Origin of the sequence: Candidatus Competibacter denitrificans Run_A_D11 (assembly GCF_001051235.1) — a bacterium.
GTDB classification, from domain to species: Bacteria; Pseudomonadota; Gammaproteobacteria; order Competibacterales; family Competibacteraceae; genus Competibacter_A; species Competibacter_A denitrificans.
The window spans coordinates 57672-111778 of sequence record NZ_CBTJ020000033.1 but is presented as its reverse complement, the minus strand read 5'-3'; the positions used below and the strand labels follow the sequence as shown (position 1 = coordinate 111778).

Genomic DNA, 54107 nt, shown 5'->3' with positions numbered 1-54107 from the left:
ATATGATCTAAATCATATACATAATATTGCAAAAGTACATAAGATAATGTGTTGCAATTACACCAAATTATAAATTTCGTATGCCTAGCGATGATGATCCATTATGTCGGCTAAAGTGCTTCAATTGCGGCGGTTTAAGCACTGGAATGTAGAGCGGCCGGAGGGTTGACGCCGGGTCGGCGCGGTAGGTAATGCCATAGCCAAAAGATGCCGTGGCACGTAGCGTCTAAGGTCGAGGCGGTGGCTGGTGGCTACCCGCGCCTCCAAAATAAGAACGCGCCGTACCCCGCTGGGTTAACGGCGCGTGGGGCGAAAACTTTAGTTGTTGGCGGATTTTAAACCGTAATCACCGCCCAATCCGGCTGGGCACCGAGTGTTCGCGCATCGCTGATCACGGCACAATTCGCCCGTTCCGGTTGCAAATACGTCTGCGCGACGCGCTGCAAATCCGCTACTGTCACCGCTAACACCTGCTGCCGGAACCGGCGGCGTTGTTCCGGGGTGCGGCCAAACAAGGTGCCGAAAAAAGCGGTAATCGCCTCACCGGCTGGTGATCCCGGCTTATCGATGGCGGCAATGACGCCCAGAATCGCTTCCTCCAGCGTGCGCGCCGGATGATCATTGCTGTGCAACCAAGCCAGCGACCGGTCGAAATCGGCCAAGGTGTCGGCCAGCCGAGGATCACGGTAGGAGTAGAAGCGGAATGAACCGCTGTCCGGGTGATAACCAGCCCCGCCACCATACGCGCCGCCCTGCTCACGAATAGCGCGATGCAGATAACCGTTGCGCAGAAAATCGCCCAAAACTTGTAGAGCTGGGGCATCAGGATGATCAGGCGCGACGGTAGGGTACGCTTTGGCGCAGAAATTGACTTGGGTATTGACTCGGAAGCCTTGCCGGATCGGGGAGGCTGTCGGCGGGGCCAAGCCAAACGGCAATGGGGATGAGCTTTGGTGATCATGCCACCGAGCGGCCAGCGCCTCGGCAAGCGCCGCCTGCCGTTCTGCTTCGCTGACCACCAGCAATTGCTTCGGCATCGCAGCCAACCGGTCGCGCAAGCGTTCCAGACGGGACGCAAAATTTTGCAGTGCCGCTGGTTCATCCAAGCCATCATCCAACGCCTTAAGCGCTTTCAAGCCCTGTAAACCATCCCAGCGATGATTCAACGCTGCTACTGGGCTGAAACTGGCGCTTGCCGCCGCCAGCGCCAGCATATGGCCGTGATCGGTTATGGCTTCCTCGCGTTGGGCGCGCATCTGCGCGATGATCTCCCGCAACTTCGGCAACTCGTCAAACCGAGCGCTGGTCAGCGTGTTCCATAGCAAATCCGATAGCGCGCCCTGATTCCGGGCCAACGCTTTGCCCGCGACGACCAATACACCCTTCACTTCACTGACATCCGCCACGCCGCCGCGCACGCTGACGCGGGCATTGATACCACCGGTCACCGCCGCTTGCCATGCTTGAGTCGTGCGATAATCACGGCCACCACTGCCGACATCGGTCAAACAAGCGCACAGGAACGGTAGCAAGTCCAGCTCATCGGCATCCAACGTCGGTAAATCAAGCACCGCTTGCAGATAGACCATACCGTTGGTGCCCTGCGCGTACCAATGCGCGGGGATCTGGCCGACCGGGCGGCTAACCCCTTCAGGAATTTTCAAATCGGGCGGGACATCATCCAGTCCAACGCGCGGCAGTAATTCGGGATCATCCTGTTGTTGCTGGCGTTCGGCCAACATGCGGGCCTGTTCGATAATGCGCGTTTTATCGGCATCTGCCAGGGTGGCGCCGAGAGTGGCCAACCGCTGATTTTCGCTGGCAGCCTGTTTTGCCGATAGTTCTGGATCGGGGGCCATAACCAGATCTACCCGGTGCGGGTTATCCAGAAGCAATTGCCGAATCAAGTGCGGAATAAAATCCGCCGCCCGGCTTTCTGCCCGCAATTGTTCCAACAGGGGATCGCTATCCAGTGCGGTGATCGGATCGCCGCCGTGAATGGCCGGGGTCAGCGCTTCCATCAGCAGGCGCAGACCATAAGGAAAACCATCGCCGGTGATTTCCCGTTCGCTCAATTCCAGTTGATGCAAGGCGGCATCCACCGCCGCTTGCGGGACACCATCGGCCGCGACTTGGTGCAGAACGTCCAACACCAATTTTTCGACCGCATCGGCCTCTTCGGGATTAGAGCCTTCCAGACCGCAGACAAAGGTCGCCTCGCGGGTGGAGGTATCGAAACCGCACATTGGGGACGGCGCTGTGCCAAGGTCGGAGGTTTCCAGCGCGTGCCGCAGTGGTGAACTGCTGTTATCCAGCAGCACATCGCTCAACAAACGCGCCCGCAAGGTCGCCAGCGGATCGGTAATCGGCCCCAGTAACCAGCCCAGCACGATGTGGGTCTGATCAGTCAGTTCCTCAGCCCCGTCCAGCGGATAGTGGATCAGATCATGGACCGGCGCCGTGTAGCGACGCTCGGCGGGAATCGCAAGATCCAACTCTAGGGCCTTGAATGGGTTCAACGCACCCGACTGGAAGCGTTCCTGGTGCTCGGCGGCAGGAATATCGCCATAGGTCAGGAAGACCGCGTTCGAGGGGTGGTAGTGGCGGGCATGAAAGGCTTTGAGTTGCTCATAGGTGAGATTGAGAATCGCCTCCGGTTCACCGCCGCTATTGAAGTGATAGGTGGTAGTCGGGAACAGGCGGCTTTGCAACGCCAAACCGAGCCGTTGCACCGGCGAACTCAACGCACCCTTCATCTCGTTGAACACCACGCCCTTAAAGCTCAGCGGAGAATTCGGGTCATCGGGTTTGGCAAATTCCAGACGATGGCCTTCCTGGGCGAAATCGCGCTCGTTGAGTAGCGGGAAAAAGGTGGCATCCAGATACACATCCAGCAGGTTATTGAAATCCTTTTTGTTCTGGCTGGCGAAGGGGTAGGCGGTCCAGTCGCTGCTGGTGAAGGCGTTCATGAAGGTATTCAGTGACCGCCGAATCATCATGAAAAACGGATCACGCACCGGATAGCGCTGGCTACCGCACAGGGTCGTGTGTTCGAGAATATGGGCCACGCCGGTCGAGTCCTGCGGCACCGTCAGGAAGGCAACCATAAAGGCGTTATGCGGATCATCGGCGGCCAGATGCAAATGCCGCGCGCCGGTGGCGATATGGCGGTATTCCTGAAATTCCAGCCGCAGGGCCGGGATGGGATGCTGGCGCAGCAGTTCGAAGGCAGGATGGGTCGTCATTTCAGTTTGGTTGACTCGGAATGGGGGTGGGTGGGTGATTCGGGTTCGGTGGGCGGTGTGTCGCCACGCGGCTCGGTTAGCACCACCAGGACAGTACCCGAAAAAGCGAGCAATACACCCACTGGAGTAAGGCCGAGCAGGTTCAAAATCAAGCCCCGGTCGCCAATCGTCAGCGCGGCAAAGCCGGTGATCAGTCCGACGGCAGTCAGGATCGCGCCGATGAGAACCATCCAGCGGCCTAACCGCAGCGGATTCATGAGTTGCCTACCAGGCCGCCCCAGCTTGGATCGGTAACGTGGCGTTGCAGATACCAGTCCACCGTTTTGGCGATACCGGACTCGAAGGTTTCCAGCGGTCGCCAATCCAGATCCCGATCCATCTTGGCGGCATCGATAGCGTAGCGCCAGTCATGGCCGGGTCGGTCGGTAACGAAGCTGATCAACCGGTCATGCGGCGCCTGTTGCGGGCGGCGTTCATCAAGCAGGTCGCAAATCCGTTTGACGATGTTGAGATTCGCCCATTCGTTGCAGCCACCGATGTTGTAAGTTCCACCCAACTCGCCGCGCCGGATCACGGTTTCGATGCCCCGACAGTGGTCTTCGACATAGAGCCAATCGCGGATGTTGCTGCCATCGCCATAGACCGGAATCGGTTTTTGCAGCAAACAGGCGCGAATGACGGTGGGAATGAATTTTTCACCGTGCTGGAACGGGCCGTAGTTGTTGGAGCAATTGGTGGTGACGACCGGCAGGCCATAGGTGTGGAAATAGGCTCGTACCAGATGATCAGAACCGGCTTTGGACGCGGAGTAGGGCGAGTTGGGCGCGTAAGGCGTGGTTTCCAGAAACGGCGCATCATCCCGTGCCAGGGTGCCGTACACCTCGTCAGTCGAAATATGATGGAAGCGGCAGCCCTCGGCTTTTTTGCCATCCAGCCAGGCCAGCCGGGCCGCTTCCAGCAGGGTGAAGGTGCCGACCAGATTGGTTTGTACGAACGCCGCCGGGCCGGTGATAGAGCGATCCACATGGCTTTCAGCGGCGAAATGGGCGATGGTGTCGATGGCGTGCTCGCGCAGCAGTTGATCGACCAAAGGCCGGTCGCAGATATCGCCCTGGACGAAGCGGTGCCGGGCCGAGTCCGGGAGATCGGCTAAGTTATCGACCGAACCAGCGTAGGTCAGCAGATCAAGCGTTATGATCCGCACCGCCGGATCGGTCGCCAGCAAATGGCGCACGAAGTTGCAGCCGATGAAACCGGCACCGCCGGTGACAAGCACATGATGAGGATGATATTCCATGAGTTTTAAGTTCAACCAAGGTCGAAATTGAATTCGGCGACGACCGGCGCGTGATCAGAGGGGCGTTCCAATCGACGCGGTGCTGGATCGATGCGGCAGCCATGACAGATCGCTGCCAGGGCCGGACTGGCCAGAATATGGTCGATGCGTAAGCCGAGATTGCGGCGAAATGCGGCGGCGCGATAATCCCACCAGCTAAAACTCCGTTCTTCCTGCGGGAACAGGCGGAAGGTGTCTTTTAAGCCTTGATCGAGCAGTCGCTGAAAAGCCGCCCGCTCCGGTTCACTGCACAGCACCTGTCCGGCCCAGGCGCTGGGATCATGCACATCACGATCTTCCGGTGCGATGTTAAAATCGCCCAGTACCACCAGCGTGTTATGTTGCTTCAGTTCAGTAGCCAGCCAGGCGTTAAGCTGGCTTAACCAGCCGAGTTTATAGCGGTACTTATCGGAACCAACAGCTTGACCGTTGGGAACATAAAGATTCAGCACCCGCACGCCGCCGATGGTCGCAGCCAGCACCCGCCGCTGCGGGTCATCCAGTGCCGGCAGGTCGGTAATGAGATCGTGCGCGGGCAGGCGGCTAAGAATCGCCACCCCGTTGTACGTCTTCTGCCCGGAGAACACGGCTTGATAGCCCACTTCCGCAATGTCCAGAGTGGGAAAATCAGGATCGCTCAGCTTGGTTTCCTGAAGCGCTAAAATATCCGGCTGCTGAGTGCGCAGCCAATCCAGAACCTGTGGCAGCCGCACATTAAGCGAATTGACGTTCCAGGTGGCGATTTTCAGCATGAACGGTAAGCGGGCAGTGGTTTGGCGGAGATTTGAGAAACCGATGAGCACACGCCGATTATACTACAGGGTATTATGGACTCTCCTGTGATCCAATCATGCTGCGTTGCCTACGCGACCTGAAAATCCGCGGCAAACTGTTGGCGGTGGTATTGCCGCTGGTGCTGTTGCCTGTGCTCGGCGTCGGCCTCATCGTCGGCTATGTGTCGAAGCAGGAGGCTTATTCAGGGATCACCCAGGTCACCCGTAGCGATCTGGAGCACATGACCGAGTTCACCCTGGATTTGCTCAATGCCCACTATCAGCAATTTGCAGTGTATCGGGAAGATAAGCGCCGTGTGGTGCGGCAGGATCTGGCGACGCTGGCGCGATTCGCCTACAACCTGATCAAGGCGCAGCACGAGCAACAACTTAACGGTCGGCAGACACTGGAAGCAGCCCAGGAAGAAGCCCGGAAAGCCTTCAAAACCATTAGCGTCGGCGAAACCGGCTACCTTTACGCCATGACCTCCAAGGGCGATCTCACCATTCATATCGCCCAGGAAGGCAAGAATATTTACGCCGCCGAGGACGAGGAGGGCCGCCGTTTCATTCAGGAGATGTGCGAACGTGCCCTCGCCGCCAAACCGGGCGAGGTGCTCTATAGCGTCTATCCCTGGCGCAACGAGCTACTCGGCGAAACCCGCCCACGCAATAAAATCGTCGCTTATCTGTATTTCCAGCCGTGGGATTGGATCGTGGCGGCGGGCGGTTATCTGGAAGAGAGCTACGACGATACCGCGTTTGAAAAGCAAGCCCTGCAAGAATTGAAGCAAAACATCCTCGCCAAGCCGGTCGGTAAGACCGGCTATATTTATGCGATGACCCGCCGCGGCGAATTAACCCTGCATCCCTTTCGCGAGGGCAGCAGCGTCTACGATGAACAAGATCAGCAGGGTCACTATTTCATCCGCGAGATGATCGAGCATAAGAACGGTTGGATTCGTTATCCGTGGCGAAATCAGACCGATCTCGCGCCCCGTATGAAGATCGTGCGCTATCAGTATTTTGCGCCGTGGGATTGGATCGTCGCGGTGGGTTCCTATGAAGATGAGTTCTATGAACCGGCCAATCTCATCGAACAACATATTTTATCCAGCATGGGCCTGTTGACCTTTATGATCGGCACCTTTGCGGCCACGCTGCTGTTTTTTGCCTCTAAATTTCTCACCGATCCGATTCGCCGCCTGACCGAGGGCGTGCGAGAAGTGCGGCGCGGGCGGCTCGACACCAGGCTGCCCGTGACCACGACCGATGAGTTGGGCGAATTGGCGGCGGATTTCAACGAGATGACCGAGGTATTACGCCGCAACAAGGAGCTGGAAAGTACGCTGGCTCAGCAAAACAAGATGGCCTCCATCGGCGTGCTGTCCTCGGAAGTGGCTCACGAGATCAACAACCCGCTGGGCGTGATCATGGGTTATGCCGCCCATCTCGAAAACAAGATGAATCCCGAAGACCCCCATTTTAGGTTCATCCAGCAGATCAAACGCGAGAGCAAACGCTGTAAGACCATCGTGCAGGATTTGCTGAGTTATGCCCGCGTTCCCCGGCCAGTGCGGGTGGCGACCGATCTCAACGAGTTGTTGGCGCAAATCGTCGATTTCGCCACGCACCATACCGATCTGGAGGGCGTGACCGTCAGCACCGCTTTGGCGCCGCAATTACCCCCAGTTGAGTTGGACGGCGATCAAATCCGCCAGGTGGCCATGAATTTGATGCTCAATGCCGCTGGTGCGATGTCGGCGGGTGGTCGGTTGGTGGTTGGCACCACGCTCAATGAGACAGGCTGGATCGACATCAGCTTTCAGGATACCGGTTCCGGTATCGCACCGGAGCATCTGGAAAAGATCTTCGAGCCGTTCTTTACCACCAAGCAGCGCGGCACCGGTCTTGGCCTGGCGATCACCAAGACCATTGTCGAGCAGCATGGCGGCCAATTGGCGGTCGCCAGTACCGTCGGCCAGGGCACCACCGTGACCGTCAGCCTGCCCAGCCAGGCGGAGTCGGCCTGATGGCGAGCGGCGCAAAGCACATTTTGTTGATCGACAACGACGAGGCCGTTTGCCAGATGGTCGAGGCGATCCTGTTGGATCAGGCGTATACCGTTTCGGCGTTCACTCGGTCGGTCGATGCGATGACCGGCTTTGGGCCTGGCAAATACGATCTGGTCATCACCGATATCAAGATGCCGGTGATCAGCGGCCTTGACGTGCTGCAAAAGGTGAAGCAGCTCGACCCCGCACTGCCGGTGATCATGATTACCGCCCACGCCACGGTCGATCTGTCGCTGCAAGCGCTGCGCAAGGGCGCTTACGACATGCTGACCAAGCCGTTCGAGCCGGAAGAATTGCTGTCGCGGCTCCGCAATGCGCTGCGGCAAACCGAGCTGATCAAGGAAAACCGCGAACTGCGGGAGGAGTTGGCGGCTTGGCAAGGCTCTATCGTCGGCAACTCGCCGCATCTGCTGAACCTGCTGGAAACCGCCCGTAAAGTGGCGATCCGCGACATTCCGGTGCTGATCAGCGGTGAATCCGGCACCGGCAAGGAGCTGGTGGCGCGGGCCATCCGCCATTTTTCCAAGCGCAAGAACGGCAAGTTCGTCGCCATCAATTGCGGCGCGATCCCGGAAGCCTTGCTGGAGAGTGAACTGTTCGGCCACCGCAAGGGCGCGTTCACCGGCGCGGATCGTGATCATAAGGGCCTGGTCGAGACCGCCGATGGCGGTACCCTGTTTCTGGATGAAGTCGGCACCTTGCCGCTGAACGTACAAAAGACTTTATTGCGGTTTTTGCAGGAGCAGGAGTTTTATCGGGTGGGGGATACCACGCCGATCAAAGTCGATGTGCGGGTGCTGTCGGCCACCAATGTCAACTTACAAAACGCCGTACAAAACGGTTCCTTTCGGGAAGATCTGTTTTACCGGCTGAACGTGGTGCAACTGCGTTTGCCGCCGCTGCGCGAGCGCCAGTCCGATCTGCCGTTGCTGGTAGCGCATTTCGTCAAGGAGCAGAACAAGCGCTTCGAGACACAGGTGAAGGGCTTTAGCCGCGAGGCCATCGAAGCGATGATGGATTATGACTGGCCGGGCAACATCCGCCAGCTAAGTAATGTGGTGCAGGCGGCTATGGCCATCGACAGCAGCGATTATATCGGCCTGGAGGTGGTGGCCCAGTTGATCGATCTGCCGGAAAAGCAGCCGCTGGCCGATCATTCGGCTAATGAGTCGGATTACGCTACGGCATTGGCGCGCTTTGAAAGCGACTATTTGAACCGGCTGTTGTCGAGCACCGGCGGCAACATCGAAGAAGTTGCTCATCAGTCGGGCATGAACGTCGCCACCGTTTATCGCAAAATCAAGAAATACGGCTTGCGCTGAGCAGGCTACGCCAGCCTGCCCCGCCAATCCCTGAGCGTCCTGGAAGGTTTTTAGCAACGCTGCGACTGGCTGGCCGCATTCGTGCGAATCAACCAACCCCTCTAAAGCAAGTGATTGAAAATATAATTATTTGACCGTCTCTGGCGGATTCGCCGCGCCGCCTGATCTGCTATCTCCAGCCACGCCATTTGCACCGTTGCAACCGCCCGTTCGACCACCTCGCTCGTTGCTTCCTTGTAATTAATTAAAAAATAACTGAATTTTTCCTGCTGTTCGCCGTTGTCACCCTTGGCATAGTCCTTGCTCTTTAGCAATCACAACAATGAGAAACTAAGGAGTGAGGTCGAGATGAATTGCCAGCCCATTTGCCCCTTTTACGGGCAAGGAATCGACTACTGCGATGTAGGCGCTGGCTACATCTCTCCCTATCACGTAGAAGTCATCGTTCGGCGCTGTACCTCGCACTATGAAGACTGCGCCAATTATCAGGATTTGAGCAACCGCCGCCTCCATGAAAGCGGGGGCGAGTCGGCCCTTTCTCTGGCGACTACCGAACGACCCAGCGGTGGCTTGCTGTTCCCGCTGCAATTCGACCCCGATGTGATCACCGTACTGAACCATGAAGTACGGACGCCATTGACCAGTATTCGTTCGTTTACCGAAATCCTGCTCAATTATCCGGTCGAGGACCCAGCCGCACAGCGTCGGTTTCTGCAAATCATTCAGGATGAAACGGCCCGTCTCGGGCGAGCCATGGATCGGCTCTTCGGCAGAACCGCAATCAGCGCCATAGAACCGGCCGCTAAAGAACCCAGTCGTGACAACCCTTCTCTTCTCACCAAGGAGCCTTCGTAATGGCTAGCTCTCCGCAAAATAAAGGTTGGTCAGTCGTTTTGGCCGGTACTGGAATCAATTTGGCGCTCGGCGTCCTGTATGCCTGGAGCGTGTTCAAGGGCGCGATTGCCGAATCGATCAAACACGGCGGCGAAGGCGCTTTCCAATGGGATTTGGCGTCGATCAATGACCCTTATGCGGTGTGTTGCCTGGTGTTTGCCTTTTCGATGACCCTGGGCGGCAAGTGCCAGGATCGGCTGGGACCTAAATTCACCGCGATGATCGGCGGTTTTCTGGTGGCGGCGGGCTTTCTGCTGCTGTCGTTGACCACCAGTTACTGGATGTGGGTGCTGGGCTTTGGCGTTCTGGTCGGTATGGGTTTGGGCTTTGGCTATTCTTCCGCCACACCGCCCGCATTGAAATGGTTTCCACCGGCCAAGACCGGTTTGATTGCCGGTATCGTGGTCTCAGGCTTCGGCTTGGCCCCGGTCTATATCGCGCCACTGGCCACCTATTTGATGAAGAGCGGCGGTTTGCAATGGACGATGCTGTGCTTGAGCGTGATGTTCGCGCTGGTGGTGGGCTTGTTCTCCTTGCTGCTGCGCAATCCGCCCGCTGGCTATCAACCGGTCGGTGCTCCAGCCACTGCGCAGACCGCCAAAGTGGTGCCCATCGCCAAGCCCAAGGATTTAGGCCCCTCGCAGGTCGCCAGAACCGGTGCCTTTTATGTGCTCTGGGTGGTGTTCTTCATCGGGTCGGGTGCCGGCTTGATGGTGATCGGCAGTATTGCCGGCATGGCCAAGCAAAGCATGGGTGAGCTGGCGTTCCTGGCGGTAGTGATCATGGCGGTCGGCAACGCAGGCGGTCGCATCGTCGCCGGTTCGCTGTCGGATCGGATCGGCCGTACCCTGACCCTCTCCCTGATGCTGATGTTCCAGGCTATCCTGATGTTTGTTGCGATCCCGGTGGTGACCGCCGAGCATACCAGCGCCGCCTTGATCGTCATCATCGCCACCCTGATCGGCTTCAACTACGGCACCAACCTGGCGCTGTTCCCGGCGATCACCAAGGATTATTGGGGTCTGAAGAATTTCGGCATCAACTACGGTTTGCTGATGACCGCGTGGGGCATGGGCGGCTTCGTACTGGGCCGGGCCTCTGAGATGATGAAAGCGGCCACCGGTGATTTCGCGCTCTCCTTCGGAGTCGCTGGTATCCTGCTCTCGGTTGGCGCGGTGATCATGATGCTGCGGGATCTGTTCCAAGGCATGGTCACGGCCAAGGTTAATGAAGAACTGGCACGGCGTGACGCGGAAGCCGCCCAAGCCGCGCTGCAACCGGCCCTGGAGCAGGCGGCCTAATCCCGCTGCACCTTCACCCCGGTTGCCGGTTTGGACAAGGCCCCGCTTGGCGGGGCCTTTGTTTTGTTGTTAACGGGTGCAAGCTGTATCGCTGTCAGCTTAAATTGAGAGTCCATGCGTATCCCTCGAATCTATCTGCCGTTATCGCTGACCGTCGGCGCGACGGTCCAACTGGATGACAACGCCTTCGGTCATGCCGTGCGGGTGCTGCGCTTAAAGCCCGGTGCGGCTTTGGTCTTGTTCGATGGCCGAGGGCGCGCGTTCACAGCGAGCTTAAGGGATGTCGGCAAGCGGGATGCCTGGGCCGAGGTTGTGGCCGCTTTGCCTGAAGCAGCCGAATCCCCGTTACGGCTGATATTGGCCCAGGCTGTCTCGCGTGGCGACAAGATGGACTACACCGTGCAGAAAGCAGTGGAGCTGGGGGTCGATGCGATTCAACCTTTGTTCAGCGAGCGGGGTGGAGTCGATTTGAGCGGTGAGCGCTTGCTGCGCAAAGTGCAGCATTGGCAGGGCATTATCATCGGCGCCTGCGAACAATGCGGCCAGAACCGATTGCCGACATTAGCTCAGCCGCTGCCATTGGCGGCCTGGTTGGGGCAAGACCTGGCCTCCGGCTGGCGGCTGCTGCTCGATCCGTCGGCGACCCAGGGCTTGCGCGCTCTAAAACCGCCGACCGGTGCAGTCACCTTGCTAATTGGCCCGGAAGGTGGGCTGAACCCGGCTGAAATCGATCAAGCCCGTGCGGCGGGATTCACCGGTATCCGGCTTGGGCCGCGCATTCTGCGGACTGAAACTGCCGCCTTGGCCGCGCTGGCGGCAGTACAAACGCTGTGGGGTGATTGGAATAACGGGTGCTAACCGCAGCACTTGGCCGCAGAATCTGTGGTTAAAATCTCTCAAGACATCTTGTCACTCATCCTTTCACCGTCTAGCTTTAAAAGACGTCGCTTTTCTTAGCGGCGTTTGTATGGCAAAACAACCACATAAATGAGGAGGTAGTTGGGATGAAAAAAATTGCGCTGGCTGTAGCCGCGTTCTGCTCCATGGGCCTTTCCGTCGGCGCTTGGGCTGCCGATGCCGCAACGGCCGACGAGGTGATCACCAAGGTCAAAGCTGCCGCTGCTGACGTGAAGGCGGGTGGAGACACCGCTCTGGCGGAATACGACAAAAAGGATGGCAAATGGGCATGGAAGGACACGTATGTTTTCGTAATGGATTGCACCACCGGGACCATGAAAGCCCACCCAAGCGCCCAGGTTAAGGGGATGAAGTTGAGCGACCTCAAGGACAAGGCCACGGGTAAGGAATTCGGCACGGCCTTCTGTGACGCCGGTAAGAAAGCCAACGGTGGCTGGGTCGAGTATATGTGGACCAAGCCCGGCGCCGAGGGTAATCATCGTAAAGTTAGTTACGTGCTTCCCGCCGGCACTTATGTGGTTGGCGCGGGCGTCTACGACAGCACGCCGGTTGCGGCGTTAGAAGCGAAGACCAAGTAATCCTTGGCATTCCGCCGTGCTTTGCGCCGTTTTTTGGCATCCAGCCAGGCAAAAAGCACGGTGGATTGACAATTTTCCTGTCTTTTCTCCTCCCACTTCTCTCCTTTGATACCCACCTCTAAAGCCTGATCTCGGTTATACTGGCGCTCTCATGAGAAAGCCCCTTGGCAGGAGGATGCGGTGATTTATTCGCTTGGTGATCGCAAGGTCGAATTTCACGGCGAAGACTGGTTTATCGCCGACAACGCCACCGTTATCGGTTCGGTGGTGCTCAAACAAAATGCCAGTATCTGGTTCAATGTGGTCATTCGCGGTGATAACGATGTCATCACCATCGGCGAGAATACCAACGTGCAAGATGGTTCCGTTCTCCACACCGATCCGGGTATTCTGCTCACCCTCGGCCGCGATGTCACCGTTGGCCATCTGGCCATGCTGCACGGCTGCGTCGTCGGAGACGGTAGCCTGATCGGTATCAAGAGCCTGATCATGAACCGGGCGGTGATCGGCAAGCATTGCCTGATCGGTGCCAACAGCCTGATTCCAGAAGGCAAGGTTATTCCCGACGGTTCGTTGGTGATGGGTTCGCCGGGTAAGATTGTGCGCTCACTGTCCACTGAGGAAATCGAGCGCCTGCGGCAGACCGCAGGCCGTTATGTGGACAATTTCAAACGCTTCAAGCGCGAGTTGTGCGGACAGAACTGACGTGCAAGCCGCGATCCAAGATCCTTTAGAACTCGCCATCCGCCAGGTTGGCTCAATCATTTTGGGCAAGGAAAGCACGATCCGGCTGGCAGTAGCTTGCCTATTGGCGCGCGGCCATTTGTTGATCGAAGATCTGCCCGGCATGGGTAAAACGACGCTGGCGCACGCGCTGGCGCACAGCCTTGGGTTGCACTATCAGCGTATTCAGTTCACCAGCGACCTGCTGCCGGCGGATATTCTTGGCGCTGCGGTTTACGAGCGGCAGCGCGAAACCTTTGTCTTTCATCCCGGCCCCATTTTTGCCCAACTGATCTTGGCCGACGAAATCAATCGCGCCACGCCTAAGACCCAGAGTGCATTGCTGGAGGCGATGGAGGAGGGGCAAGTGACCATCGAAGGTGAAACCCGGCCGTTGCCGCAGCCGTTCTTCGTCATCGCTACCCAGAACCCGGCTTATCAAATCGGTACCTTTCCCTTACCGGAATCCCAACTGGATCGATTTCTCATGCGGGTCGAATTAGGATATCCCGACGCCCTGGCCGAAAGGGCTTTGCTGGAAGGCGAGGATCGACGCGACCTGTTGGCTCGGCTGCCGGTGGCGATGACACCCACTCAATTACACGAAGCACAAGCACAGGTGAACGGTATCCACGTCGCCCCGCCGCTACTGGATTATGTGCAAGCGTTGTTGGCGTTTTCCCGGCAATCGAATCGCTTCCGGGGTGGTCTATCGCCACGCGCCGGTTTAGGGTTGTTGCGAGCGGCACGGGCTTGGGCTTTATTGCATCGGCGCGGTCATGTGCTACCTGAAGATGTGCAAGCCGTATTGCCCCCCGTGGTTAGCCACCGCTTACATCCGGGTGAGGATAGCCTGGAACAGTCAACCCACGATCTGGTCAGGCATTTGCTGACTTCCGTGGCCTTGCCGGCCTGAGCGTCCGCTGAATGCTGGCGGCGTGGCGGCGGCGGTTCGAAGCGTGGGTGACGCGCTACCAGCGGCCATCGCTAGGACCGATCCGCTTGGATCGACGCCGTATCTATATTTTACCAACGCCGCAAGGCTACGCTTTTGGCTTGTTGCTGCTGTTATTGTTTGTCTGGTCGATCAATTACAGCAACAGCATGGGCTTCGCCTTCACGTTTTTGTTAGCGGCGGTGGCGTTGAACACCATGTGGCAGGCCCACGATACCCTTTTAGGTCTCGTCATTCATGGCAACGGGGCCGATCCCGTATTCGCGGGTCAGGATGCCGGCTTCAGATTTTTACTCGAAAACACGCGCGGAGCGCCGCGGCACGGCATTGCCCTCCAGTGGCGGGATGGAGAACCGCTGTTTATCGATATTCCGCCGCACGGTTCGATGGCGGCCGTGTTGCCGATTCCGGCTGAACGGCGCGGTTGGTTGCGGCCAGGCCGTATCCGGGTGCTGACCCGGTTTCCCTTGGGATTATTCCAGTCCTGGAGCTGGGTAGAGTTCGATGTCGCCACCCTGGTTTATCCTCGGCCACGGGGGGCGCGAGCATTACCGGTGCCTTTGCCCGGTGCGCCTGGGAGTGGGGCGCAGGAATTGGCTGTCGGCAGCGATGATTACGCTGGGTTTCGCCCCTATGCGCCTGGGGACTCACCGCGTCGGATCGCCTGGAAAGCGGCCGGTCGTACTGAGCAGTTGTTGGTCAAGCGTTTCGTCGATCAAGCCCGACCCGAACTGTGGCTGGATTGGCAACTGCTGGGCATTGAAAACATCGAACCACGGCTTGAGCAGCTCTGTCAGTGGGTATTGAAAGCGGAAAACGAGGGCTATGAATACGGTTTACGATTGCCGAGTATCCGCATCTTACCGGCACGCGGCGAACCGCAGCGCCGCCGTTGTTTAGAGGCACTGGCCTTGTTTGCTGATCGAAAAGACATCTCTGGTACCGATGATGGTCTGGAATCGAGAAAACCGGCAAAAGCAGCAAAGACCCAGCGTGCCGCCGGTTGAACCATTGACCCGATCAGGTTTGATGTGGCTGCTGGTCGCACTGGTGCTGGCGGTAGTACCCCATGCCGTCGCGTTACCGATTTGGCTGAGCACGCTGTTTTTTGCCATGGCCGGTTGGCGTGGCTTCATCGCCTTCCGAAATCGGGCGCTGCCTGCTCGCTGGCTGCTGTTGGCGGTGGCTGTACTGGCCGGAGCAGGCGTGCTGATCGATTTTAGAACCTTGTTCGGCCGCGATGCCGGTGTGGCTCTGCTGGTTGCCATGACCGCTTGCAAGCTGTTGGAAACGCGCGGCTTGCGCGATGGAGTGGTGCTCGTGTTTCTCGGTTATCTGCTGGTGATGGGTAACCTGCTTTACAGCCAAGAAATCCCGTTGGTGACTTACCTCTTTGCGGTCGTGTTGCTGATGTTGGCGGCGCAAGTGATGATTCACCGCCAGCACGCGGGCCTTGGCGCATTAGCGCCGTTACGGCTGACCGGCAAGATGGCCTTGCAAGCCGTTCCGGTGATGCTCATTTTGTTCGTGCTGTTCCCGCGCATTCCTGGGCCGCTGTGGGGTTTGCCACAGGATGCCCATAAGGGCCGTACCGGCTTATCCGATGAGATGATGCCTGGCACGGTCAGTACGCTCAGCAAATCCGATGCGGTCGCCTTTCGAGCGCGCTTCACCGGCCCTTTTCCATCACCAAGCCAACTGTATTGGCGGGGGCCGGTGTTATGGAATTTCGATGGGCGGCGCTGGACTGCGGGCGAAGCACCCCCCAGCCCTGTGCCAGTGCCGTTCACGCCCGAAGGCGCGGCTGTGGACTATTCGGTGATTTTGGAGCCAAGCAACCGAATTTGGCTGCTGGCGCTTGACTTGCCTGCGATGCTACCGCCGCAAGCCAGCATGACGCCCTCGTTTCAACTGGTGCGCCAACAGCCCGTCAATGAGGTATACCGCTATCAAATGCGGTCTTATCCCCAGTATCGAACCGGCGATTTACAGGCGACCGAACGAGCACGCGCGCTACGCTTGCCGAGCCGTGGTAATCCACAAGTCCGCGCCCTGGCTGCGGAATGGCGTGCGCAAGATACCCGGCCTGAGTCAATGGTCGGTCGAGCGTTGGCGATGTTTCGGCAACAAACATTTTATTACACGTTAAATCCCCCGCTGCTGGGCACTGATAGCGTCGATGAATTTCTCTTCAACACTCGCCAGGGTTTTTGCGAGCACTATGCCAGTGCGTTCGTTTTCCTGATGCGCGCGGCCGGAGTACCAGCGCGGGTCGTCACGGGTTATCAGGGGGGTGAGCGCAACACCTTCGGTGATTATCTGATTGTCCGCCAATCCGATGCGCACGCTTGGGCTGAGGTGTGGCTGGAAGGGCGAGGTTGGGTTCGGGTAGATCCGACAGGAGCGGTTGCGCCAAATCGTGTGCAAGACGGACTCTATGCCGCCGTTACCGACGGGCAGAATCTCCCATTCTTGATTCGGCGCGGCGGTGATAGCGCGTGGTTGCACCAATTGGCCATGAGCTGGGATTCACTGAATAATAGTTGGAATGAGTGGGTGCTGGCTTACGGGCCGGATCGGCAAAAAGAATTTCTCTCAGGACTTGGTTTTGGGGCAGTCGATTGGCGAGAGATGATAATAGCGATGACGGTGGCGTTGGCTGGTTTCGTGCTGGTGGTCGTCGGTTTGCGCTGGCTAGATCAGGGTTCCCGCGATCCGGTGGTACGTGCCTGGCAACGATTTTGCGCGCGACTGGCCCGGCGTGGCTTGGCGCGCGGTGTGCAAGAGGGGCCATTAGCCTTCGTCCAACGGGTGGCCGACCGTCGGCCGGATCTGGCGGAACCAGTTTGTGAAATCGGCCGACTTTATGCCACGTTGCGTTATGGTCCTACCGCTTCACCGGAGGATGTTCACCAGTTGCAGCGATTGGTGAGGCAATTTCGAACTTAATTTTATGCAAATAGACTGATCATAGTGTCTGTTGTTTCTCTACGCCGCTTATAGGAGTTGCAATGAAACGCTTATCTTTTACTGCTTTACTGACCATGACCTTAGTGGCGACCCCCTGGCTAGTGAATGCCCAAAATACTGGCCATCCTGCCGATCACAAGATGTCACCACCCGCCCAAACTGTTTCTAGCCCTGCGACGGCTGCTTATGAAGCAGCCAACTCCAAGATGCATCAAGAAATGGCAATTACTTTTACGGGTGATGCGGATCGTGATTTTTTGGCGGGGATGATTGGCCATCATCAAGGTGCTATCGATATGTCGGACGTGGTGTTGCAATATGGTAAGGATGCAAAAGTGCGTAAGTTGGCGAAGGCCATTATCCGTGCTCAGAAACAGGAGATTGAGCAAATGAAGATTTGGTTGAAGGAATTGGACAGAAAAGCCGGAAAAACCCAACCGTAAAGGGTATAGGGCGCTTAAGCCGTGGGCCAAAGCGGTAAAGTTCTCGGCGTACAGATCGGTGTTGCCGAGCGAATGCAGATCAACGATAGGGACACGGTGACCGCGATTCGTAAATATGCGGTGGCAGGAACTGTTGCCGTCAATCCATTGGGCCTGCAAGGCGATGAACAGGCGGATTTAACCGTTCATGGTGGTTTCGCAAAAGCCGTTTATGCCTATCCGTCCGAGCATTATCCCTTCTGGCGAGAGCAAAGGAGAGTCATTGGCTTACCAACGACTCTACCTTATGGAAGTTTGGGAGAAAACTTAACGCTCTCTGGTGTGATGGAAGCCGATTTATTTGTCGGAGATGAATTGTTTTTTCCAGACTGTGTTTTACGTGTGACCCAGCCACGCGAGCCTTGTTATAAATTCAATCACATCATGGCAGATCATCGGGCGGCTAAAAAGATGGTACAGACTGGATTCTGCGGTTTCTATTTGGCTGTGGAAGCTCCTGGCAGCGTTGCGGCTGGGCAACCCTTTGAGCTTAGGCGGGGACCGCACCAAGTCCCGCTCAGTGCCCTGTTTAAAAAAGCCGCCCTAAAGGTCCGATAAATCGGTAAAGAAAATCCCGATGAGTATGGCTATCGTCAGTGCTTCCACGCCATTGCATATAGAAGAAATTCGATGTTTGTTTGCAGAGTATGCAGCCTCTCTTAATTTTAATCTCTGCTTTCAAAACTTCTCGGAGGAACTTGCGGGTCTGCCGGGTGATTATGCGCCACCTCGCGGTTGCCTGTTGTTGGCGACGCACGATAGCAGCCCTGCCGGATGCATTGCACTGCGGCCGTTGGCAAAAAATAATGGCGAGTTGAAACGCCTTTATGTGCGTCCCGCATTTCGCGGTTTGGGTATTGGTCAATGTCTGGTAAAGACGTTGATCGATAGAGCCAAGGAGAAAGGTTATGAAAAGATATTTTTGGATACAGTCGGGGAGATGCAAAAAGCCCAAGCGCTGTATGAAGCGTTTGGTTTTGTCGATACCCAACCCTATTACTACAATCCTATAGCGGATGCCCGCTTCATGGTGCGAAGCTTATGAGGTGTGGCGCAATAGCCAGGAGTCTTTTGGGGTGATATAGTTTTCTCGGTGCTCATCAAGGTAAGGCTTGTTCGCTTGAGCGCTTTTTGGTTCTTAAGGCTATTTGCTAGCGGTCGCTAGAATTTCCCTGGTTGACGTCTTGCGCAACAAACCTTACCTATCAGATTTACCGATCTCAATAAAGAGCAGTTACACTGTGGCTCCAGCTTTTTCCAGTTCGGCGTAGGTGGTCGGCTGTTGTGATCGATTAATATTCAAGCCCAATCGCAAGCCAATCTCTGCAAGCGAGAAAATCCCTCTCACCGCCGCGATGTCATTCTCAGGGTCGGTATCCAGCACCAGAGCGTGTTGGCGGCTGACCTGTCGCAGGGTGGCGATAATATCGCCTATCCGTGCCCCCAGTACGTCCTCCATCATCAGAACTTGCAATTTCGGTCGGAGGGTCATCACATCAGAAACCAATAACTCATCACGAGAGATGCCGGTCTTGGCGATAATCCGAGCCGCTTTCTCGCTGTCGATATCTCGGCTGGTGAGGACGCCAAGAATCGCGTCGTCTGCATCGCAAACCAGGAGGATACGCACTCTGCGCCTGATCATAAGATCCACGGCTTTGGTCAGCGGGGTTGTCAGATCAATGGTAATAGCGGTGATCTGGCACAGATCCGTCATCACCGACAGTGCCGGATCATCAATAGTGATGCGGCGGGGTAATTGTTGTTTTGGGCGAGCGTGGTGGATTCCCCGATCCAATCCATGTAACGGCAGCGCTTGATAAGCATGTTTCATTAAGACTGTCTCCTGTACAGAAATGATGTAGACATCAGTGGTGGTTAGAACCACCTTTTAGTTGAGAACACACATATGATAAGGGATTATTGACTGATAGGGAATAGGGAAATTGTCACCTAGCTCTTTCAAATGAATGTATATTTTTTAATACTAATAGGAGATTAATTTGCTTGGATTAGCCTCCAATTGCTGAGGTTATAGGTTCAACAACCCTCCAGCAAATCTTGTAGAGTGTGGGTCAGTACCACCAGATCCTGTTCACGGGATAGCGTGTGTTCGCCGTCCTTGAGCAAGATTAAGCGCACGTCGGAACCCGTCAGCCGTTCGGCAACCTGCAAACTGATCCGCCACGGCACATCGGTGTCATTCATGCCATGGATCAACCGTACCGGGCAAGTGATCGGCAGCTTGGGCTGATCAAGCAAACGGTGTTGTTTGGCTTCTTCGATGAGATCCCAAGCGATGATGTACGGTTCGCCATAAGGAGACGGTAAGCGGATGACCCGCTCACGATGTAGGCGCTCCCGCAGCGTTTCATCCAGCCGTTCCCACAGCAAGTATTCGGTGAAATCGACCGCGCAAGCCAGGCCGAGCAACCCGGCAATCCGGTCTGGCCGTGCGAGCGCGGTGAGAAGCATCAGCCAAGCCCCCATCGACGAACCGACCAGAATTTGCGGGCCTTCGGTCAGACGGTCCAAAACCGCAAGCACGTCTTGAGACCAGCGGCCAATGGTGCCTTCAGCAAACTTGCCACCGGATGCTCCATGCCCGGAATAATCGAAACGCAGGAATGCTCGGTTGCGCTTGCGGCACCAGCGCTCCAAAGCACAGGCTTTGATGCCGGTCATATCTGAAGTAAAACCGCCCAGAAACACCACGCCCGGTAAGGCGCCCGAACTGCGGTGATAGGCGAGCTGAAGGCCATCGGCAAGCGTTAGATGGGCGGGTTTTTCGTCAAAAAAAGACATCATGTGGCGATCTCTCGGTGAGGTGCACTAAAGTATTCCAAATTGCCAAAACAAAACCCTACGGAGGTGTTCCCCAAAATCTTGGAATTTCGCGGAAGGCGGATTCCGTAGCGGGAATTACGCTATATAACAAAATAAGGATGGCGCGCGACACGGCCACCTGAGGAAGCGAAGAATGAATGATCGACGTGCGATGCTCTGGTTTCGTAACGATTTGCGGTTGCACGATCATGACGTGTTAACCTGGTTGGCCAACACCATGGACGTGTTGGTGCCCGTTTATTGCCTAGACCCCCGGCTGTTTACCCTCCAGCCGCTCGGATTTCCGCGCATGGGGCCGCTCAGAGCGCGGTTTTTGATCGAATGTCTGGAAGATTTGCGGACTGGCTTGGAGGCGCGTGGCAGCGGCTTGCATGTTGTGGTCGGTGAGCCGGAGACCGAAATTCCTCGCCTGGCGAAAATGCTTGGCGTGGGGGTTGTCTTTGCCGAGCGTGGTGTTTTGAGCGAAGCGGTTGGTTTGGAGCGGCGGCTGTTGGCTGCGCTTGAACGGATTGGCGTCATGCTGCGCGGTTATTCGGTAGCGACGCTCATTCATCCAGATGATTTACCGTTTCCCTTGGCTAATCTGCCGGAACCGTTTAACCGATTTCGGGAAGCGGCGCTGGCTGCCAGCGAACCTCGCGCCCCGTTACCGCCCCTGCGCAAGCTCCCCACGTTTCCCGCTGAATTTAAAACGGAAACCTTAGCAACACTGGTGCAAGCGGCTGGATTATTGCTTGAACACGAGCCTAGTCAACAACCCGGATTTAAGGGCGGGGCGACGGTCGCATTAGCCAGATTGCAGGATTTTGTGCAGGGTCGGCGCGCTTCCCTGGATACGCTGCGCGGTGGAGCCGGCGAATTAACCGCCGCCCAGGCTGACCGTTTTGCCCCGTGGTTAGCGCGCGGTGCCATCTCGCCCCGGTCGATTTACCAATACGTCAAATATTCCGGTTTGGCGGCTTGGGCCGGCGAATTGGCGAAGGGCACCATCGATGAATTGTTACGGCGCGACTATTGCCGATTTTTGGCTATTGCCCGTGGGGGTAAGACAAAACGCTCTGATCCGGTCTCCGGCTTGCACGATGGCCAGGCGCGAGAGCGGTTCGAGAGCTGGTGCCGGGGAGAGACCGGCCAGCCATTCGTGGACGCTCACTTACGGGAGCTAGCCCAGACTGGTTATTTGACCGCATTTGGCCGACGCCTGGTCGCCAGCTATCTTTGCCACCAACTCCGGGTGGATTGGCGCTGGGGTGCGGCGTGGTTCGCCTCGCAGTTGTTGGATGACGATGCCGCAGTCAACCTGGCCGGGTGGATGGAAGTCATAGGGCGATGGCGACTCGCAGAGCCAGTGGCTGATGCAGACCCCGCCGAAGAAGCTGCCCGGCACGATCCTGATGGGGTCTATACTCGTCGCTGGCTGATGCCGGGCGAGGGAGCAACGCGGCGAGTCGGCTAGGATTCGTGCGGTGGGATAATGCCAGGGCGTTTTGACGCTGTTATCGGTTGAAATTGCGGTGCGGTAGGCTTAGGCAGCTTCCCACGTTTGGTTGACGAGGGCGGGCAAGATCTCGCCCGCCGCGCCGGTTAGGCTAAAGGTGACGTGCGGGCTGAGGGGAGTCGGTTGAGGATTGATCTCCACGACCGTGGCCCCTAGACCGAGCGCGACGAAAGGCAAATCGGCGGCGGGATAGACCAGGGTGGAAGTGCCGATGCTAAAGAAGATTTCGGTGGTCCTGGCCGCGTGTTGGGCGGTGTGCAACGCGGCAGCCGGCAGGGCTTCGCCAAACCATACCACGTCCGGTCGCAGCAAGCCGCCACAACGGGGGCAACGCGGTGGAATTTCCCCATCGTCGGACCAGTTTTCCACCGGCCGATCTTCACTGAAGCATTTAGCACGAAAAATATTCCCGTGCAGTTCAACGAGCTGATGACTGCCGGCACGCCGATGGAGACCATCGACGTTCTGCGTGATCAGGCTAAATTCGGGAATCTGCTGTTCCATGGTAACCAGCGCCCGATGACCTGCATGGGGTTCAGCTTGGCGGATACGCTCTTGGCGCCAAGCGTACCATTCCCAAACCAGCTTCGGGTTACGCCGAAACGCTTCGGGTGTGGCCAGCTCTTGAGGATCATACTGCGCCCATAAGCCAGTCTGTGCTTCCCGAAAGGTCGGTACGCCGCTTTCAGCGGAGACGCCGGCCCCTGTTAAAACCGCGACTTGGCGGGCATGGCGTAGGCGATTGACGAGTTCTGAGGGAATGGGGACTTCGCGCATGACCACAGGTCTCCAGTGACAGGGCGGATCACGGATCGAGAATACCATGTAGACCGTTGCAGGTCGAAGCGCCGGGTCAGTGCAAGGACTTCAAAAAGCCAAGGTGTAGGGCGGCGGTTGATTCACCGGCGGTATCTGTGCGGCAACAGGCGATTCGTATCGTATACTTTGGTGATCCGGGCGCATGGGCGTGGTTTCTCGCGCCGCTTTGTTAACATACGGCAGTGCCGCCATTTTCGTCTGGAAAAACGCCTCCAAGCGTATGCTGATCGAAGGGATCTGCTCCCCTACCGGGATTGGAGGAGGGTATCGCCCAGCAGGTTGTCACGGGCACAGCAAGCGAATACTGCTCGTGCGGCGGGCTTGCTGGGTGGATGGGGCATGAGCTGATGAGGCTAGGATGATGATTGCGCTTGATTCGCACTACACCATCGGTAGATTGCACTGGTATTGTCAGGACTATTTGTTTCAGGGTGGGGAACCTTTTCCTCATGTGATCTTGTCGGATGGTTGCTCCGCTTCGCCAAATAGCGATATCGGGGCTAGGCTGCTGGTGTTGAACGCCCGCCGCGAGTTGGCTCGTTTCGCGCGGGTTGCTGCTGATGAGGCACAGCGCGCCGCGCTCCATTGGCGCCTTGGTCGGCGGATTGTGCGTCGTGCCGCTCGTCAGGCCCACGAGTTGGGACTTAATCCCGAAGTACTGGATGCTACTTTGTTGATCGCTTGGTGCGATGGGATGATGGTGCGGGTCCATGTGTATGGGGATGGTTGCATCGTCACCCGTCGTGCTGATGGGCAACTCGCGGCCATTCAGGTGGATTATGCCGAGAATGCGCCCTATTACTTGTCTTATCTATTAGATCCCGCCCGCAACGTATTTTATCAGGAAGCCATCGGCGACTCGGCGGTTGCTCAATCGATAAGCACCCTGCGTGGCCCGACCGAGGTGATCAAGCGGCATGAGCCGTTTGATAATCCACTGGTTTTTTCGTTTGATCTAGCTGACTTCCCCCTGATCGTGGTTGCCACCGATGGCTTAGGCTCTTTCGTGGAAGCCCGGACCCAGCAGCGGGTGCCTTTGTGGGATGTGCTGCCGACCGTCCTGAACTTTAGTCGGTATGAGGACACGTTTGTTAGGGAATACCTGGAGAAAGCCCTGGCTGAACTTGGCGAACAGTTCATGTTCAATGTGGACGATATCAGCTTGGGCGTATTCGCGCGCAAGGCTTGAATCAGAAAAACCGTAGATAGGCTTCCAACACCTTGAGGGTGTAGGCGCTGGTGTCGCCGCGCCGATATGGCTCAGGATCGCCGTTTAGCCACCAGGCGGCGGCGCGCTGGATGGCCACCACTTCGTTACCGTTGCTGGCCACGAACTGCTCGCGCAATACCGGTCCCATCACACAAGCGATTGTTTGCCGGGCGAGTACTGTATCGGCGGCAAATTGCTCCGGTGTCAGTTGCTGGTTCAAGCAGCGCGTGGTCCAGCGACCGATGTTGTCCGGTTTGATTTGCCAATCGCTGTACAGCCCGGAATCTGCCCGGACGGCAGGGGCTGCCAGCCGCAAGGCTTCAACCAGCGCCTCGACCTTAATGGTCGAGAGTTGGCCTTGCCCGACGGCGATGGCGGCCCATAGCAACGCCAGACAACCCAAAGTTCGTATCACGCAGTGCCTATCGCTCAACGAGATCATGGATGTGATCGCCCTCTCAGTGGAGTGAACCCCAACGCGCTACCGCCGGTTCGGCAACCGCCCATTTCCAGGCTGTGGTTTGCCGGCAGGCCGTGGCGACAAACCACTGGCGCTGCTGTTTTTTACCCTTGCCCTCAATCACGGAAAACAGAACCTCCTTGCAGGGTGCTAGCGGTGTGCGGAATACCCGGATGACCTGAAGCTCGCCGTGTTCGTTGCCGTAAGGAATCGAGTGTTGGATTTGCCACGACTGTATCTCTCCCGGCTGCATTGGGCCGATCAAAGCGGCGATGGCATCCTGTTCGGCCTGTTGCCATTTGCGAAACACATATTTTCCCGTGGCATCGACGGCGGCCTTGACGCCGATGCCAACCCCATAACCCACGGCCGGATTGGTGGTTGCCGCGCCGGCGGCAATACCCGTTGCCGCGCCGGCAAATCCGCCGACGCTATTGCAGCCGACCAGACCCAAGGTGAGTAGGCTGGCAACCAGCCAGTGCGCCGAGCGGGCTTTTGGTGGCGAATGGGACACGCGATCCTGGGTCATTGCAGTGAACCCCAGCGCTCAGTGGCCGGTTCAGCAGACGCCCATTTCCAGCCGTTGCTATCGCGGCAGATGGTGGCGACATAAAAGGCGCTATGGGGTTTCTGATCGATTAGGGCATCAATAGAAAACACGATTTCCTTACAGATCAGATGACGTGCGCTGATGATCCGACTCACCGTCACCCGACCCCTCTCATCGTCTTCGATGGGAATACGATGAGTGACTTGCCAATGGGCGACTGCGCCAGGCTCCAGGTTGCCGGCAATTCGCGCGATCATATCCTGCTGTGCGCCGTGTACCTTGCGCTGAGTATATTGCAGGCCCGCCAACGCCGCTGAGCGCACCCCAAGACCGATGCCGGTGGCGATGGCGGCATTGTCAGTGACCTGAGAGGCCAGCGCCGCGCCACCGACCCCCGCCAGATCGGCGGTTCCTTCCCGTAGAAAAGAACTGCAACCTGTCAAAACGGTTACCAGCAGCAAGATAAAGAGAGGCAGGATGGGACTGGTTATGAATCTGGCAGGTTGGGTGGTCGAATGGGCGGTGGTGATCATCGTTGCAGTTTGGTGGGTAGATTGGGTGCTATCAACGGCCATCATTCTGGTGAGCCAGCGTTCGATCTAACGCGCGATAGCTGAGGGCTTCGGTCAAATGTGGCGTTCCGATGGAATCGCTACCGGCCATATCGGCGATAGTACGAGCTACTTTGAGAATCCGGTGGTACGCGCGCGGTGATAGCCCTAATCGCTCCAGCGCACGTTCCAGCAAGCGATGATCGGCTTCGCTCAAGGTGCAGTGGCGCTCGATTTCGCGGGTGGTCAGCGCGCTGTTGGGTTTGCCGATCCGCTGCAATTGCCGGTCACGCGCTTTGCACACGCGGGCACGTACCGTCGCGCTGCTTTCCTCAGCAGTTTCGCCTCGTAACAGCCGATGTGCCAGGCGGGGAACTTCGATATGGAGATCAATTCGGTCTATCAGCGGCCCGGAGATCCGTCCTCGATAGCGGCGGACTTGCTCCGATCCGCAGGCGCAGCGGCGCTCACTGTCGCCCAGATAGCCGCAAGGGCAGGGATTCATTGCCGCCACCAATTGAAACCGCGCGGGGAAATCGGCTTGGCGGGCTGCGCGCGAAATGGTGATACGCCCTGATTCAAGTGGCTCGCGCAAAACTTCCAGCACATGCCGATCAAATTCGGGTAGCTCATCCAAAAACAGAACCCCGTGGTGTGCCAGCGAAATCTCGCCAGGACGTGGCTGGCTACCACCGCCAACCAGGGCGGCACCCGACGCGGTATGGTGCGGGGCGCGAAACGGCCGCGCGGCCCAGCGTTGCAAATCCAGCCCGTGGGCGCTGATCGACGCGATAGCGGCGGTTTCTAGCGCTTCCACATTGGACAACGGGGGAAGGATGCCGGGTAGCCGGCTGGCCAGCATGGTCTTGCCGGTACCGGGTGGGCCAATGAATAACAGATTGTGACCCCCCGCAGCCGCGATTTCCAACGCCCGTTTGGCATGATGTTGACCGCGCACGTCGCTCAAATCGCGCTCCGCCAGGGCTTCTGGAATCGGCATTGGGTGTGCGGTCGGCGGCTTGAGCACCGTGCCGGTGGCCAGATGCCGACAGATCTCCAGCAGATGCGTCGCCCCCAAGACGGCAGCATCTCCGACCAGCAGCGCTTCCTCGGTATTGACTCTCGGTACTAGCAGCGTCCGTTTGGCGTCGCGGCAAGCGAGCGCCGCCGGCAGCACCCCGCGTACACCCCGCAGCTCGCCACCTAAAGCCAGCTCACCGAGAAATTCGTAGCGGTCGAGCATTTCCCGGTTGATCTGGCCGGACGCGGCGAGGATACCTAAAGCAATCGGCAGGTCGAATCGACCACCTTCTTTGGGTAAATCAGCCGGAGCCAGATTGATGGTGATGCGCCGGCTGGGGAATTCAAGCTGGCTATTCAGGATGGCGCCACGTACCCGATCCTTGCTTTCCTTGACCGCCGCCTCTGGCAGACCAACGATAAAAAGTCCCGGTAAGCCACTCGATAAATGGACTTCCACGCTGACCAGCGGTGCATGAATGCCGACCTGAGCGCGGGTGTAAATGATGGCGAGCGACATGGCGATCCATTTGACGATCCGTTGGGGCGGACGTTCTCTGTTGTCGAGGTTGCTTAAGGCCCGCGCAGCGGTATTGCACTATTTTGGTGCGCCATACGCCACACGACCGGTTGATGGCAGCGTCGCCGGTCGTCGATCCCGGTGGCGGGAGGGCAGGCAGTGATTGCTGTCAACCATCGTTTTCCGGTTCGGCCGGTTTTTCCGCACTCTTGCGTCGTTTTGTCCCCAGCGCTTGTTTTTCCAACTCGGCCACCTGTTTTTCCAGCTCTTCCAGCTTACTCCGGGTACGCGCTAACACTCCCTGCTGCACCTCGAACTCCTCTCGTGTTACCAAATCCAGTTTGGAAAAGGTGGCTTGCAGGGCAGCATGGACATTCTTTTCTATATCAGCCTGGAATTGGCGGAAGCTGGGTGGCAACGCCTCGGTGAAGCGTTTGGCCAGGTCATCGAAGGCTTTCGGGTCGATCATCACCATTCCTCCAGTAGGGGCAAAGACTAGATTTTAGTTTAACGACATTTACCGCGTGGTGCGCGTCAACCTGTTGCACCGTTAAGGTGCGGGATTGGATCTGTAGAGCGCACTGGCTTGGCTTATAGACCATCAAGGGTGGATAAATTTCGGTAATAATTTGTATTTATTTAATTTTATTTATTGGCATGAAAAGTGCTTAGGCTCCCGTCATCTTGAGTTGTTGGTGCTGGCACACGCGGATGTCAGACAGCCGGCATCCCTTAAGCAAAATGATAGGAGTTGCGTCATGAAACTAATCACTGCGGTCATTAAACCGTTCAAGCTTGATGATGTTCGAGAAGCGCTGACGGAAGTGGGTGCGCAAGGGATCACGGTCACTGAAGTCAAGGGATTCGGTCGCCAGAAGGGGCATACCGAGTTGTATCGCGGGGCGGAGTATGTGGTGGATTTCTTACCCAAGCTCAAGGTGGAAGTCGGTGTGGCCGATGATCTGGTCGAGCGGGTGATCGAAGCGGTGAGTCGTGCTGCTAACACCGGTAAGGTCGGCGACGGGAAAATTTTCATGTACGACTTGGAAAAAGCCATCCGTATCCGAACGGGTGAATCCGGGCCGGAAGCCCTGTAAGACGCTGCCCCGTTTTCGCTATCTCCAGGAGCAATTGACCGATGAGCAAAAGAAAACGCATCGCGCACGGTGGCGGCCTGCTGGGGCTGCTGCTCGGTTTGGCACCCACCCTGGCATGGGCGCAGGAAGCGGTAGCGCCTGTCTTGAATTCGGGTGATACTGCCTGGCTGCTGACCTCGACGGCCTTGGTGTTGTTTATGACCATTCCGGGCCTATCGCTGTTTTATGCCGGCATGGTACGCGCCAAGAATGTGTTGTCGATCATGATGCAATGTTTCGCCATCACCGCGCTGGTGACGGTTTTGTGGGTGCTATATGGCTACAGCCTCGCGTTCGATACTACCGGCATGGCAGCGGGTACAGTCAACTTGAATTCTTTCATCGGCACCTTGGAGAAGGCGTTTCTTCAGGGTGTTACGGCAGAAAGTTTATGGCAACCGGTTGCCACGGTCTCTAACGCCATCCCGGAAACGGTGTTTATGACCTATCAAATGACGTTTGCCATCATTACTCCAGCGCTGATCGTCGGTGCTTTCGCCGAACGGATGAAGTTCTCCGCGCTGCTGCTGTTCATTGGTTTATGGCTGACGTTTATCTATCTGCCTATCGCTCACATGGTCTGGGGTGGGGCGGGTTCGTTGATCGGTAGCCAGTGGGGTGTCCTGGATTTCGCCGGTGGCACCGTCGTGCATATCAACGCCGGTGTGGCCGGATTGGTGGCCTGCTTGGTGATTGGTAAGCGCAAAGGGTTTCCGCAGACTGCGATGCCGCCACACAATCTCAATTTTACTATCGTGGGTGCGTCGATGTTGTGGGTCGGTTGGTTCGGGTTCAACGCGGGTAGCGCGTTGGCGGCCAACGGTAGTGCCGGCATGGCGATGGCGGTCACCCAGATTGCCACAGCGATGGCGGCGTTAGGGTGGATGTTCGCGGAGTGGCTGACGCACGGTAAACCCAGCGTGTTAGGCATCGCCTCTGGTGCCGTCGCCGGCTTAGTGGCGATCACACCGGCTTCGGGCACCGCCGGCCCGATGGGTGCGTTGTTGATCGGTCTGGTAGCTGGCGTCGTCTGCTTTCTGAGTGCAACCAGACTCAAACGAGCGCTCGGTTATGATGACTCGCTGGATGCCTTCGGTGTCCATGCTGTGGGTGGTTATTTGGGGGCCATCTTGACCGGCCTGTGTGCGGACAAGAGTCTGGGCGGCATCGGGCTTGCCGAAGGGGTGAGCGTGGGCGGGCAACTGTTCGCCCAGTTCAAGGGAGCCACCTTGACGGTGCTGTATACCGCCATTGTCAGTTACGTCCTGCTGAAAATCGTTGACGCGGTGCTCGGCTTGCGGGTCACCCAGGAGCAGGAAACGGAAGGGTTGGACATCGCTTTGCACGACGAGCGGGGTTACAGCCTGTAACGGTTGGGTTTGGCGAGGGAGCGGGGCAGGCAAAACGGCCTGCCTCCGTTCACACGCAGTGCCGGATTTCGGTTATAGTCCGGCCCCGACCTTTCATTTTTGGCTTAAACGAACGCAGAGGGCAGCCATGAAGCTTATCACCGCAATCATCAAACCGTTCAAATTGGACGATGTGCGGGAGGCCCTGTCGGGTATCGGCGTGCAGGGCATCACCGTGACCGAGGTCAAGGGTTTCGGTCGGCAAAAAGGCCACACCGAACTGTACCGGGGCGCCGAATATGTGGTGGATTTTCTACCGAAGGTCAAGCTGGAGATCGCCGTCGATGACGGTTTAGTGGAGCAGGTGGTGGAGGCGATCCGTACCACGGCCAACACTGGCAAGATCGGTGACGGTAAGATCTTCGTCTATAACCTGGAAAGCGCTATCCGTATCCGTACCGGTGAAATGGGTCCTAGCGCATTATAAGCAGCATGAATTTTGGGATTGCCAGCGCGGTGCGGTGGAGTTCGGCGCTGTAATATGCGGTGGCTGGGGAGTCTAGGGATTGGGTACCTGGGTCAGCGTCTGCGCTGCCGATAGCAGGTTTCAGGTTTCGTCCGCCACGGGCAACACCGCGCACAGGTTATCCAGCTCCGTTGTGCAGGCGTGGATTTGATTGACTGCTGCCATGGCTTGCTCACGAGTAATGCCCAGCATGAACATGGCCAGTGCGGGGAGACGGTTATTGTGCTCTTCGCCCAAGCCGAAATAATGGAGCAAACGGTTAGCGATCAGCACCAGGTTGGAGTATTCGGCGTGTAGATGGGTGCTGTCCTCGTTATGGTGCCAGCGTGTTGCAGCGATCACCTCTTCGGGCAGATTCCAGGATTGCATGAGCCAAGCGCCGATTTGCCAATGCTCGACCCCCATCACATAGCGTTCCACATCATTGATCGGTACATGCCGATTCACGTCTAAAAATCGGTTGAGCAAGAAAAATTGTGCGGGCAGGGCATGACCGAGCACGAGATAGCCAAAATCGTGTAGTAATCCCCCTAGATAAGCCAGGCCAGGATTTACCAGTGGTTGGGGCAGATTTTTGACCAACTCGCTAACCAGGGCAGCGCAATAGACGCTATGCCGCCAAATAGACTGTAAACCAACCGCACCCTCAATCGGCACATGAAACTGTTCGGCCATACTGGAACCCAGCAGTAAAGCCAGTGCATTGTCCGGCGGCAACACGTCCTCAATGGCGGTTTCCAATGAGTCTACCGTGCCGCGAAAGCCATGCAACGGGACGCGCGCCCAATACACGAGCCGAGCAGCCGAACTGGCATTGCGCGCTGCGAGCTTAACGAGGTCGTGTGCTGACGACTCCGGGTTAGCGTACAAGGCGAGCATTTTTTGTACCGCTGGCGAGATATCGGGCAAGTCAACGATGTGCTCAAGGTTGGCAGATTTTAAGGGCGTATAACGATTGGTTAGCCCTGTCAGGTTTCGTGCGCTGACCTGTTTGGTTAAATGAAAATCCAAGTTTTCTAGCGGAATTGCGAACTGTCCCCAGCGAGCTTGCGCGAACAGTTTGCCGAAATCCTCACCTTCCATCCGCACCATCGTATCACCGGTACCGCTTTCGAAATAGATCTCGGCCTCATACATCAAGCTGGAATCGACCAACAGGGGGATATTGAAGAGAGTGGCCAAGGGAGGCCGAGAGTACCCCTTACACCCATGAGTTTGGAAGAAATTTGTGGTCTCTGCACCGTGCAACGGCTGTAGTTCGGATCCCCACAGTTGGCAAAGCATGGCGAAATCAAGAATATGACTATAGGGCAGGATGGCCATCAGTAAACCATCGGCTGATTTTAATAAAACAGTTCTAACAGCTTGTCGAGCCGATAGGGCAAGTTTTTGCCGGGTTTGCTCCATCGTTTGATTGGGTGGATAGGCGATCAAACGATAAGGGAGTTGCTGTCGATCCAAAAAACTCTGAACGGAATCCGGAAGGTTCATGCCAATGCCCCTAGCTTTAGATCGCCAGATAAAAAACGTCACATTATTATTATAGCTTTATTACGAAGAATTGTTCGAGTGAACAAATCCGAGTTTGTTGAGCGCGAAACAAGCAACCAGGAGCATCAACCGGGCTGGGCAAAATAGGCTTTTGATGCGGCAAAACTTATTCGATTTTTACCGCGACGGGGGCACTGGGGTTAAGCGATTGGGATGATCGGGTTTGGCGAGGGCTAACAGGTTTTGCAGGATAATCTGGTCTGGAGCCGCTATTGGCGGCTGTCGGCGTTGTGGCGTTGCGTATGGGTGCGGCCGACCTGGGGCCATTGTCCGTACTGGTAGTCGGTGTTGTGATATGACGGATAGGGGCGGCTTTGGTGGTGGTTGCTTTCGTACCGGTCGGGCCAGCAGGAGTAACCGGTGCCGTGGTATTACGGGCGGAGTTGGCGGAACCGGAATCGCTGCGGGAAGTCGAGCGTGGTGTCTGGCTATCCTTCTTTCCAGTCGCTGATTTGCTACCGCCTACTGTAGTAGCGACACTCGATGATGGCTGCGGATTTTTCTTGGTGCTGCCGGGTTTGTTACCCTGATCGGCTGTTGTCGTAGCGGATGGTTGGCTGGTTTTTTTCGGGGAGACCAATTTAATGTCGCCCGCAGGGACAGCAACGGCTGGCGTCTGGGTCTTTTGCTTGCGGTTAGCCTTGGTGGTGGTAGCCACCGGTGTGGCCGGCGCTAAGCGAGTCGGCGGCTGCGCGGATCGCTGTGGCTTTGGCTCATCCCGCCGAACATTGATTTGCCGCTTGGGCAGTTCAGTGTAAAAGTCGTATTTCGGCTTTGGCGGCGGCGGTACGCTTTCGAGGGGGGGGATTGCTGGTGTCGGTGCATTGGCCGCGTTGCCCTTAGGGGTCGTCGGTGTGTTGGATGGGCTGGCTTTAGGTGCCGGTGCAGCCGTGGCAGTCGGGGTAGCGCTGGTTGCAGGAGAGGCCGGTGCTGGCGAGTCGCCCTTACGGATGTAGGCCAGCGCGCCGCCAAATAGCCCGATGAGAGCGAGGGTGAGGACCAACAAACCGTGTCGGCGCACGGCTTGTCGGCGGCGCTGCCAAGTCGAGGCAGGTTTATAATCGCGTTGGATACTCACATAACCTCCGGGGCCGAAACGCCCAATAAGGTGAGTCCGTTTTTGATGATTTGTCGCGTTGCCAGACTGAGATTGATGCGGGCATCCCGCAAATCGTCGTCGTCTACGAGAACCCGGTGTTCGTTGTAGTAAGTATGGAAGGCGTTGGCCAATTCGCGTAGATAGTGCGCCAGTTGGTGCGGCTCATGATTGATTGCAGCGCTTTCCAGCACTTCTGGATAGCGCGACAGGGCCACCAGCAGTAACTCTTCGTGGGGTTCGCTCAATCGCGCCAGACTGGCATGGCCACGCGCCATGTCCCGAGAGAAGCCCTTTTCGCGCAATTGCCTTAGTACGCTCGATACGCGGGCATGAGCATACTGGATATAATAGACCGGGTTGTCCTTCGATTGCGATTTGGCAAGGTCGAGATCGAAATCCAGGTGTTGTTCACTCTTGCGCATCACATAGAAGAAGCGGGCGGCATCGTTGCCGACCTCCTGGCGCAGTTCCCGCAGCGTGACAAATTCGCCGGAGCGAGTGGACATGGGCATCCGTTCGCCATTGCGGTAGAGAATCGCAAATTGCACCAGCAGCACACCCAGCCGATCCGGGTTTTCTCCCATGGCCTGGAGGGCGGCTTTGACGCGAGGGACATAACCATGATGGTCGGCACCCCAAACATCGATCACTTGATCAAAACCGCGCTCGAACTTTTCCAGATGGTAGGCGATATCAGAGGCAAAATAGGTGGTCTGGCCATTTTCACGTTTAACCACACGATCTTTTTCGTCTCCGAACGCGCTGGAGCGAAACCACAACGCCCCGTCTTGCTCATAGAGATAATCGGCGGCGCCGAGCCGTTCAATGGCTTTATCGACCAGGCCGCTCTGCTCTAGCGTTCGCTCCGAATACCATTTTTCGTAGACGACGCCAAATTCCCGTAAATCATCGCGGATATCGTCAAGCAGGGTTCTCAGGCCCAGATCAAAGATGGCGCGATAGCGGCGCTCCCCCAAAAGGGTTTGGGCGCGCTCCACCAGCGCATCGATATACGCTTCCTTATCGCCTTGGCTGACCAGATTACCGCTGGCATCGCGGATTTCATCAGGCGGCAGGCCCTGAAAGATGCGGGTGGACGGCAAGACGTAAGCCCCGCCCTGTTCAGCGTAAATGCGAGCGCCAATGGCGCGCACATAGTCGCCGCGATACCCATTGCTGGGAAACTCGAATCGTTCGCCGCAATGCTCCAGATAGCGCAACCAAACGCTGACCGCAAGAATGTTCATCTGCCGCCCCGCGTCGTTGACGTAATACTCGCGCTGAACCTGATAACCGATAGCGTCCAGTAGGTTAGCGACGGTAGCGCCGAACGCCGCGCCCCGGCCGTGGCCGACATGAAGGGGACCTGTCGGGTTGGCGGAAACGAATTCCACCTGAACCCGCTGCCCGGCGCCGAGTTCGCTACGGCCAAAGCTGTCACCGCGCTCGATGATCTCCTGCACGACGGCGTGATAGGCAGCCGGTGCCAGGAAAAAGTTGATGAAGCCCGGCCCGGCGATCTTGACGTTGGCGATCCCCTCGGAAGGGGGCAGGGCGGCGACGATACGCTCGGCCAGTTCGCGCGGATTGCGCCGGGCGGTTTTTGCCAAACCCAGCGCTACAGCGCTGGCGAAATCGCCGTGCGCCCGCTCACGGGTGCGTTCCAGCGGAATTTCCGCTGGCAGGGGACCAGACAGCGAGCCGTCCTGGAGCAAGGCGTCAAGCGCTTGGGCGATAAGAGTTTGCAGATGCGTTTTCAAGAGAAAGCCTTCGCGTGTTTCTTCGTCAACTGATCATGCCGAGTTTGAAGTGGTATACAGTGAATTTCTTGAACTCGTTGACGATCTTGAGGGAATCGCGCAACAGCTCCCGATCCAGCTTACTGAGTTCTTTCGGGTTCATGTAGTTGTCTTGGGGTAGTCCCTGCTCGATTTTTTGCAAGCCGGCCCGGGTCCGCAAGGTGGACATGAAGGTGAACGCCTCAATCAACTCGGTGCCGAAAGACGGTGCAAATAAATTGCGCTGGCTTAGGGCGGTGATGCGCTCAATGGTATTGGTCTGTGGGAGTCGATATTCCAACGCCAGGCTGCGAACGCCGTGGACGATGGGAAAGATGCCACCTTTCTTAATATCCAATTCATCGCGATTTTTCTCAAGCACGAAATTGGTGAAAAACCCCAACGGTGTTTCAAACGCGACGGTGGCTTTCGCAAACTGACTGTAGAAAGAACGGTAATCGCCGAGCAGACGATGCATCCGATCCTTAACATGGCGGAGCAGATTCTCGTCGCCGGCCACTGCCTTGGCATCGCAGAAGATAGCAAATTGCAAAAACGAATCGTGGGTGGGATGGACGATCCACTCGAACAGCTCATCCTTGAAGGCCGCGACTGATTTGGTCCAGTAAGGGTTGGAAATCATGATATTGCCAGGGCAGCGAGGATAGCCGAAATCCAGCAGGCTGGCTGTGAATTCGGCGGTGATCCGTGCCAGATCCGCATAGGAGAAATCATCGCGCAAGATCAGCGCATTATCCTGGTCGGTTTTTAAGACCTGTTCCTCGCGGCCTTCGCTCCCCAATACCAGCAGGCAGGAATTATCCAGCAGCTCCGGCGGAGCTAACAATTCCATCAGTTTCCGCAACATTTTTTTGTTAAGTTCGGAAACCAATTGCATGATGTAACGGATTTTGACGCCCTTGCCATGCAAATCGCGGATAACATTGATCAGTTCTCGGCTAGCCCACTTGAGTTCTTCCTTGGATTGCGCACGCTCGATTTGTAGGGCGATCAGGTGCGAGTGGTTCGATAGATAGCTTAACAGGTCAATTTGTTCGAGGATGCCGTGGATGGTGGTGCCCTCGCGGATCACCAAGCGATTGATATTGTGCCGGGTCATTTGCAGCAGGGCGTTGAACAAAAAGTCGTCGGGCGCCATGCCGATCAAATCATAGGTCGCCAGCGATCCGACCGGAGCATCCAGCGAGCGCCGTTGGATGATGGCGGCCTCCCGCAAATCGGTCGCCGTCAAAATACCGGTTTCATCGCCGTGCTGAACCAGGACCGAGTTGGTCTTATGGGTTTTCATCGCCACCGCTGTTTCGTGGATCGTGGCCTTGGCGGTGACATAGGTCGGCGGATGGATATAAATATCGCGGATTTTGGTAACGGTGAACGCTGACAGTTCTTGTAGATCTTCGGACTCAGTAGAAGCAGCCGTGATTCGCCGCGCGATTTTAAGATCATAGAAGCGGGCGAAGCCTGGATTGGCTTGCAGAGTTGCCAAAAATACGTCCTTAGCCAGACACAGGCAGTGTGTCGGCTCGGCGGCTACGAAAGAGCGCTTGCTGGTTCCTTCCAGTAAACCGCGAATATCAAACGTGTCCTGCGCAGTGTAGAGCGCGATCACGCACTTTAGCGAGGGCTGATCCTCGTCTTGGCTTTGAGAGATCGCGGTCTCTGAGAGCGTTTGCGGAGGCCGACTCGGCGGGTCGTTGCCCTCAATTTCCCAAACGGTACCTGTGATGACCACGAACAGGCAGATAGGCCGCTCGCCTGCTTTCAGCAAGACCTCACCGGTGTGGTAGTGGGCCACGGTTAGGTTCTGGGTCAACTGTGCCAACTCTAATGCAGATAGTTGGCTGAAAGGTGGCAGGTTCGCCAGAAAGCTTTTTGGGTCCAGAGCGTCGGGAGTAGCCAAGGATAGTCTGCCCGGTTGTCAAAAATAAAACCCCCCTGCGGCGATTCCGGAAGGGGGGATTATCTTAGCAGATTCAAAACCGGCAGGAGGTTGGCACTTAATGCCCCCTCTGCCGGCTGGGGCCAGTTAGTGACTGGCTGCGCCTTCAGCGCCGATGCCAGTTTGGCAGCGAACATCCTGCGCTTCGAAGGCCGCGCATTCCTGGCGGGCGTTTTCACTGTTGTCCATGATTGAGCCGATCCAGATGCCCAGGAACGAAATCGTCATCGAGAATAGCGCGGGGTTCTTGAACGGGAAGATGGCGTCGCCGAATTTGAGCACATCGGTCCACACCGTCGGCCCCAGGATCACGAACAGCGTCGAACTGACCAACCCCAGCCAACCGCCCAATAGCGCACCCTTGGTGGTCATTTTCGACCAGAAGATTGAGGTGATCAGGATCGGGAAGTTGGCGCTGGCGGCCACCGAGAAGGTCAGGCCGACCAGATAGGCGACGTTTTGCTGCTCAAAGGCAATACCCAACAGGATGGCGATAACGCCCAAGACCAGAGTGGCCATCTTGGAAACGCGCACTTCCTGCTGTTCGTTGACGTTGCCATGTGCGAACACGCTGGCGTAGAGGTCATGCGAAATCGCTGAGGCACCTGCTAGAGTCAGGCCGGAGACCACCGCCAAAATGGTGGCGAAGGCGACGGCGGAGATGAAACCGAGCAGTAAATTGCCGCCGACCGCTTGCGCCAAATTGACCGCCGCCATGTTCTGGCCACCCTTCAGTTCCAGCACGCCCTTGGCGTTGGTGATCATGTAGCCGGAATCAGCGGGCATCAGCAGCACGATAGCGCCGAAACCGATCAAGAAAGTCAGGATATAGAAGTAACCGATGAAGCCGGTCGCATAGAACACGGACTTACGGGCTTCGGTGGCATTCGGCACGGTGAAGAACCGCATCAGGATATGGGGTAGACCCGCAGTACCGAACATCAGGGCGAGACCGAGCGAAATGGCTTCCAGCGGGCTGGTGACCAACGCACCGGGACGCATCAACGCATCCTTTTTGGCGTGAACTTCAGTCGCTTTGCGGAACAGTGCTTCTGGACTCATCGAACCGCCGGTGGCGACGTACAACGCGCCAAAGGCAATGATGGTAGCCCCACCGAGCAGCAGGCAGGCTTTGATGATTTGCACCCAGGTGGTGGCCAACATGCCGCCGAAGGTGACATACAGGATGATCAACACCCCGACGATAATGACGGCGTAGGTATAGTCTAGCCCGAACAAGACCTGAATCAGCTTGCCCGCGCCGACCATCTGGCCGATCAGGTACAGAATGACCACGACCAGCGAGCCGGTGGCCGCCATGGTGCGCATCGGAACCCGCTGGAAGCGGTAAGACACCACGTCAGCGTAAGTATACTTGCCAAGATTACGGAGTTGCTCGGCCATCAGGAACATGATGATCGGCCAGCCGACCAACCAGCCCACCGAGTAGATCAGACCGTCGTAACCGTTGATAAACACCAGGCCGGAAATACCGAGGAACGAGGCCGCTGACATGTAATCGCCAGCGATGGCCAAGCCGTTCTGAAAACCGGTGATGCCGCCGCCAGCGGCGTAGAAGTCCTTGGCGGTCTTGGTGCGTTGCGCTGCCCAATAGGTAATGCCCAGGGTGCCAGCGACAAAGGCCAGAAACATGATGATGGCAGGCACATTGACTGCCTGCTTTTTGACTTCACCCATATCGCCCGCGGCCAGCGCCACGCCAGCGACCAAGCTCAACGCGAGAACTGCGGTAATGTTTTGCCATATTCTCATAATACTTCCTCCTTGATCTCACGAGTCATCCGGTCAAATTCGGAGTTGGCGCGGCGGACATAAATACCAGTGAGCACAAAGGCACTGATGATCACCCCCAGACCAATCGGAATTCCGACCGTGGTGATCGATCCCGCTGACAGCGGCTGGCCGAGAAACTCTTTGTTGAATGCGACGATCAGGATAAAGCCGTAGTAGATAACCAGCATGACCGCAGCTAGTGTCCAGGCGAACGACTTACGTTTCGTAAGGAGTTCATGATATTTAGGGTTGCTTTTTATCGCGTGTACCAGGTCTTGTTGCATCATTAATTTCCAGGAACAAGAGTTGATGGTGGTGTGAATGAGAAGCGGCCTCAGCCTTCTTGACGCATTATTCCGGTTAGGGATTCCAGAGCGGTTTCCCAGATCGACCGATTCCCCTCAGCTTCTTTAATGGTTGCCTGGCCGTTGGAAAAAGCACAAGCACAAGAAAAGTCTAGCCGTGTTCCACGCCATGTAAAGGCTTAATGATTAGCTTATTTTTCCAATGTCTTGAAATTTTCTGCAAACTTGTCACGTAAACTCCATTTTTTTATGGACTGAAAGCGTTAGCACTTCGCTTCGAGTCGTACCACCTACGCGATAAACGTCCGGGCCATCGGCACTTAATAAAGCTCAATCGGGTCTACGTCTAGCGACCAACGAACCCGCTGATCCCGTTTCTTTGCACGCAAACGCGGAACCCAAAGATCAAGAAACCGATGCAAGTCTTGGCGTTGGAGCGCTTGCACGAGCAGTTGCGCGCGATAGTGGCCGGCGCGTCGTTCCATCGGGGCCGGCGCTGGTCCTAACAGCTCCACACCATCGGCAATGGTTTCGGCCAAGGCAAGGCCAGCCCGGAGAAATGCGGTCGCTTGCTCGGCAGTGGTCGCTTCGGCCCGCAGCAATGCCTGATAGGTAAACGGCGGCAGCAATGCGGCCTTCCGCTCGGCCAACGTGGCCGCCGCGAACGCCGGATAGCCTTGAGAGACCAAAATCTGCAATAGTGGGTGACCGGGTTGGTGGGTCTGGATCAGCACAGTGCCGGGCTTATCGGCGCGGCCTGCACGACCGGCGACTTGCAAGATGAGTTGGGCCATCCGTTCGCTGGCGTGAAAATCAATGCCATACAAGCCTTGATCGGCATCGACGATACCGACGAGCGTCACATCGGGAAAATGATGGCCCTTAGCCAGCATTTGGGTGCCGATCAACAGGCGGGCGCCGCCGGCTGTAATGCCCGCCAGCAGCACTTCCAGGCTGCCACGCCGACGGGTGCTGTCACGGTCGATGCGAGTGATCGGGATATCCGGGAATGCCGTTTGCAGCGCGTTTTCGAGGCGTTCCGTGCCCTGGCCGAGCGCACGCAAATCGACACTGCCACACAGCGGACAGGCCCTCTCCACCGCTCGCTGATCGCCACAATGGTGACAAATCAGCTGACCTTGGCGCAGGTGGATGGTCATGCGTGCATCGCAATGGTGGCATTGGCTGAGCCAGCCGCATTCGTGGCAGAACAGCACCGGTGCGAACCCACGGCGATTGAGGAACAGCAAAACCTGTTCGTTACGGGCCAAATGCTCTCCGGCCCGCGCCAATAAGGGCTGGGATAACCCTTCCGTAAGCCGCTGGCGGCGTAGATCAACCACTTCAATAGGCGATTCGCGGCCACCACCAACCCGCTCCGGCAGGCTAAGGCGTGTGTAGCGGCCACGCTGGGCGTTGTGATAGGTTTCCAAAGCGGGAGTGGCCGAACCCAGCACCACCGGGATATTCAACTGCTGACCCCGCATGACAGCCAAATCTCGGCCATGGTAGCGAAAGCCGTCTTGTTGCTTGAGGGAGCTATCGTGCTCTTCGTCAACGATCAGTAGACCCGCTGTGCGCAGGGGCGCGAAAACCGCCGAGCGGGTTCCCACCACGACGCGGGCTAAGCCATCGCGCGCCAACAGCCAGGCGTTTAGCCGCTCCCGGTCGGTCAAGCCGGAGTGCATCACCGCCAGCGGACCTGGCAACCGCTCGTTAAATCGACTTAACAATTGAGGGGTAAGGCCGATTTCTGGAACCAGCACTAACGCCTGTCGGCCGCGCGCGAGCACCGCCTCGATTAGGCAAATATAGACTTCGGTTTTACCGCTGCCTGTGATGCCTTCCAGGAGAAAAGCCTGAAAATGGTCCAACTCAGCCACTACCGCCGCCACTGCCGCCGCTTGTGCCTCGTTCAAAACAGGGCGTGCCAGATTGCTGCGGGAGCAAGGATTTGGGGGGTTTTCGGGACCGGGTGCTGCGTGCGGTTCTACCCAGCCTTTTGCCCGTAGAGTGCGTAGGATGGCGGATGGATTGCGCGCTGTGGTGCGCAGCGATACGGTGGTAAGACCCGCTGGATAGGGCGCCAGATGCTCTAGCAATAAGCGCTGTCCGGCCGAACGACGCAAAGCCGTGCCGATGGCAAGGGCCTCGCGGCCGGCTGCGGTGATTCGCCAGCGTACCGGAATATCTGGTGGAATCGCCGGTTCGCCTTGGCGGAGCAGTGTCGGAAGGGCGGTTGCTAATACCTCGCCGGGTGGATGGTGGTAATAGCGCTGTGCCCACTGCAAGAAGTTTAGCGTTTCGGCCGATAACACCGGCTCAGCATCAAGGATCGCGTGTGCCGACCGGAGTGCGTCAGGGACCACAGCCGTGCCGTCGGCGGTCCCGACTAGAAAACCGATGACATCGCGGTGGCCGAAAGGTACCCGCACTCGCACACCGGGGGCTAGCGCGCTCAGGTCGCAATCCGGTGGTGGCAGGTAGTCAAAGGTTCGATCAAGCGGCGAGGGAACAGCAATCCGCAGGATGAGCGTAGCCACGCTAAGAAGTCCGCCAGGAATCGGTTACGCCATCGTTGGCCAAGCCAAAACTTGGCGCCATCGTGATGGTCAGCAGGTTCGACCGGTAAGATCACACGATAGACGGGATTAAAAGACGTTGGCCCGTCTATCGCCACAGATTGGTCGATGGGAAAGCGGAATACGACCGAGCAGAGGTGTGTTTAGCCACCGGCTCGGAAAGCGCCCAACGTACCATTCTCACCGTAGACAAAGATGGTATTACCGGCTGCAATCGGGGGTGCGATGATGCGCTTGCCGGCTGCACGGGTCCGGCCGACGATACGGCCATCGCTTTTATTGAGCCAGTGCAAATAACCCTCCAAATCACCGACCACAACATAGCCATCACTGGCGACCGGAGCTGTTAACTGACGACCACTCAGCTCCGTTTGTTGCCACAACGTATGGCCATCTCCCCGATCCAAAGCCAGCACCGCACCCATGTCGTCGCTGACGTACACTTGCCTGGCATCGACATCAAGCCCAGCATAGCTGGAAAGATCGCGATTCCAGACCACAGTGCCAGCGCGCATGTCAATAGCGGCCACATTGCCGCGATAGGCCACCAAATAGAGCGTATCGCCGAACACTTTGGGTTCGGCCGCGATGTCGATCAGCCGTTCGATTTCGGTACGCCCACGGGGCGGGGCGATGGTTTTTTCGGTGAGCGGTAGCCCCTTGTCCAGCGATAGAACCAGCAGCTTACCGGTTTCCAGACCGGCAACCACCAGGTTTTGCACCACGATAGGTGCTGAATTGCCTCGCAGGCTCAGCGCCGGCAGTGCGTGGCTGGATACCCAGCGCCGCTCGCCGGATGCGGCATCAAGACCGGTGAATTTGCCATCGCCAGTCCGCGTTACCACGATGCCTTTGGCACCGCGCGGCGGCGCGAGCACTTCGCTGGACACGGTGGCCCGCCAGGCTTCCTGGCCGTTGGCTTGGCGTAAAGCGACCACTTGCCCCTGATCGGTGCCGACCAGCACCAAGCCGCTGTCGCTCAAGCCGACACCTCCTGAAATCGGTAGGTCGCTGTTCACGTCCCACAGGCGCTGGCCGGTGAGGGCATCAAGCGCCAAAATCGTGCCGTCGTGGCTGGCAGCGTACAGGCGACCGTCCGCCAGCGTTGGAGTCAACCGAATGAATTGGCCTGCCGTGCCGGAACCTACCTTGGTTTCCCAAAGCTGACTGACGTTGACCGGCGAGACGATGGTTTTCAGTTCCGCCGGCCGTAGCGAGTTGTCGGAGCTACCGAACCAGCCACCGAGCCAGCTACAGCCGGTGCTCAACGCGAGCAATACCAGCAAGAACGCGCGACGAATCATGATCATTGACCTGGTGTAGGGGGGACCGGGGCCGGCACGGTTGCGGCTGAGCCAGCTTCCGGGCTGGCGGACGCTGGGGGCGCGGATGTGACTATAGCATCAGGCAGCGTTGGTGTCGGCGCCACGCGGGTCGTTGCCGGGATTGGAGCCGAGCCGGTTGCTGTGGGTTCGGCGGGGGGTGAGGTCGGCGCTAATGTGGCGGTCGTGGGGGCTGGTGCGGTGAGTAGCGGGGGTGGTGATGACTCGGCCGCTGCCGCAGGGGCTGTGACCGCCGGCGCTTCTGATACGGTGGCCGGCGGTGCCGCTGCATTTGTCTGGGGTGCTTCGGGTTGTGTGGGGGTGGGTGGTGCCGCCGGTGCCACGATGACCGAATCGGCGCTCGCCGGGTTCAAATGATCGAGTTTCATTTGCAGCAGCGGGTTGCCGCCGCTGGCAGCCAGCGCGGCGGTGTAGGCGGTGCGCGCTTTGGTGAAATCGTTGCCTGCCAGTGCGACATCGCCGCGCAGCTCCTCGCGTTCGGCGGTCAGGCCGGCGGTGGTGATTTTGGCCAGGTGTGGTTCCGCATCAGCGGGCTTACCGGCTGCAAACAGAATGCGCGCCAAGCGTAGCCGGGCGATATCCTTGAGTTCGTCAAGTTTTGCGTTATCGATCACCCATTGCAGCCGCTGACTCGCGTCTGCCGTGTCGCCGCTGTCGGTGCTTAGCTTGGCCAGCCTAAGCGCCGCCAGCGCTGCGTAGGGTGATTTGGGAAGATCGTTCAATAACGCTTGACCGCGTTGCTTGGCCTGATCGGCATCGGGTTTTTCTGCGGCCACGATGAAGGCATCGTAAACCAAAGAGGCTTGCTCGGATTTGGTGTTACGGTAGGAACCCCAGTATTGCCAGCCAAAAATGACGATCAGACCGAGCACGATGCCGACAATGATGCTAGTGCCGTTTTCCTGCCACCATTTTTTTAAGTCCTCGACTCGTTCTTCGTCGGTGTACTGTTCCATCGCCCGGTTTCCTCTGGCGTTCGGTTGGATTGGTTAAGGTTGGCCGTCCTGCATCGCCGCTTGCAGATAGGCGATTGCCTGGTCTTCGGGCAGGGTGAGCTGAGCGGTTTGTGCCGCACGCAAGGGTTTGATGCTAACGGTTTTGGCAGCCAGTTCGTCATCGCCCACGACCAGAGCAAAACGCGCTCCACTGCTGTCGGCTCGCCGGAATTGTGCCTTGAAGCTACCGCCACCGCAGTTCATCCGCAGCCGCAATCCCGCTACCTCATCGCGCAAGCGTTCGGCTAAGGCCAGCCCCATACGCTGGGCCACTTCACCGGCCAAGATCAGATAAACGTGTGGCGGTGGTTCGGTGGCGGGATAGCCGGTGGCCGCCAGCATAGCGGCCAGGCGCTCCAGGCCGAGCGCAAAGCCAACACCCGGCACTGCTTCGCCACCTAACTGGGCGATCAGGCCATCGTAGCGGCCACCGGCGCAGATCGTGCCTTGCGCGCCCAAGGTGTCGGTGACCCACTCAAACACTGTTTTGCAGTAATAATCCAAGCCTCGCACCAACCTGGGGTTCATCGTGTAGGCAACGCCAGCGGCATCCAGCAGCGCTCGTAAGCCGGCAAAATGATCTTGAGAATCGGGATCGAGATGATCAAGCAGTGAAGGCGCTTCGGCGATCACGGCTGTCATGGCTGGGTTTTTGCTGTCGAGTACACGCAATGGATTGGTGTGCAAACGCCGCCGGCTGTCCTCATCCAACTCAGCGTGCCGGGTCGTCAGATACGCGACCAGCCGTTCGCGGTACGCGGCGCGGGCAGCACTAGAACCGAGCGAATTGATTTGCAGGGTGACATCGCGGATGCCCAACTGCCGCCACAGTCGGGCCGACAAGCAAATCAATTCAGCGTCGATGTCCGGGCCGACCATGCCGTAAGCTTCCGCGCCAACCTGATGAAACTGACGATAGCGGCCTTTTTGGGGTTTTTCGTAGCGGAACATCGGGCCGACATACCACAAGCGCTGCGTTTGGTTATGCAGCAGTCCGTGTTCGATGCAGGCTCGCACGCAGCCAGCAGTCCCTTCGGGGCGCAAGGTCAGGCTGTCACCGTTGCGGTCGGCAAAGGTGTACATCTCTTTTTCGACGATATCGGTCACTTCGCCGATGGAACGGGCGAACAGCTCGGTTTTTTCGACCAGAGGCAGCCGTATTTCCTGATAGCCATAGCCGGCGAGAACCGTGCGCAAGGTTGCTTCAAGCGATTGCCACAGCGCCGTTTCGCCGGGCAGAAGGTCATTCATGCCGCGGACGGCTTGTAAAGAGTTGGCCATGCGTGTGAATTTGGCTGAGGGGCTAGGTGTTGACGCAAGCGATGTCGAGCGTCAAGGTTGGCCTCGATCTAAGGTAAACCGGCTGACCGTACCGCGTCGGGGGACGTAAATATCGGTGTTGACGAGGCGATCATCCAGGATGATACGGGCGGCAGGCGCATTGCCAAGCGTTACCTTGAAGGGCGCCGAGCCTGAAATCGTATGAGCGCTGTTGGCTTTCATCAGCCCGTTGGCGAGTACATTGCCTTGCGCGTCTTTCACTTCCATCCAGCAATCGTTACTGAATTCCAGCAGGAGTTTTGCTTCGTTCGCCGAGCTGGCACCCCCGGCTTCCGTGGGCGTACCGGTGGCCGGAACCGTAGCAATCGCCACGACCCCTTGTATCGCAGGGCCAGCGGCAGACTCTGGCGAACCAGCGGCGGATGGGGTGTTAGTCGTGAGCACCACTCCAGATGTCGGTGAGACGGTCGCTGGTTGTGGCGGAGACGCGGGTGTCATGGGGGCGGCTGGAGCGGGCGAGCCGACATTGCTGCTGGCGGGAACCATCGTGCTGGACTGGGGTAGGGGTGCTTCCTTCGTCGCCAGCGAGGCCGAGGCAGTGGTGGTCGCCGGTTCTGCCTGAAACGGGTATTGGGTCCGGCTATCGGTATTAGCCGGTTGATTACCGGTCCGGCTCACAGAGTCCGAGCGGCCATCCGACCAGAACGTCAGTAGGCGACTGGGGTCGAGATTATTCAGATTTTGGATCGCCGTCCATGCGATCCCCACCAGCAGCGCCAGATAAAAAACCCCGCGCAAGTCGCGCACCCGGGTTTGCCGCCGTAGGGGATGTGTCACCTGTAAGGGGGGTGGCTTTTGGCTGGTCCCCATTTGCCGCTGGTAGCGTTCGAGCGCTTCCTGTTCGGGCAGGCCCAAAAGTCGGGCATAGCGCGTTAGATAACCGCGCACGAACACCGGTGGGCCAAGCTGGCTCAAGTCGTCGCTTTCGAGCGCGGCGATGATGCTGGGGTTCAAGCCAAGGTGATGGGCGATATCGCGTTGCTCGGCATTAAATCGAGTGCGGGCGCGGGTGAGCCAAGCGCCCAGCGATTCGGTGTCTGCGGCGTCCATCGATTTGGCCGTTGAGTTCACATCGAGTGTAGTTTCGTGGGGCGTCATCATTTTGGTTTACTGATGCGTTGGGCTTCTTCGGAATTTGGGAACTGTGATGACAAGATACTGCTGTATTCTCGCCGCATCAGGGGGTCTCCATCGGCAGCGGATTCGATGGTGAAGCCGAGCCACAAGCTCTGTGGGTTTGGGCGAGATTGGCTATGATAGCGTTGTAAAAAAGCGCGCGCCGGCAGCGCCTTGCCCTGAATCTGGCTGAGTTCGGCCATTTCGTACAGGGCGATGGCATTGTTGGGGTTTTGATCAAGCGCCTTACGGAGCCAGATTTCAGCTTGCGCTGGATCATTGCGGCGGCGGGCGCACAGCCCCAGTCCGGCATAGGCATCCGAGGCAGTAGCGCCAGAATTGGCTTGGTTGTCAGCAATCTTTTGGAATTCGCTCTCGCCTTCGGCGGTGCGAATCGGTTCACGCGCGCACAGCAGCCGAGCGTAATTCAGTCTGGCCAGCGTGTAATCAGATTTAAGGGCGATGGCCTGTTTGAAATGGGTTTCGGCCGGTCCATACTCGCGCATCTCCTCGTAAAGAACCCCCAAAGCGTTATGGGCTTCTGGATAATTTTCGTTGTATTGCACCGCTTTAAGCAGCTTTTCCGCAGCGATGTCAAGGCGGCCGGATTGCAGATAACCGATGCCTAACTTGAAGTTCGCCTCGGAAACATTTTCCTTGAATTCGCCGTCCTTGCTTCCGGCGCAAGCGCCCAGTAGTACGGTAAGAATCAAAACCAGCGGTGCAGTCGAGTGGCGCATGGTGGATGGCCTCTCAACTCGTCAATTGTAGGCGACGTTCCGGCCGCCGACCGCGCGCTTGCACCTGACCGGCCAACTGACCACAGGCAGCGGCGATATCATCCCCGCGAGTTTTGCGGGTGATCACGGTCAGGTCATGCGCCATCAGTACCGCTTGGAAGCGGGCGATGGCGGCCGGCTTGGAGCGCTGATAGCGTGTTTCCGGAAATGGATTGAACGGAATCAAGTTGACCTTGGACGGAATGTGTTTTAACAGCGCCGCCAGGGCATCGGCCTGTTCTTCCGAATCGTTGATCCCATCCAGCAACACATATTCCCAGGTGATGCGGCGGTATGGTTTGTCGGCGATGTACTGTCGGCAAGCGGCCAGCAACTCGGCGATGGGATATTTGCGGTTCAGCGGTACCAACTGATCACGTAGCGCATCATCAGGCGCGTGCAGTGAGACCGCCAGGCTGATTTCGGAGACCTCACGCAGCCGGTACAGGGCAGGGACCACGCCAGCGGTGCTCAGCGTGACTCGGCGTTTCGAGATACCAAAGCCCAAATCGTCCTGCATGAGTTCGGTCGCTTTTACCACGTTGTCAAAGTTGAGCAGCGGCTCGCCCATCCCCATCAGCACGATATTGGTGATGGGGCGAGCACCCTTGGATACCTGGCCCAGCGTCTGGCTGGCCAACCAGACTTGGCCGATGATCTCGGCGGCACTGAGGTTACGGTTAAATCCTTGGCGTGCCGTGGCACAGAACGAACAATCCAGCGGGCAGCCGACTTGCGAGGAAACGCACAGCGTGCCGCGGTCCGTTTCCGGGATGAACACCGTTTCAATGCAATTGTCGTTATCCACCCGGATCAGCCACTTGTGAGAACCATCTCGTGAGGCTTGTGCCAGCACCACCTCAGGAAGCCGAATCTCGGCCCGCTCGGCCAGTTGGCCCCGCAGGCCCTTGCTCAAATCGGTCATCGCCGCGAAATCAACGACATGCTCGTGATAAACCCATTTCATCAGTTGGGTAGCACGGAAGGGCTTTTCGCCCAGCCCGATGAAAAAGGCTGCCAAATCGCGCCGATTGAGATCGAGCAAGTTGATTTTAGCACTGCTGGCGGTCACGGCGGTGGACGCTTTATATTCAAACGGAGTCAGTGTGAGGACACAGGTCAAACTGGCCGAAAAAAAAAGCGATTTCGTGCGCGGCGGTTTCAGTGGCATCGGAGCCGTGTACCGCATTTTTCGTCACGCTTTCGGCAAAATCAGCTCGGATGGTGCCGGGATCTGCTTTCTTGGGATCGGTAGCACCCATGATTTCACGATGCTTGGCGATAGCATCTTCACCTTCCAACACCTGTACCATGACCGGGCCGGAGGTCATGTAATCGATCAATTCAGGATAAAACGGCCGTTCACGATGCACAGCATAAAAGACTTCGGCCTGTTCGTGCGTTAAGCGAAGCATCTTGGCGGCAACGATTTGTAGGCCGCCCTCTTCGAAGCGGTTGTAAATCTTGCCGATGATGTTACGGGCAACCGCATCGGGTTTGATAATGGAAAGGGTGTGTTCCAAGGCCATAAGGGCTCCAGCAAAGGGGAAAGCGGATGGGGATTAAGATTGGTCCGTGAGGCAAGTCTAGCGAACGGCGGCGGGTATTACTCGGTAGAGTTTAACGATATTTTGGCGACTCAAGCAACGCATAGCCGCAAGGTTGGTAGTAAATTGTCAGTATAGGCAACTAGTTCCGCTGTCCCGAAATTGGGTGGCGGTAAAGGGTTAGACCATCTTTTTGAGTTCGTACTCAAGAATACCCTGGGCACCGGCGGCAATGAGCCGGGGGAGGAGATCACGCACCAAACCACCATCCACCACGGTTTCCAGAGCCAGCCAGTCACGGTCGTAGAGATGACTGACGGTGGGTGCGTGTAGGCTGGGGAGCAGTTGCACGACCTGATCCAGTTGCGCCGCCGGGACGTTCATTTTGAGTGCGACTTTATTGCGCGCAGCCAGCGCGGCGCGCGTGAGCAGGGCGATTTGCTCGATCTTGGCTTTTTTCCACGGATCTGCCAGCGCGGTGGGGTTGGCGATCAGGCGAGTGGTGGTGTGCAGCAGATCGCAGACGATGCGCAATCCGTGAGCGCGGATAGTGCTCCCCGTTTCAGTGATTTCGACGGCGGCATCGACTAGCCCTTCGACGACTTTGGCCTCAGTGGCGCCCCAGGAAAATTCAACCGTCGCCGTGATGCCGCGTTCGGCCAGGTAGCGTTGGGTAAAGCCCACCAGTTCGGTGGCAATGCGCTTGCCAGCCAAATCCTCTGGCGAGCAAATCGGTGAGTCGCCCTTGACGATCAAGACCCAGCGGGCGGGTTGATCCGAGCTTTTCGCGTAGCTCAACTCAGCGATTTCCGCGACATCGGCCCGCGTTTCTAAAATCCAGTCCAAGCCGGTCAGTCCCGCGTCGAGAGTGCCATTGGCGATGTAGGGCGCCATTTCCTGGGACCGCACCAGCGCACAACTGATTTCTGGATCGTTGATCGTGGGGAAATAGTTGCGGCTATGGGGGCTGATGGTCCAGCCGGCTTGGCCGAACAGGGCGATGGTGGACGCTTCCAGGCTGCCTTTGGGAATGCCGAGTTTGAGTTGCCGCATGATGGAATCCTGTTAGGATCAGGGTGGCTGAAAGGGCCGCCATTCTATGCCAAAGCGGGTGAGCATGTCCCGCCCGGGCTGGTGACAGGTTTGTGAAAACCGAATCGTGCAGCGATCACGGCCCGATGCTTTTTTCGAGGCTCCGAGTTTTTCTGATGCCATGACCGCTTATGTCGTCGTTGTTTTTCTGATGGTTTAGCTTGATATGGTGCTCGGTGCTTTGCTGTTCTTGCAACTTGGCCGCACGGGGCGCGCTATGGCGCGCGATTGCGCTGGTTGGCGGTGAATTCCCTATGAAAGCGAGCTTGACCCATTCTTGGAACGTCACACCGGCTGAAGCCATCGCCTTGCAACAAGCGTTACGGGGGCGGGTGATTCTGGCCGACCGGCTAGGCACAGTGCGGCGGGTGGCAGGCGTGGATGTCGGTTTTGAAGCGGACGGGACCGTGACTCGGGCAGCAGTGGCCGTGCTGGCCTATCCGGGGCTGGAGTTATTGGAAACCACCATCGCCCGCCGACCGACCGAATTTCCCTATGTCCCCGGCCTGCTGTCGTTTCGGGAATTACCGGCTGTTCTTGATGCCCTGACACAACTGTGTGAGCCGCCCGATCTGCTACTGTGCGACGGACAAGGCATCGCTCACCCGCGCCGGTTCGGCATCGCCAGCCATCTGGGCTTGCTGATGGATGTGCCCAGCATTGGCGTTGGCAAGACTCGCCTGTACGGGACCGGGGTAGAACCAGCCCATCAGCGAGGGCAGTGGTCGCCGCTGCGGGCACACCAAGAGGTGATCGGCGCGATAGTGCGTACCCGGTCAGGGGTCAAGCCGCTGTATGTTTCGTCCGGCCACCGCGTGAGTCTGGAAACGGCTATCGGCTACGTGATGGGCTGCTGCACCCGCTACCGCCTACCGGAGACCACTCGTCAGGCACACCGGTTAGCGTCGGGTTAAATCGTCGTCAACTTGGGCTGAGCGCCCGCATACAGCAACCGATTGGCTTCGGCAAAAAAATCCTGCTCTGGTAAGAGTTCGTTGCTTGGAAAATGGATCGGTAACACGGTGATCCGACGATTTTGTCCCAACATGATTTCATCGAAGGTGATCGTATTGGCTGCGTTGGCGGCTTCTTTATCGATCTTGATGTTCATGTGATCCAAGGCCAGCGTGACCCGATCCAGGCGCAGATGCTTTTCCGGTTCGCGCAAGGTCGCTGCTACTTTGGCAAGGTGGTGGTCCAGGGTCGCCGAATCGGCCCGCAGCCGGTTCAGCTCGGTTTCAATTTCACGGAGCCGGCGGTCGATGGCGGCGGGCGTGGCCATGGCGGTGGCCTGCGGATCAAGTAAAGGCTCAAGACCGACGCTTGCGCCTTTGAGCAGTTTGGTTTTCTTCTGGAACAGTTGGCGTTGTTGATGTTCCAGATCCTGTTTTTTGTTACGAACGGCGACCAGATATGCCAATGCGGTTTCGATGAGATGGTCGAAGGCGCGTTTTTTGATTTCGCGCCGGGTTTTGGTTTCGCTACCGGCTGGGAAAGCGACGCTGTGGTTGTGAAAGTTGATGGTGATTTGCGGGACATCGCGGCGGATGATATTGCCTTCCAAGGCAACTCCAAGAATGATTTTTTCGGTTCGTTCCGTGCGGAGGAGGGCGTACAAATCGGTGGGTAAGCCTCCACCGATGCGCTGGCGATACTGATGCAGCTCTTTGCCAAAACTTAAGATTTCTTGCAGGTGCTGCGACGAGGCGAACAGTGCCCGTAAGCGGGGATCGGTGGTGAACCGGCAGCCACCAATTTCAACCGGCGGCGGCAGCGAATCCACCAACCCATTGACGTAATCGATTGACCGTTCAACGGCGGGCCAAAGTTTTTTTTGATATTGGGTTGCCATCCGCAATCGTGGATCGGTGCCGCCCACGACCCGTTCGATGGCACCCCGGATGAGCGCCGCATCAAATTTTCCTGGATAATTGGGCGTCGTTGAAAACAATGATTGCAGCAGCCGGAGCATGGTCTTGACTCGTTGGGTTGGGGTATTCGCGGCAGTGATGACCAAAGAAAATCATGCCACAAAGCAGGCGTGTGAGATCCCTACTATTATGGTCAAGATGGATGGTAACTCAATGAGCCTTTATCCGGGCGGCTGGCTCGGACGAGCCGAGCCAAGGCGTTTTATCGTACAAGCGTCTCGACTGCTCAGCCTGCTGCGGGCGGTGGCGACCATTGGTAGAGCCAGGTTTCGCTGAGTGCGCCACTGGCATCCCGCAGGAAGCACCGCAAATCCACCGGCGCAGAACCCTTCGCGTTGAGATCAAAATGGCAGCGCCACAACTCCGACTCCTTCAGCTTGAGCGCGACCACATCTCGGATCTCGCCGCGTGAGGCATTGACCACGGCCTCCACTTTGGCCGTTGCCGGTAAGCGGGCCAGCGTACCACCCTGGAAATCGATCACAAATTTTCGCATCGGCTCGCTGGGGCGTTGGCCGGGGACACCGCCCATGCCAGTGCGAGTGGCCAGCACGGTGGCGACGGACGGCTGAAATGGTGGTTGCGCGCCCCAATACAGGCGGTAGTTGAATCCCAACGTCTGCCCCGGCCGCACCGGTTCGGCCGGATTCCAATAGGCCACGATATTATCGAGTGTTTCGTCAGCGGTGGGCAGTTCCACCAACTGCACCGCGCCGCTTCCCCAGTGACCGAGCGGCTCCACCCAAAGGGATGGGCGCTTATTGTAGAAGGCGCCATCATCCTGATAGTGATTGAAATCGCGGTCGCGCTGCAATAGCCCAAAGCCGCGCGGGTTTTCGTCGCCAAAGGAGTTCACGCGGATATAGTGCGGGTTGAGAATCGGTCGCCAGATCCATTCGCCGGTACCCGTCCACAGCGCCAGTCCATCGGAATCGTGGATTTCCGGCCGGTAATCGTCGGCGATGCGCCGGTCGTTTTCGCCACACTGGAACATTGAGGTCATGGGCGCGATACCGATGCGTTCGATAGCACGGCGCGGGAATAGGTGGCTTTCCACCTCCATCACCGTGATGTCGCCAGGGGTCACCACGAAGCTGTAAGCGCCGGTGATGCTGGGGCTGTCGAGCAGCGCATGGAGGGTTAAAGCCATGCTGTCGGCGGGCGGGCGCTCCAGCCAAAATGCGCGAAAGGCGGGAAATTCCTCTGGGCGCTCCATGCCGGTGTCGATAGCCAGGCCACGGGCTGAGAGACCGTATTGCTTGCTGGCGCCGACCGCCCGGAAGTAACTGGCCCCTAAAAACGAAAACATATCCCGATCCCAGTCGGCGCGGCTGTTGACCCGGAAACCGGCAAAACCGAGATCGCCAATTTGCTCTGGAATTTTATCCTTAACGCGCGGGCCGTACTTGAACAGGTTTGGCGAGAACATGACCGGTGATGCCAGGCCATTGGCGACTTCAAAAATCTTGACCGGGTAGTGGAAATATAACCCCAGATGGAAGAACCGCGCCTGGAACGGCAGTTCTCCTCCCGCCCATAGGGATTGGTCGATGCGGAAGTTGTTGAGAGCTTGATAGTCGTCCCAGGACATGGCCGCCAGCCACGGTGGGCGGGCATCGGTCGGTTGAGTGTAGGGCTGTTGCGCGAGACGTTGCGCCGTTTCGCGCAGCCAAGCTTTGCTGAAGGGCTGGCCATCCGTTCTTGGGGTGTTGGCGCCAGGGAATGACTCACCAAGCGTGCTCATCGGCAACAACCCGCACGCGGCCGCCCGCAACAACCCTACCAAAAACTCCCGTCGTATCATGATCGCCCTCGCAACCCGCTACTGTTATGGTGGAAGGAAAGAGTATAGCGCTCGAACCGTTTGCGGTCGTCCGCTGGGGATCAGGGCACTACGCGGGTGCGAGCCGTCGATCAAGGGCCTTCGTTTTGAAACGCGGTAGCAACCGTCTATCGGGTAGAAAACTGCTGAACGCTTCGATTTGGGGCGTCTCCGGGCTATCATCCTGCCTTGTGCTAACACCTTTATGAACTTTATCGCCCACTTAACCCAGGGAGTGACCGTATGGCCGGTAGCAGCCTTTTGGCCTTAATCGACGATATTGCCACCGTGCTGGATGATGTGGCGCTGATGACCAAGGTGGCGGCCAAAAAGACCGCTGGGGTCTTGGGTGACGATCTGGCGCTGAACGCCGAGCAAGTTTCAGGGGTACGCGCGGAACGGGAACTGCCGGTGGTCTGGGCGGTCGCTAAAGGGTCGATGAAAAACAAGCTGATCCTCGTGCCAGCGGCGCTCCTGATCAGTGCCGTGGCCCCTTGGGCGGTTACCCCGCTGCTGATGGTGGGCGGCGCTTTTTTATGCTTTGAAGGGTTTGAAAAGTTGGCCCACAAATTTTTCGCCGACCACCACCAAGAGGAAGCGGCCCACGTTGCGACCGTACAGGCGATCAGCGATCCCAATGTCGATATGGAAGCCTTCGAGCGGGAAAAAATTCGCGGTGCGATCCGCACCGATTTCATTTTATCTGCGGAAATTATCGTCATCGCACTGGGCACTGTGCAAAATGCGGCGTTCCTTACCCAGGTCGCGGTCATTATCGGCATCGCGATCTTAATGACTGTTGGCGTGTACGGCGTGGTGGCCGGTATCGTGAAGTTAGATGATGCCGGATTGCATCTGGTGAAGGAGAGCGCAGCGACGGCTTGGGGCGGCTTCAAGCGAGCCTTGGGTCGCGGGATTTTATGGTTTGCGCCTTACCTGATGAAATCGCTATCGGTGATCGGTACAGCGGCCATGTTTTTGGTGGGTGGCGGAATTCTAGTGCATGGTCTGCCC

At 57.5% G+C, this 54107-nt stretch carries 49 protein-coding genes (1 of these 49 only partly in view); 20 read left to right on the top strand and 29 right to left on the bottom strand.

Going from position 1 to position 54107, the window contains the following annotated elements:
• Positions 1-335: 335 nt before the first annotated feature.
• From BN873_RS07425 to xth, 4 genes are read right to left on the bottom strand one after another with little or no spacing between them, the layout of a single operon-like run.
• The gene (locus tag BN873_RS07425) at positions 336-3245 is read right to left on the bottom strand and encodes an insulinase family protein (protein WP_048672335.1); all 2910 of its coding nucleotides are present in this window, start codon (positions 3243-3245) and stop codon (positions 336-338) included.
• Positions 3242-3502 carry a hypothetical protein gene (locus BN873_RS07420; RefSeq protein WP_048672333.1) on the bottom strand — a complete coding sequence of 87 codons (261 nt, stop codon included), beginning with the start codon at positions 3500-3502 and terminating at the stop codon, positions 3242-3244. The genes BN873_RS07425 and BN873_RS07420 overlap by 4 nt, the downstream gene beginning before the upstream one ends.
• Positions 3499-4542, bottom strand: coding sequence for a dTDP-glucose 4,6-dehydratase (gene rfbB, locus BN873_RS07415; RefSeq protein WP_048672331.1), 1044 nt, complete (start codon positions 4540-4542; stop codon positions 3499-3501). Before rfbB ends, BN873_RS07420 begins: the two co-directional genes overlap by 4 nt.
• 11 nt (positions 4543-4553) lie before the next feature.
• On the bottom strand, positions 4554-5330 hold the full coding sequence (gene xth / locus BN873_RS07410; protein ID WP_048672370.1) for an exodeoxyribonuclease III: 777 nt from the start codon (positions 5328-5330) through the stop codon (positions 4554-4556).
• A gap of 101 nt (positions 5331-5431) precedes the next feature.
• Here xth and BN873_RS07405 point away from each other — a divergent pair, with 101 nt between their 5' ends.
• From BN873_RS07405 to BN873_RS07340, 13 genes are all read left to right on the top strand, one after another.
• Positions 5432-7387 (top strand): cache domain-containing protein, encoded by a 1956-nt coding sequence (locus tag BN873_RS07405; protein WP_048672327.1) that lies wholly within the window; start codon positions 5432-5434, stop codon positions 7385-7387.
• Positions 7387-8751 (top strand): sigma-54-dependent transcriptional regulator, encoded by a 1365-nt coding sequence (locus tag BN873_RS07400; RefSeq protein WP_048672325.1) that lies wholly within the window; start codon positions 7387-7389, stop codon positions 8749-8751. The genes BN873_RS07405 and BN873_RS07400 overlap by 1 nt, the downstream gene beginning before the upstream one ends.
• 348 nt (positions 8752-9099) lie before the next feature.
• On the top strand, positions 9100-9606 hold the full coding sequence (locus BN873_RS07390) for a histidine kinase dimerization/phospho-acceptor domain-containing protein (RefSeq protein WP_048672320.1): 507 nt from the start codon (positions 9100-9102) through the stop codon (positions 9604-9606).
• Positions 9606-10946 (top strand): L-lactate MFS transporter, encoded by a 1341-nt coding sequence (locus BN873_RS07385; protein ID WP_048672318.1) that lies wholly within the window; start codon positions 9606-9608, stop codon positions 10944-10946. The genes BN873_RS07390 and BN873_RS07385 overlap by 1 nt, the downstream gene beginning before the upstream one ends.
• A gap of 114 nt (positions 10947-11060) precedes the next feature.
• On the top strand, positions 11061-11804 hold the full coding sequence (locus BN873_RS07380) for a 16S rRNA (uracil(1498)-N(3))-methyltransferase (protein WP_048672317.1): 744 nt from the start codon (positions 11061-11063) through the stop codon (positions 11802-11804).
• Positions 11805-11950: 146 nt separating this feature from the next.
• Positions 11951-12442, top strand: a complete 492-nt coding sequence (locus BN873_RS07375; RefSeq protein ID WP_048672315.1) for a cache domain-containing protein — start codon at positions 11951-11953, stop codon at positions 12440-12442.
• Between the two features lie 180 nt (positions 12443-12622).
• A complete protein-coding gene (locus BN873_RS07370) occupies positions 12623-13147 on the top strand; it encodes a gamma carbonic anhydrase family protein (RefSeq protein WP_048672313.1) in 525 nt (174 codons plus the stop codon).
• 13 nt (positions 13148-13160) lie between these two features.
• A complete protein-coding gene (locus BN873_RS07365; protein WP_048672368.1) occupies positions 13161-14081 on the top strand; it encodes an AAA family ATPase in 921 nt (306 codons plus the stop codon).
• Between the two features lie 11 nt (positions 14082-14092).
• Positions 14093-15127: a DUF58 domain-containing protein gene (locus tag BN873_RS07360; protein ID WP_048672311.1), complete on the top strand. Its 1035-nt coding sequence runs from the start codon at positions 14093-14095 to the stop codon at positions 15125-15127.
• The gene (locus BN873_RS07355) at positions 15066-17069 is read left to right on the top strand and encodes a transglutaminase TgpA family protein (protein ID WP_242434392.1); all 2004 of its coding nucleotides are present in this window, start codon (positions 15066-15068) and stop codon (positions 17067-17069) included. The genes BN873_RS07360 and BN873_RS07355 overlap by 62 nt, the downstream gene beginning before the upstream one ends.
• A gap of 62 nt (positions 17070-17131) precedes the next feature.
• Positions 17132-17533, top strand: a complete 402-nt coding sequence (gene copM, locus BN873_RS07350) for a CopM family metallochaperone (RefSeq protein ID WP_048672307.1) — start codon at positions 17132-17134, stop codon at positions 17531-17533.
• 21 nt (positions 17534-17554) lie between these two features.
• Positions 17555-18130, top strand: coding sequence for an MOSC domain-containing protein (locus tag BN873_RS07345; protein WP_242434391.1), 576 nt, complete (start codon positions 17555-17557; stop codon positions 18128-18130).
• A 19-nt stretch (positions 18131-18149) separates the two neighbouring features.
• Positions 18150-18617: a GNAT family N-acetyltransferase gene (locus BN873_RS07340; protein WP_048672305.1), complete on the top strand. Its 468-nt coding sequence runs from the start codon at positions 18150-18152 to the stop codon at positions 18615-18617.
• A gap of 189 nt (positions 18618-18806) precedes the next feature.
• Here the strand turns inward: BN873_RS07340 and BN873_RS07335 are convergent, their stop codons facing one another.
• Together BN873_RS07335 and BN873_RS07330 are read right to left on the bottom strand one after the other, a co-directional pair.
• Positions 18807-19406, bottom strand: coding sequence for a CBS domain-containing protein (locus tag BN873_RS07335; protein ID WP_048672303.1), 600 nt, complete (start codon positions 19404-19406; stop codon positions 18807-18809).
• 206 nt (positions 19407-19612) lie between these two features.
• On the bottom strand, positions 19613-20380 hold the full coding sequence (locus BN873_RS07330; protein ID WP_320411705.1) for an alpha/beta hydrolase: 768 nt from the start codon (positions 20378-20380) through the stop codon (positions 19613-19615).
• 172 nt (positions 20381-20552) lie between these two features.
• On the opposite strand from BN873_RS07330, the gene BN873_RS07325 reads away from it, so the two are divergent.
• Positions 20553-21875, top strand: coding sequence for an FAD-binding domain-containing protein (locus BN873_RS07325; protein ID WP_048672300.1), 1323 nt, complete (start codon positions 20553-20555; stop codon positions 21873-21875).
• A 69-nt stretch (positions 21876-21944) separates the two neighbouring features.
• On the opposite strand, the gene BN873_RS07320 is transcribed toward BN873_RS07325, so the two are convergent.
• On the bottom strand, positions 21945-22694 hold the full coding sequence (locus BN873_RS07320; RefSeq protein WP_048672298.1) for an SIR2 family NAD-dependent protein deacylase: 750 nt from the start codon (positions 22692-22694) through the stop codon (positions 21945-21947).
• A 400-nt stretch (positions 22695-23094) separates the two neighbouring features.
• On the opposite strand from BN873_RS07320, the gene BN873_RS07315 reads away from it, so the two are divergent.
• Complete coding sequence (locus tag BN873_RS07315; protein WP_048672297.1) at positions 23095-23925, top strand: protein phosphatase 2C domain-containing protein; 831 nt, start codon at positions 23095-23097, stop codon at positions 23923-23925.
• A 1-nt stretch (position 23926) separates the two neighbouring features.
• Here BN873_RS07315 and BN873_RS07310 read toward each other — a convergent pair whose 3' ends face one another.
• From BN873_RS07310 to ubiK, 5 genes are all read right to left on the bottom strand, one after another.
• Positions 23927-24361, bottom strand: a complete 435-nt coding sequence (locus tag BN873_RS07310) for a hypothetical protein (RefSeq protein ID WP_048672362.1) — start codon at positions 24359-24361, stop codon at positions 23927-23929.
• A gap of 43 nt (positions 24362-24404) precedes the next feature.
• On the bottom strand, positions 24405-24935 hold the full coding sequence (locus tag BN873_RS07305) for a hypothetical protein (protein ID WP_048672295.1): 531 nt from the start codon (positions 24933-24935) through the stop codon (positions 24405-24407).
• Positions 24932-25489, bottom strand: a complete 558-nt coding sequence (locus BN873_RS07300) for a hypothetical protein (RefSeq protein WP_053085263.1) — start codon at positions 25487-25489, stop codon at positions 24932-24934. The genes BN873_RS07305 and BN873_RS07300 overlap by 4 nt, the downstream gene beginning before the upstream one ends.
• 31 nt (positions 25490-25520) lie before the next feature.
• The gene (locus tag BN873_RS07295) at positions 25521-27047 is read right to left on the bottom strand and encodes a YifB family Mg chelatase-like AAA ATPase (protein ID WP_048672292.1); all 1527 of its coding nucleotides are present in this window, start codon (positions 27045-27047) and stop codon (positions 25521-25523) included.
• Between the two features lie 169 nt (positions 27048-27216).
• Positions 27217-27516 (bottom strand): ubiquinone biosynthesis accessory factor UbiK, encoded by a 300-nt coding sequence (gene ubiK / locus BN873_RS07290; protein WP_048672288.1) that lies wholly within the window; start codon positions 27514-27516, stop codon positions 27217-27219.
• 289 nt (positions 27517-27805) lie between these two features.
• Between ubiK and BN873_RS07285 the strand changes: the two genes are divergently transcribed.
• The 3 genes from BN873_RS07285 to BN873_RS07275 all read left to right on the top strand — a co-directional run bounded on the left by BN873_RS07285 (position 27806) and on the right by BN873_RS07275 (position 30019).
• The gene (locus tag BN873_RS07285; protein ID WP_048672286.1) at positions 27806-28144 is read left to right on the top strand and encodes a P-II family nitrogen regulator; all 339 of its coding nucleotides are present in this window, start codon (positions 27806-27808) and stop codon (positions 28142-28144) included.
• Positions 28145-28185: 41 nt separating this feature from the next.
• Positions 28186-29553 carry an ammonium transporter gene (locus BN873_RS07280; RefSeq protein ID WP_048672285.1) on the top strand — a complete coding sequence of 456 codons (1368 nt, stop codon included), beginning with the start codon at positions 28186-28188 and terminating at the stop codon, positions 29551-29553.
• 127 nt (positions 29554-29680) lie between these two features.
• Positions 29681-30019 (top strand): P-II family nitrogen regulator, encoded by a 339-nt coding sequence (locus BN873_RS07275; RefSeq protein WP_048672284.1) that lies wholly within the window; start codon positions 29681-29683, stop codon positions 30017-30019.
• 120 nt (positions 30020-30139) lie between these two features.
• Here BN873_RS07275 and BN873_RS07270 read toward each other — a convergent pair whose 3' ends face one another.
• From BN873_RS07270 to hisG, 15 genes are all read right to left on the bottom strand, one after another.
• Positions 30140-31549: an HDOD domain-containing protein gene (locus tag BN873_RS07270; RefSeq protein ID WP_048672281.1), complete on the bottom strand. Its 1410-nt coding sequence runs from the start codon at positions 31547-31549 to the stop codon at positions 30140-30142.
• A 166-nt stretch (positions 31550-31715) separates the two neighbouring features.
• Positions 31716-32687 carry a hypothetical protein gene (locus BN873_RS20050; protein ID WP_139031662.1) on the bottom strand — a complete coding sequence of 324 codons (972 nt, stop codon included), beginning with the start codon at positions 32685-32687 and terminating at the stop codon, positions 31716-31718.
• A complete protein-coding gene (gene argS, locus BN873_RS07260; protein WP_048672277.1) occupies positions 32684-34468 on the bottom strand; it encodes an arginine--tRNA ligase in 1785 nt (594 codons plus the stop codon). Before argS ends, BN873_RS20050 begins: the two co-directional genes overlap by 4 nt.
• A gap of 25 nt (positions 34469-34493) precedes the next feature.
• A complete protein-coding gene (locus tag BN873_RS07255) occupies positions 34494-36407 on the bottom strand; it encodes a putative nucleotidyltransferase substrate binding domain-containing protein (RefSeq protein WP_048672276.1) in 1914 nt (637 codons plus the stop codon).
• A gap of 126 nt (positions 36408-36533) precedes the next feature.
• A complete protein-coding gene (locus tag BN873_RS07250) occupies positions 36534-38219 on the bottom strand; it encodes a cation acetate symporter (protein WP_048672273.1) in 1686 nt (561 codons plus the stop codon).
• Positions 38216-38524: a DUF485 domain-containing protein gene (locus BN873_RS07245; protein ID WP_048672272.1), complete on the bottom strand. Its 309-nt coding sequence runs from the start codon at positions 38522-38524 to the stop codon at positions 38216-38218. The genes BN873_RS07250 and BN873_RS07245 overlap by 4 nt, the downstream gene beginning before the upstream one ends.
• A gap of 341 nt (positions 38525-38865) precedes the next feature.
• Positions 38866-41088 carry a primosomal protein N' gene (locus BN873_RS07240; RefSeq protein ID WP_048672270.1) on the bottom strand — a complete coding sequence of 741 codons (2223 nt, stop codon included), beginning with the start codon at positions 41086-41088 and terminating at the stop codon, positions 38866-38868.
• Positions 41089-41270: 182 nt separating this feature from the next.
• Positions 41271-42431 carry an outer membrane protein assembly factor BamB gene (gene bamB, locus BN873_RS07235; RefSeq protein WP_071244065.1) on the bottom strand — a complete coding sequence of 387 codons (1161 nt, stop codon included), beginning with the start codon at positions 42429-42431 and terminating at the stop codon, positions 41271-41273.
• A gap of 2 nt (positions 42432-42433) precedes the next feature.
• Positions 42434-43426, bottom strand: a complete 993-nt coding sequence (locus BN873_RS07230) for a YfgM family protein (protein WP_048672265.1) — start codon at positions 43424-43426, stop codon at positions 42434-42436.
• Positions 43427-43459: 33 nt separating this feature from the next.
• The gene (gene hisS / locus BN873_RS07225; RefSeq protein WP_048672262.1) at positions 43460-44746 is read right to left on the bottom strand and encodes a histidine--tRNA ligase; all 1287 of its coding nucleotides are present in this window, start codon (positions 44744-44746) and stop codon (positions 43460-43462) included.
• 51 nt (positions 44747-44797) lie between these two features.
• Positions 44798-45907: a RodZ domain-containing protein gene (locus BN873_RS07220; protein WP_048672260.1), complete on the bottom strand. Its 1110-nt coding sequence runs from the start codon at positions 45905-45907 to the stop codon at positions 44798-44800.
• A complete protein-coding gene (locus BN873_RS07215; protein WP_048672258.1) occupies positions 45904-46662 on the bottom strand; it encodes a tetratricopeptide repeat protein in 759 nt (252 codons plus the stop codon). Before BN873_RS07215 ends, BN873_RS07220 begins: the two co-directional genes overlap by 4 nt.
• A 13-nt stretch (positions 46663-46675) precedes the next feature.
• Positions 46676-47773, bottom strand: coding sequence for a dual-specificity RNA methyltransferase RlmN (gene rlmN / locus BN873_RS07210; RefSeq protein ID WP_048672255.1), 1098 nt, complete (start codon positions 47771-47773; stop codon positions 46676-46678).
• A 19-nt stretch (positions 47774-47792) separates the two neighbouring features.
• Positions 47793-48230, bottom strand: a complete 438-nt coding sequence (gene ndk / locus BN873_RS07205; RefSeq protein ID WP_048672251.1) for a nucleoside-diphosphate kinase — start codon at positions 48228-48230, stop codon at positions 47793-47795.
• A gap of 198 nt (positions 48231-48428) precedes the next feature.
• Positions 48429-49301, bottom strand: coding sequence for an ATP phosphoribosyltransferase (hisG, locus tag BN873_RS07200; protein WP_048672250.1), 873 nt, complete (start codon positions 49299-49301; stop codon positions 48429-48431).
• A gap of 293 nt (positions 49302-49594) precedes the next feature.
• Here hisG and nfi point away from each other — a divergent pair, with 293 nt between their 5' ends.
• Positions 49595-50254, top strand: coding sequence for a deoxyribonuclease V (gene nfi / locus BN873_RS07195; RefSeq protein WP_048672357.1), 660 nt, complete (start codon positions 49595-49597; stop codon positions 50252-50254).
• Here the strand turns inward: nfi and BN873_RS07190 are convergent.
• Together BN873_RS07190 and BN873_RS07185 are read right to left on the bottom strand one after the other, a co-directional pair.
• The gene (locus BN873_RS07190; RefSeq protein ID WP_048672247.1) at positions 50251-51312 is read right to left on the bottom strand and encodes a hypothetical protein; all 1062 of its coding nucleotides are present in this window, start codon (positions 51310-51312) and stop codon (positions 50251-50253) included. The genes nfi and BN873_RS07190 overlap by 4 nt on opposite strands.
• Before the next feature lie 185 nt (positions 51313-51497).
• The gene (locus BN873_RS07185) at positions 51498-53075 is read right to left on the bottom strand and encodes an OpgD/OpgG family glucan biosynthesis protein (protein WP_048672245.1); all 1578 of its coding nucleotides are present in this window, start codon (positions 53073-53075) and stop codon (positions 51498-51500) included.
• Positions 53076-53336: 261 nt separating this feature from the next.
• Between BN873_RS07185 and BN873_RS07180 the strand changes: the two genes are divergently transcribed.
• A protein-coding gene (locus BN873_RS07180; protein WP_048672242.1) for a DUF808 domain-containing protein crosses the window boundary here: on the top strand, positions 53337-54107 show its 5' portion. Its footprint extends 186 nt past the window's final position; 771 of the gene's 957 nt are visible here — the first part of the coding sequence; its start codon is at positions 53337-53339; its stop codon lies beyond the right edge, outside the window.

Bases quoted from the DNA above. Each gene is read 5' to 3' on its own strand.
- bamB (WP_071244065.1), bottom strand. From the start codon at position 42,431: ATGATTCGTCGCGCGTTCTTGCTGGTATTGCTCGCGTTGAGCACCGGC.
- BN873_RS07425 (WP_048672335.1), bottom strand. From the start codon at position 3,245: ATGACGACCCATCCTGCCTTCGAACTGCTGCGCCAGCATCCCATCCCG.
- BN873_RS07330 (WP_320411705.1), bottom strand. From the start codon at position 20,380: ATGATGTCTTTTTTTGACGAAAAACCCGCCCATCTAACGCTTGCCGAT.
- hisS (WP_048672262.1), bottom strand. From the start codon at position 44,746: ATGGCCAACTCTTTACAAGCCGTCCGCGGCATGAATGACCTTCTGCCC.
- BN873_RS07300 (WP_053085263.1), bottom strand. From the start codon at position 25,489: ATGATCACCACCGCCCATTCGACCACCCAACCTGCCAGATTCATAACC.
- BN873_RS07335 (WP_048672303.1), bottom strand. From the start codon at position 19,406: ATGAAACATGCTTATCAAGCGCTGCCGTTACATGGATTGGATCGGGGA.
- BN873_RS07340 (WP_048672305.1), top strand. From the start codon at position 18,150: ATGAGTATGGCTATCGTCAGTGCTTCCACGCCATTGCATATAGAAGAA.
- BN873_RS07285 (WP_048672286.1), top strand. From the start codon at position 27,806: ATGAAACTAATCACTGCGGTCATTAAACCGTTCAAGCTTGATGATGTT.
- BN873_RS07280 (WP_048672285.1), top strand. From the start codon at position 28,186: ATGAGCAAAAGAAAACGCATCGCGCACGGTGGCGGCCTGCTGGGGCTG.
- BN873_RS07360 (WP_048672311.1), top strand. From the start codon at position 14,093: ATGCTGGCGGCGTGGCGGCGGCGGTTCGAAGCGTGGGTGACGCGCTAC.
- BN873_RS07275 (WP_048672284.1), top strand. From the start codon at position 29,681: ATGAAGCTTATCACCGCAATCATCAAACCGTTCAAATTGGACGATGTG.
- rfbB (WP_048672331.1), bottom strand. From the start codon at position 4,542: ATGGAATATCATCCTCATCATGTGCTTGTCACCGGCGGTGCCGGTTTC.
- BN873_RS07190 (WP_048672247.1), bottom strand. From the start codon at position 51,312: ATGCTCCGGCTGCTGCAATCATTGTTTTCAACGACGCCCAATTATCCA.
- BN873_RS07385 (WP_048672318.1), top strand. From the start codon at position 9,606: ATGGCTAGCTCTCCGCAAAATAAAGGTTGGTCAGTCGTTTTGGCCGGT.
- BN873_RS07185 (WP_048672245.1), bottom strand. From the start codon at position 53,075: ATGATACGACGGGAGTTTTTGGTAGGGTTGTTGCGGGCGGCCGCGTGC.
- BN873_RS07420 (WP_048672333.1), bottom strand. From the start codon at position 3,502: ATGAATCCGCTGCGGTTAGGCCGCTGGATGGTTCTCATCGGCGCGATC.
- BN873_RS07215 (WP_048672258.1), bottom strand. From the start codon at position 46,662: ATGCGCCACTCGACTGCACCGCTGGTTTTGATTCTTACCGTACTACTG.
- hisG (WP_048672250.1), bottom strand. From the start codon at position 49,301: ATGCGGCAACTCAAACTCGGCATTCCCAAAGGCAGCCTGGAAGCGTCC.
- copM (WP_048672307.1), top strand. From the start codon at position 17,132: ATGAAACGCTTATCTTTTACTGCTTTACTGACCATGACCTTAGTGGCG.
- BN873_RS07325 (WP_048672300.1), top strand. From the start codon at position 20,553: ATGAATGATCGACGTGCGATGCTCTGGTTTCGTAACGATTTGCGGTTG.
- BN873_RS07250 (WP_048672273.1), bottom strand. From the start codon at position 38,219: ATGAGAATATGGCAAAACATTACCGCAGTTCTCGCGTTGAGCTTGGTC.
- ubiK (WP_048672288.1), bottom strand. From the start codon at position 27,516: ATGATCGACCCGAAAGCCTTCGATGACCTGGCCAAACGCTTCACCGAG.
- BN873_RS07245 (WP_048672272.1), bottom strand. From the start codon at position 38,524: ATGCAACAAGACCTGGTACACGCGATAAAAAGCAACCCTAAATATCAT.
- BN873_RS07400 (WP_048672325.1), top strand. From the start codon at position 7,387: ATGGCGAGCGGCGCAAAGCACATTTTGTTGATCGACAACGACGAGGCC.
- BN873_RS07220 (WP_048672260.1), bottom strand. From the start codon at position 45,907: ATGATGACGCCCCACGAAACTACACTCGATGTGAACTCAACGGCCAAA.
- BN873_RS07295 (WP_048672292.1), bottom strand. From the start codon at position 27,047: ATGTCGCTCGCCATCATTTACACCCGCGCTCAGGTCGGCATTCATGCA.
- BN873_RS07355 (WP_242434392.1), top strand. From the start codon at position 15,066: ATGATGGTCTGGAATCGAGAAAACCGGCAAAAGCAGCAAAGACCCAGC.
- BN873_RS07320 (WP_048672298.1), bottom strand. From the start codon at position 22,694: ATGCGCGAAGTCCCCATTCCCTCAGAACTCGTCAATCGCCTACGCCAT.
- nfi (WP_048672357.1), top strand. From the start codon at position 49,595: ATGAAAGCGAGCTTGACCCATTCTTGGAACGTCACACCGGCTGAAGCC.
- BN873_RS07315 (WP_048672297.1), top strand. From the start codon at position 23,095: ATGATGATTGCGCTTGATTCGCACTACACCATCGGTAGATTGCACTGG.
- ndk (WP_048672251.1), bottom strand. From the start codon at position 48,230: ATGGCCTTGGAACACACCCTTTCCATTATCAAACCCGATGCGGTTGCC.
- BN873_RS07390 (WP_048672320.1), top strand. From the start codon at position 9,100: ATGAATTGCCAGCCCATTTGCCCCTTTTACGGGCAAGGAATCGACTAC.
- BN873_RS07230 (WP_048672265.1), bottom strand. From the start codon at position 43,426: ATGGAACAGTACACCGACGAAGAACGAGTCGAGGACTTAAAAAAATGG.
- BN873_RS07380 (WP_048672317.1), top strand. From the start codon at position 11,061: ATGCGTATCCCTCGAATCTATCTGCCGTTATCGCTGACCGTCGGCGCG.
- BN873_RS07375 (WP_048672315.1), top strand. From the start codon at position 11,951: ATGAAAAAAATTGCGCTGGCTGTAGCCGCGTTCTGCTCCATGGGCCTT.
- BN873_RS07305 (WP_048672295.1), bottom strand. From the start codon at position 24,935: ATGACCCAGGATCGCGTGTCCCATTCGCCACCAAAAGCCCGCTCGGCG.
- BN873_RS07405 (WP_048672327.1), top strand. From the start codon at position 5,432: ATGCTGCGTTGCCTACGCGACCTGAAAATCCGCGGCAAACTGTTGGCG.
- BN873_RS07270 (WP_048672281.1), bottom strand. From the start codon at position 31,549: ATGAACCTTCCGGATTCCGTTCAGAGTTTTTTGGATCGACAGCAACTC.